Raw genomic sequence first — 55,920 nt, forward strand, 5'->3', positions numbered from 1 at the left:
ACCTAGTGCCTCTAGCGTTAATCGAATGCGGTCGCCTCTAGGTAAATGGCGTCCAGGAGAAGCCCAACACAATACTGTTAAGAAACCTCGGCGAATACCAGGCTTGAGAAGATCGCGTAGAAGTGGCAGTAAACCATAACGCCATGCAGTAAAGAAGATGAAAAAGAGACGAGCAATTCGACGCACGATTTATTTAGCCTTTTGCTCTAAAAATTGAATGCGCTTTTCCATACGATCTACAGATTCACGCAATTCACTTAATTCGGTTTTACGAACCATAAAGTCTCGTTTATTTAAAAGTATTTTCTTTTCTTCACTGACATACTCCACTACATTGTCCAGCAAATCAGTTGCCGCAGATTGAGTGGCAGAGACAAACTTTTTACCTTGTCTTACGGCGAAATTAGCAGGCGCATCGCCCACCAAGCGAGCCAGGTCTTCCTCATATTCCCAGCGTAACTGTCCTGCGAGACGACCCAATAATTGAGCCAAGTCTGCATCGCCAGTGATTTTGACTGCCTTAAAAGCCTGTTCTCGCAAAGAACCTGAGCTACCAGCTAAGTCGCTCAACGCTTTAGCAGAAACCTCCAAGGTGAGGGAGGGCTCGTCAATCTCTTTAAGGCTAGTTAAACAGCCATCGGGTTTTATCTCAAAACAAAGATTGCCTAGCGGTAGTTGCAACAAAATGGTTTTGTTTGCATGGCGAGCCAACTCGGCCAATGCCCAAGGCTCACTCCCCAAAACGTGATTAATCCCCCGGCAAGCTGCGCCAGAAGCAATCGTATGGGTAGTTGAAAAATATCTGTTCATCAGTGTAAAAAACCCGCACTAGTGCGGGTTTTCCGACGGAAATTACCTAAAGCTTAAACCAACTGGGAGATACCCGCCAGTACCCAGCCACCAGGACCGTCTACAGGCTTGCTTAAATTCCAGATTTCAGAGAAGTCGCTAGCTGGAGCGCCCTGCTGCTCACGGATCATGCCACTGAACTGAACACTGCAGAAGTAATGAGCATCAGCCGTCTCGATACCAATCAGTTGAGCATTGATAGTGACGACATCCGTTTGATTACTGCCATCGGTGCGACCAGATAAATCTTGTTGAATTGTGGCAAACATATCAGGCGTCGTAAATTCACGCAGAGATGCAAGGTCACCTTGATCCCAAGCTTTTTGTAAGCTCACGAAATATTGTTTTGCATTCTCCAAAAATGCTTGCTGATCAAATCCTGGTGGCAGAGTTGACTGAAACACCTCAGGCTCAGCACTCACACCGCCGAATGCATTTGCAGCAGGCGTAAAAGCAGGCTCCTGTCTTGGGGTCTCAACGTAACTACGTTGCATACCCTGTGGAGGCACGTTGGCATTCTGACCAGCGCCAGATAAAGCAGGCAGCATTTTGCGAATCACAAACATGATGACAAAGCCTGCCAACATTGCGATCAGCAAACCAGTAATGAGAGAAGATGCTGCCTCACCCATTCCGAAATGAGATAAGAGGTAGCCGATTCCCAAACCAGCAGCTAAGCCGCCTAAAATGCCGCCCATGCCGCCAAAACGACTAGGTGTAGGAGTTTGTGGAGTTGGGGCAGGTGCCGCAGGTTGAGCTTGCTGTGCAGGCTTTTGAACTGGCGCAGCTTGTTTTTGCATTGGCGCACTTGGAGCTCGTCCAAGACTCTTGCCGCCACCTAGGCGCGCAGCTTCAACATGACCTACCGATGCAAATATTAAAGTAAGACTTAACAGTGTTGCTTTAAAAAAATGTTTATTCATGATTCTTAACCCCTTCTTATAACTACTGAACTTCTTGAGTTTTTAAGACTTTAAAAACTATACAACTATCAGTATTTAATACCAATATGTAGGGCAACGATACCCCCAGACATCCTATGGATTTCCACTTCATCAAAACCTACTCCCAACATCATTTCCTTGAGGGTTTGTGCATCGGGGTGCATCCGAATGGATTCAGCTAAATAGCGATAGCTTTCTGAATCTTGCGCAATCTTCTCACCCAACCAAGGTAAAACCTTAAAGGAATAGGTGTCATAAACCGGCTGCAAAAAAGCATCTGGCTTAGAAAATTCCAAGACCAAGACTCGGCCGCCCGGCTTAATCACCCGAAGCATTTCACCTAAAGCAACATCCTTGTGAGTCATATTGCGTAGACCAAACGCAACCGTAACCACATCAAAATGATTATTGGGGAAAGGGTTTTTTTCAGCATCAAACTGAACGCAAGGCAAAGCCATACCACGATCTAACAAGCGATCACGCCCAACTCCCAACATGGAGGCGTTGATATCACTTAACCAAACTTGAGCATCAGGATTGCGACCCCAGTCAGCAGCTTTTGCGAAAGCCGCTGCTAAATCACCGGTACCACCAGCAATATCCAAAACCTTTTGGCCGGGGCGCACATTTGCGCGCGCAATGGTGACTTTTTTCCAAACGCGATGCAAACCAAATGACATCAGGTCATTCATCACATCGTATTTACTAGCTACCGAATGAAATACCTCAGCTACCTTGCCAGCTTTTTCAGACTCATCAACACTTTTATATCCGAAGTGCGTTTTACTCATTAGTGGCTTCCACAAGAATGGCCTGATGCACCACCAGGCTGACCCATTGGCGCATCACGGTCTATACCAGCGGCGGCCAATTTATCTAAATGCTCTTTCCATAATTGTTCCTGGTTCTCACACAAAAACAGTAGATAGTCCCAGGTGAACAAACCGGAGTCATGTCCATCAGAAAAGCTAGGCTTGAGTGCGTAGTGTCCTACGGGTTCTAAGTTAGCGATCAAAACATCACGCTTGCCAGTTTGCAGTGTTTCCTGTCCTGGGCCGTGTCCTTGAACCTCAGCAGAGGGCGACAAGACTCTCAACAATTCAAAAGGTAGGCGATAAGTATTGCCCCCCTGATAGGAGAGCTCTAGAACCTTAGACTGTTGATGGACAACAATATTGCTTGGAATCATTAGACGAGAACCCTCTCGATACCACCTTGGTTTGCTTTGGTTACATAATCTTGCATCCAATCCTTGCCCAGTATCTTTTGGGCCATCTCCACAACGATGTAATCGGCTGTTGTGTCGCTATCAGCATCAAAGCGGGTTAAGCCTTGTAAGCATGATGGGCAACTAGTTAACACTTTGACATCGCCAGTGAAATTGTCTTTGCGTAAATCAGTTGCAGCTTTTTCCATCTCAATCTGCTTGCGGAAACGCACTTGAGTAGAAATGTCAGGACGTGTGACAGCCAATGTGCCAGATTCGCCACAGCAGCGATCATTCTTCTGAATCGCTTTGCCATCTTCCAACTGAATGAGTTCATTCACAGTCTTCAGAGGATCTTGCAACTTCATTGGAGAGTGGCAAGGATCGTGATACATATACTTCACGCCCGTGACACCAGAAAGCTTCACGCCTTTCTCTGCCAAGAACTCATGGATATCAATAATGCGACAGCCAGGGAAGATCTGCTCAAACTGATATCCAGCCAATTGGTCATAGCAAGTACCGCAAGAAACCACTACGGTCTTAATATCCAAATAATTGAGGGTATTGGCAACACGATGGAATAACACACGGTTATCCGTGATCATCTTCTCTGCCTTATCGAAGTCACCATTACCACGCTGTGGATAGCCGCAGCAGAGATAGCCAGGAGGTAGAACCGTTTGCACACCAACATTCCACAACATGGCTTGCGTAGCTAGTCCGACTTGCGAGAACAAACGCTCAGATCCGCAACCTGGGAAGTAGAACACTGCCTCAGTATCTGCGGATGTTGTCTTAGGATCGCGAATAATGGGAACGTAGTTCGCATCTTCGATATCCAATAAAGCGCGTGCCGTTTTTTTAGGGAGATTGCCAGGCATCTTCTTGTTCACAAAGAAGATTACTTGCTCTTTAACACTTGGCTTTCCTACTGTTGCAGGTGGATGAGCAGTTTGCTTTTTTGCAAACTTACGCAGCACATCATTACCCAAACGTTGTAACTTATAACCCCAACCAATCATGGTCGTGCGAGCAAGATTAATGCTTTCTGGGCTAGTTGCATTCAAGAAGAACATGGATGCAGCAGTACCAGGATTAAAGCGCTGCTGCCCCATCTTACGCAAGAGATTGCGCATGTTCATGGTGACATCACCAAAGTCGATATTGACTGGACATGGCGTTAAGCACTTATGACAAACGGTGCAATGTGCAGCGACGTCATCAAACATTTCCCAATGGCGAATCGAAACACCACGTCGAGTTTGCTCTTCATATAGGAAGGCTTCAATCAACAGTGATGTTGCTAGGATTTTGTCGCGGGGGCTGTACAGCAGGTTTGCACGCGGTACGTGAGTTGAGCAAACTGGCTTGCATTTACCGCAGCGTAAACAATCTTTCACACTATCAGCAATTGCACCAATGTCGCTTTGCTGCATGATGATCGACTCGTGACCCATCAAGCCAAAGCTTGGTGTGTAGGCCATGCTCAGATCAGCATGCGGCATCAACTTGCCTTTATTAAATCGACCTTCTGGATCTACGCGATTCTTATAGCTACGGAAGTCTTTCAGCTCAGCTTCAGTTAAATACTCTAATTTTGTAATGCCAATTCCGTGTTCGCCAGAAATGACGCCATCCAAAGAGCGAGCTAATTTCATAATGCGATCTACTGCACGATGCGCATCTTGAAGCATCTCGTAGTCATCGGAGTTCACTGGAATATTGGTGTGCACGTTTCCATCACCAGCATGCATGTGCAACGCTACGAATACGCGCTTGCGCAGAATATTTTTGTGAATTGCTTCTAACTCAGCCAAGATCGGCTCAAATGCAAGGCCGCCAAAGATGATGCGTAACTCTGCACGCACTTCTTCTTTCCAAGAAGCCCTCAGACTGTAATCCTGCAAGCGCGGGAAATAAGAGTCCATTTCAGTAAGCCACTCAGCCCAACGCCCACGCACCTTAGCGATCAGCTCTAAGGCTTGCTGAACTCGGTCACCCAAGATTTCTGCTGTAGGAATCTCATACTCAGCGTCACTCTTACCAAGCGGTAATGCGCTCTTTTTCAAGAAAGATTCAAGACCATCGAGTACTTGTAGCTTATTTTTGAGAGAAAGCTCAATATTGATGCGATCGATACCGTCGGTGTACTCGCCCATACGAGGCAAAGGAATCACAACGTCTTCGTTAATCTTAAAAGCATTGGTATGACGAGCAATCGCAGCGGTTCGAGCGCGGTCCAGCCAGAACTTCTTACGAGCCTCAGCACTTACCGCCACAAAACCTTCGCCAACACGTAAGTTCGCCATGCGCACTACTTCACTAGTCGCGGCAGCAACAGCCTCCTCATCGTCACCGGCAATATCGCCAATCAATACCATCTTCGGCAAGCTATTGCGCTTAGATTTGGTGGAGTAACCCACTGCTCTTAAGTAACGATCATCTAAATGCTCAAGTCCAGCCAGAATCGGACCGCCTTGCTTGCTTAAACCATCTAAATACGCTTTGATCTCGACAATACTTGGAATAGCTTCTCGCGCTTGACCAAAAAATTCTAAGCAAACGGTGCGCATAAATTTTGGCATGCGATGCAATACCCAAGTTGCGCTAGTGATCAAACCATCGCAACCTTCTTTTTGCACGCCAGGTAAACCCGATAAAAATTTATCAGTAACGTCTTTACCCAAACCTTCTTTGCGGAAACGCCTACCTTCAACTTCTAATAACTCTGTTTTGAGAATGCGTTCGCCTGGCTCACTATTTCCATCCGACCAAGTCAACTGAAAACGTACTGTAGCCACATCATGGATCTTGCCCATATTGTGTTCAAGTCGCTCAACATCCAACCAATTGCCTTCAGGATCAACCATACGCCAGCTAGCGAGATTATCTAAGGCGGTTCCCCAAAGAACGGCCTTCTTACCACCAGCATTCATCGCAATATTGCCACCAATGCAGCTTGCATCAGCAGAAGTAGGATCGACCGCAAACACCAGACCAGCATGCTCTGCAGCATCAGATACCCGGCGAGTCACAACACCTGCACCAGTAAAGATGGTTGGTACTTCACGATCAAGCCCCGGCAATTTCTTCGCTTTTACGCCGTGAATATCCTGTAGCTTCTCAGTATTAATCACTGCTGACATTGCATAGAGTGGGATAGCGCCGCCGGTGTAACCAGTACCACCTCCGCGAGGAATAATCGTCAGGCCCAATTCAACGCAAGCTTTCACCAAGCCTGGAATTTCAGATTCGTAATCCGGCTTTAGAACAACCAGCGGAAACTCGACGCGCCAGTCGGTTGCATCGGTAACGTGAGCGGCGCGAGACACGCCATCAAAGCAAATATTGTCCGCAGCAGTATGGCGACCTAACTCCTTACGAGCACGCTTACGGATGACTTCAACTTCTTTAAATCCATTCTCGAAATTTTCAATTGCGCGATAGGCAGCACTCAACAGAATCTCTACTTGGTCAGCAGAATCCCCGCTATTGCGCTTCTTTACTTCGCCCAAGCGATGCCATAGAGCATCGGTTAATTGTTTGCGACGGGTTGCACTATCGAGCAAGTCATCTTGCAAGAAAGGATTGCGCTGAACGACCCAAATATCACCCAGGATCTCAAACAACATACGTGCTGATCGGCCCGTACGACGAACCCCGCGCAAGTTGTTGAGAACGCGCCAGGACTCCTCGCCCAATAAGCGAATAACAATCTCTCGATCAGAAAAGGAGGTGTAGTTGTAGGGAATTTCACGCAGACGGGGTGAACCCGCCTCGGCGTCCAACAACTGGTTCAATGCTAGTGGAGCGTTCATAGCGACATATTTGATAAATAAGCATTTTAATAGAGCGAACCTGATAGTGGCAGGATTCCGATAAAGTTGCTCCCGAAATGAATAAACCCTTGCAAATCTAAGGGCTTAGGAGCCATCCGTGGTACGCTCATCGGATGGCAACGAACTATTTAAAGAAAATTTTATCGGCTCGCGTCTATGACGTAGCCAGAGAAACCGAGCTGCAGCTCGCCCCAGAGCTGACAAAGCGTTTGGGCAACCAGGTCCTACTCAAAAGAGAGGATAACCAGCCTGTTTTCTCCTTCAAATTGCGTGGTGCCTATAACAAAATGGCCCATTTACCTCTAGAAGCCTTAAAACGCGGGGTTATTGCGGCCTCTGCAGGCAATCATGCCCAAGGTGTAGCCCTATCGGCAGCCAAAATGAAGTGCAAAGCCGTCATCGTGATGCCGGTAACCACCCCCAGCGTCAAAATTGATGCAGTCAAGGCTCGCGGCGGATCTTGGGTAGAAATCATTCTTCATGGTGAATCCTATAGTGACGCTTTCAAGCATTCAGAAGTTTTAGGTAAAAAACGGGGTCTCACTTTTGTTCACCCCTTTGATGATCCCGATGTTATTGCAGGGCAAGGAACAATTGCTCACGAAATTTTTACCCAATATGAAAAACCAATTGATGCAGTTTTTGTAGCCATTGGTGGCGGTGGCTTGATTTCCGGTATTGGCGAGTACATCAAAGCAGTTAGCCCAAAAACTAAAGTAATCGGTGTTCAAGCTTCAGATTCAGATGCCATGAATCAATCACTCAAAGCAAATAAACGCATTGAGATGAAGGATGTCGGTTTGTTCTCTGACGGTACCGCTGTAAAACTCGTCGGCAAAGAAACATTCCGCATCTGCAAAAAGGTTGTGGATGAAATTGTCACTGTCGACACAGACGAAATCTGCGCAGCAATCAATGACGTCTTCACTGATACACGCAGCATCCTTGAGCCTGCTGGCGCACTTGCTATTGCTGGCATGAAGAAGTACGTTGAGAAAAAACGTATCAAGAAGAAAACCTTAGTGGCTGTGGCTTGCGGGGCCAATATGAACTTTAGCCGTCTACGCTTTGTAGCAGAGCGTGCTGATGTTGGTGAGTTTCGAGAGGCCGTATTTGCGGTAACCATTCCTGAAGAACGCGGCTCTTTCAAACGCTTCTGCGAATTACTTGGAAGACGCAATGTTACCGAATTTAACTATCGCATTGGCGATCAAAGTGAAGCACATATTTTCGTAGGCATCAGCACACAAAAAGCGGGTGATAGCGAAACTATTGCAAAGCATTTCAGAAAAGCAAAGTTCGCAACAATTGACTTAACTCATGATGAGTTAGCAAAATCACATTTACGTCATATGGTGGGCGGTCATTCTGCACTTGCTAAAGATGAATTGCTCTATCGTTTTGAATTCCCAGAGCGCCCAGGTGCTTTGATGAAGTTTTTAACCAGCATGGCTCCTAACTGGAATATCAGTTTGTTCCACTATCGCAATCACGGCGCTGACTATGGCCGTATTTTGATTGGTCTTCAAGTACCGAAAAATGAACAGAAGAAATTCCAAAACTTCTTAGCAACCTTGGGGTATCCGCACTGGGATGAAACCAATAACCCTGCATATCGCCTGTTCCTGAAATAGACTCAGCTAAAGATGTCATACACACTCACCGGAAAACTCGTCGTCGCGATCTCATCACGCGCCCTGTTTGATTTTGAAGAAGAAAATCGCATCTTTGAATCTACCGACGACAGTGCTTATATGAAGTTGCAACTACAGCGCCTAAGTGAGGCAGCACAAAAAGGCGTAGCCTTCCCACTAGTCAAGAAACTCCTCGCCTTTAATGATGAGGGTGAGCAGCGGGTTGAGGTGGTCATTCTCTCTCGTAATGACCCCGTCAGCGGCCTACGGGTATTCCGCTCAGCAGAACACCATGGCTTACATTTAGAGCGCGGTGTATTCACCAGAGGCAGACCTCCTTATCACTACCTGCGCTCTCTACATGCCAATCTCTTTCTTTCTGCAAATGAAGATGATGTGCGAGCAACCATTGATGCTGGCTTCCCTGCAGCCCGCGTATATCCAGAGTCCAGCAAAACTGCTGAATCTCACCCTAATGAAATCCGTATCGCATTTGACGGAGACGCAGTACTCTTCTCCGATGAAGCTGAACAGGTGTTTCAGAAAAAAGGGCTTGAAGCCTTTGTTGATCATGAGAGCAAAAAGGTTGATATTCCACTGCCTCCAGGCCCATTCAAGCCTTTGCTAGAAGCGCTTCATAGGTTACAACGCTCCACCAGTGAGAACGGTATGCGTATTCGCACGGCATTAGTCACAGCGCGTTCTGCCCCAGCACACGAACGGGCCATTCGGACGTTGATGGCATGGGGTATTGATGTGGATGAAGCGATGTTCTTAGGCGGTCTATCTAAGAGTGAGTTCTTAAGAGAATTCGAGCCAGACTTTTTCTTTGATGACCAAACAGGTCATTGCCAATCAGCAGCCTCTGTAGCACCCACTGGTCATGTTGTATCAGGCGTATCGAATAAGCCAAAAGACTAAAAAAACGACTCAAAACGAAAAGAAATCAAGTAATTCATGGCAACAATTTTACTCGGACAAGCAACGCAATATCCAGATCAATATGATCCGAGCTTATTGTTTCCCATTCCAAGATCCGAGAACAGAAAAAAGCTGGGTCTCAAAGAAGATCAGGCCTTGCCATTTGTAGGCGTAGATATTTGGAATGCATTTGAACTGAGTTGGCTTAATCAAAAGGGAAAGCCCCAAATTGCTTTGGCAGAATTTCAGATTCCTGCTGATTCACCGAATATGATTGAGTCCAAATCATTCAAGCTCTATCTCAATAGCCTCAACAGCGCACGCTTTGAAGACGAGAACGAGGTTAAAGAGCGCCTCATCACAGACTTATCTGTGATTGCCGGTAGCAAGATCACCACTCGAATCAACCCCACTGAAGTAATCTCCAAAAAGGGGATGCAAGAAATGGGTGGTATTTTGATGGATAGATTGGATATCGAAGTAGATCCAAGTCTACCCGCAGACCCAAGCCTTCTAGGCGTGAATGAATCCTTTGGGCCGATTGAACAATGCCTAGTCTCTCACCTACTCAAATCTAATTGCCCGGTTACCGGTCAACCAGACTGGGCTAGCGTGCAAATTCGTTACCAAGGCAGGCCAATCCTTGAAGAAGGTTTATTGCGCTACCTCATTGGCTTTAGGCAGCTAGGTGAGTTTCATGAGCACTGTGTTGAAACGATCTTTACCGACATTAAGCGTCAGTGCAAACCAGAGAAGCTATCTGTATATGCTCGCTATACACGACGCGGCGGTCTAGACATTAATCCTTTCCGCACCGATCACAATTCACCTTGGCCGGATAACATTCGGCACTCCAGGCAGTAAGAATTTAATACGTTTTAAAAGTAGGCAAATAAAAACCCCTTGTAGGAAATCCTAGAAGGGGTTTTTGCTATTGCAGTGATAACCGCACTAGTTGTTATTGCTTAAAACGGAATATCGTCATCCATTGCACCGAGTGATGCAGCGTTTGAGGCTGCTGGAGCAGACTGCTCAGCCGGCTTTGAGCGGCTATAGCTCTCGCCACCATCACCACTTCCGCCTACTGGCTTGCCACCAAGCATTTGCATCGTTTCTGCAACGATCTCTGTGGAATACTTTTCTTGGCCACTTGCATCAGTCCATTTACGTGTACGCAAACGACCTTCAACATAAACTTGTGAGCCTTTTTTGAGGTACTGACCAGCGATTTCTGCAAGCTTGCCAAAGAATGCAACACGGTGCCATTCTGTGGTTTCTTTCATTTCGTTGGTTTGTTTGTCTTTGTAGCGATCAGATGTTGCTACTGAAATATTTGTAACGGCGTCGCCGCTTGGCATATAACGCGTCTCTGGATCACGTCCTACGTTACCTACGATGATGACCTTATTTACCGAAGCCATGTTGTCTCCCGAAGAAAAATACTACTGTTATTACTGCTAAAAAATAAACTGCTCGCTTTAATTTAATCTATGAAGCTGCGGTTATGTCGTTGTGCTTACGTCCTTTGATTCTGTTGCTCTAGTTGGCATTTCACCCATCGACCAAGCAATTATAAGCCAGCAAACCAGGAGTGCTGCGCCCATTGCAAAGACCGATAAATCACCATGGCTATCCATTAAATAACCCCCAATGACAGCCCCTGAGAACAGGCCAATGGATTGCGTGGTGTTGTAAACACCCAATGCGGTGCCCTTGGATTCCTTAGCAAAACGAGATACCAAAGAAGGCTGCAGGGCTTCTAGCAAATTAAAGCCTACAAAATAAACTAGCAATGCACTTGCAATCGTGATCACTGAATTTGCTTGCGTAAAAATACACTCTGCAATCAGCAGTAAAACAATCGCAATTAATAAAACTGTTCTCAACTGCTGCTTCTTTTCGCCATAAATAATGGCGGGTGCCATAAAGACAAATGACAGCAGCACTACAGGAAGATAAATTTCCCAATGGGAAGAAAGCGGCAGTCCTGCTTGTACAAGTAAACGTGGGACCACTAAGAACATTGCAACTTGAGTTGCATGCAATACAAATACACCGAGATTTAAACGCATCAAGTCCGGACGAAAGAAAACCTCTTTCAAGGAAGCTTGTTGAACTTTTGCTTCCGGCTTGCTTGTTGGCAAAACGTAATAAGTCACAAACATCGCAATCACGCCCAAGACTGCCAGAACGATAAAAATTCCACTCAGACTGATAGCGCGATAAATCGGCGCAGCAATGACTAAGGACAGCGCAAATGAGAGAGCAATGCTGCCGCCGACTAATGCCATGGCTCGAGTACGCACCTGTTCACGAGTCAAATCCGCTACCCAGGCAGAAATCGCTGCCGAGACCGCACCAGCACCCATAATCCCGCGGCCAATAGCGATCCAGAGTAAGTCATCTTTGGCTGCACAAATTAAAGCGCCTGCCACAAACAGGGATAAGCCCCATAAAACGACAGGTTTACGCCCAATTCGGTCCGATAAACGGCCTAAGGGGATATAAAAACAGGCCTGCACAATATTGAAGATTCCAAGGGTCAAACCTACCCAGAGGGCATGCTCACCACCCGGTAAGCCCCGCGCATGAATGCTAAAGATGGGCAATAGCAGGAACAGGCCCAGCATACGAAGGCCAAAGATGCCTGCTAAGGCCAGAGTGGAGCGAAGTTCAGAAGGATTCATGGGAAAGAGCTATATTAACAAGTTACGCTAAAAAATCATGAATAACGAAATCAAGATCCGCGGTGCCCGCACCCACAACCTCAAAAACATCAATCTAGACATCCCTAGAGAGAAACTTGTCGTCCTTACTGGCTTATCAGGCTCAGGCAAAAGCTCCTTGGCTTTTGATACTCTGTACGCAGAAGGTCAACGCCGCTATGTTGAATCTCTATCAGCTTATGCCCGTCAGTTTTTACAACTCATGGAAAAGCCAGATGTCGACACGATTGAAGGGCTTTCACCGGCGATTTCGATTGAACAAAAAGCAACGAGTCACAATCCACGCTCCACCGTTGGAACTGTCACAGAAATTCATGACTACCTACGCTTGTTATTTGCACGTGCAGGCACACCGCATTGCCCTGATCACGATCTCCCATTAGAAGCCCAAAGCGTTTCTCAAATGGTCGACACTGTGTTGTCGATGCCCGAAGATACCAAGTTAATGATTCTGGCACCCGTTGTGAGCGAACGCAAAGGTGAGTTTGTCGATCTCTTCCAGGACCTGCAGGCACAAGGGTTTGTGCGCTTTCGCGTGCGCTCTGGTGGCGGCACAGCAAACGTTGCTAAAGCAGAAATTTTTGAAGTTGACCAATTACCAACACTGAAGAAAAATGATAAGCACTCGATTGAAGTCGTAGTCGATCGTATCAAAGTGCGTCCCGATATTCAGCAACGTTTAGCAGAGTCTTTTGAGACGGCCTTACGTCTAGCTGACGGCAAAGCGATGATTGTGGATATGGATACCGGCAAAGAGATGATCTTCTCTAGTAAGTTTGCTTGCCCAGTTTGCTCATACTCTTTACAAGAATTAGAGCCACGCCTCTTCTCTTTTAATAACCCAATGGGCGCCTGCCCTTCCTGTGACGGCCTGGGTCATCAGTCTTTCTTTGACCCCAAGCGTATTGTTGCTCACCCTGATTTATCACTCGCATCTGGCGCCATTAAAGGATGGGATCGTCGTAATCAGTTCTACTTCAAACTACTTCAGACCCTGGCCAAGCATGGTGGCTTTGATGTGGAGAAGCCATTCGAGACCCTCAATAAGAAACAACAAGATCTGGTTCTCTTGGGGTCTGGTGATGTCACCATTCCCTTTGAATATATCAACGAGCGTGGCAAAAATAGTATTCGTGAACACGCCTTCGAAGGCATTGTTGCCAACTTTGAAAGACGCTATCGCGAAACAGATTCCATGACAGTGCGCGAAGAACTATCGCGCTATCAAAATGTCCAAACCTGCCCAGAATGTAATGGCAGTCGTTTGCGCAAAGAAGCACGCTTTGTCAAAGTGGGTGAAAAGAAACAGTCTCGTGCAATTTATGAAATCAGTGCCCTTCCTCTCAAAGAAGCCAAAGAGTATTTTGAAACGCTTGAACTCAAAGGTGCCAAACGAGAAATCGCTGACAAGATTGTCAAAGAGATTGGTGCACGTCTGCGCTTCTTAAACGACGTAGGCCTGGATTACCTTTCCCTCGAGCGCAGTGCCGATACCCTATCTGGCGGCGAAGCCCAACGCATTCGCTTGGCGAGCCAGATTGGCTCTGGCTTAACGGGTGTGATGTACGTTCTAGATGAACCTTCAATCGGCTTACATCAGCGGGATAACGATCGCTTGATCGGCACCTTGAAGCACCTTCGTGATTTAGGCAATAGCGTTTTAGTCGTTGAGCATGATGAAGATATGATTCGCGCCTCTGACTGGGTAATTGATATTGGCCCGGGTGCTGGTGTTCATGGCGGCGAAGTAGTTGCTCAAGGCACACCGGCAGAAGTAGAGGCAAATCCAAATTCTTTAACGGGCGCTTATCTTGCTGGCCGAGAAGCCATCGCGGTTCCCGAAAATCGTATTCCTGTAAACGATCGATTTTTAGAAATTATTGGCGCACGTGGCAATAACTTGCAATCAGTTCACGCCAAGATTCCCGTTGGCTTGCTAACTTGCGTGACTGGTGTATCGGGCTCCGGCAAATCCACCTTAATTAATGACACCCTGCATCATGCGGTTGCGCAGCATCTATATGGCTCCAATGCGGAACCTGCAGCGCACGACGCCATTAAGGGTCTAGAGCATTTCGATAAGGTGATTAGTGTTGACCAATCTCCGATTGGCAGAACACCGCGCTCTAACCCTGCAACCTATACCGGCCTTTTTACTCCGATTAGAGAACTCTTTGCTGGCGTACCCGCATCACGCGAGCGTGGCTATGAAGCTGGTCGCTTCTCTTTTAACGTTAAGGGTGGTCGCTGCGATTCCTGTGAAGGCGATGGCGTTCTCAAAGTAGAAATGCACTTCTTGCCAGATGTTTATGTACCTTGCGACGTTTGTCACGGCAAACGCTATAACCGCGAGACTTTAGATATTCGCTACAAAGGCAAGAACATTCATGAAGTGCTGTCGATGACCATCGAGCAAGCCCATGAATTCTTTGAAGCGGTTCCTGTTGTTAAGCGCAAACTCAAAACGCTTTTGGATGTTGGCTTGGGCTATGTGAAGCTCGGACAAAGCGCAACCACCCTATCTGGTGGCGAAGCGCAACGCGTAAAACTCTCTCTCGAGCTTTCTAAACGCGATACCGGCAGAACCTTATATATCCTTGATGAACCAACCACTGGTTTGCATTTCCACGATATCCAATTGCTATTAACCGTGATTCAAACACTCAAGAAACAAGGCAATACGATTGTGATCATTGAGCACAACTTGGATGTTATTAAGACGGCTGATTGGATTATCGACTTAGGGCCTAAAGGCGGCGCTGGCGGTGGACAAATCATTGCTACCGGCACGCCTGAAGATGTGGCTAAAAATGAATTGAGCTTTACAGGCCACTACTTAGCTCCATTGCTGACTCGTAAAACACCTACCCCTGCAGCTAGCAAAAAGAAAGCGAAGTAAAGCAATTAAAGCGTGTGGTGTTATTGAATTGATCTCAGAGTAATTTAGCTTCAGCTAAATCAGTCGCCTCTGAATTGCCTGAGATCACCAAAATATCATTAGCCTCAAGCGCGAGTTCTGGAACGGGGTCTAACTTCACGTAATCTGCGTTTCGACCCTTGCGACGCACCGCTTGAACATTGACGCCCTCTTTTTCCAGATCAAGCTCAGCTAAAGTTTTACCAATTGCCTGTGAATGCGGTAGTAAGGTAATTGCGTGTAAGCGCCAAGATTCATTCGAACCAAAATCATCGTCTGCAGATCCCCGGAAATAGCCCCTGAGCAAGCTGTAGCGCTCTTCTCTTGCTGTCGTTATGCGTCGCACTACCTTACGCATTGGTACGCCCATAATCAGCAGAACATGGGAAGCAATCATCAAGCTACCCTCAATGAGTTCCGGCACGACTTCGGTAGCGCCAGCAGCTTGTAACTTGGCGATATCTGCATCATCTCTGGTACGCACCAATACGGTCATACCAGGACGCAAATGTTCGACTTGACGAAGAACCCGCATGCTTGCTGCAGTATCCGCATAAGTAATCACTACTGCCTTAGCTCTAGAGAGGCCAGCAGCCACTAAATAATTTTCACGACTTGCATCGCCATACACTACGTTATCACCAGCAGCCGCAGCTTCTTTGACGCGATCCGGATCTAAATCCAAAGCAATGTAAGGAATTTTTTCTTGGTCAAGCATACGCGCCAAGCTTTGACCTGAGCGACCAAAGCCGCAAATGACTACATGGTTTTCATTACGCACACTTTTAGAAGCAACGCGAGTGAGAGCAAGTGATTGCAGTAACCATTCATTACTAGAAAAACGCATTGCTATGCGATCACTGTACTCAATCAGAAATGGTGCGCAGAACATCGAGATCAACATGGCTGCTAATACTGCTTGACTCAAGGTGGGATCAATTAAATCTAATCCGTCGATTTGATTGAGCAACACAAAGCCGAATTCACCCGCCTGAGCTAAGCACAAGCCGGTTCTAATGGAGATGCCAGGGCTTGAGCCAAACCCCCGTGATAGCAGGGCAATAAGGCCAAATTTAAAGATGAGGGGACCGATCAAGAGCACCAAAACTAGTAACCACTGCTCACGTATGACATTGAAATCCAGCAGCATGCCAATCGTAATAAAGAAGAGGCCGAGCAATACATCACGGAACGGTTTGACATCCTCTTCCACCTGATGACGGTAAGGAGTTTCTGAAATCAACATACCCGCCAAGAACGCACCAAGGGCCAGTGATAAACCAAAGTGCTCAGTTAATCCCGCCATACCCAACACGATTAGCAAGAGATTGAGCATGAATAATTCTTGTGAGCGTAGCTTGGCAACCAATCTAAACCAATGGCTCATCAAACTTTGGCCAATAAAGAAAATCAACACCAAAGCAATCGTGATTTTGATAGAGGCTGCAGTAAGTGCAACAAATAAGTCCGAAGGATTTTTGCCTAACGATGGCAACAAGATCAACAGGAATACAACTGCTAAATCCTGGAATAACAAAATACCGACGACATTGCGGCCATGTTCTGTCTCCAGCTCAGCGCGGTCAGAGATCAGTTTGGTCACAATGGCAGTAGATGACATTGCTAACGCACCACCTAAAGCGATAGCTGCGTGCCACGAAATGGGATAAATCCAATTAATCAAAAGACTCGCTGGGACTGCCAGCAACATAGTCAAAATGACCTGACTACCTCCCAATCCAAATACGATCGACCGCATGGCCCTGAGCTTGTGAAGATTAAATTCCAGGCCAATTGAGAACATCAGGAAAACCACGCCAAACTCAGCCAAATACTTCACCGTAGCCGAATCATTTGCCAGACCAAGGGCGTGTGGGCCAATCAGCACACCAATGGCCAAATAGCCCAAAATAGGGGGTAAGCCAAAATAGCGGAAAATAACCACTCCGGCCACACCCGAGGCCAGGAGAATGAGGGTTAATTGAAGGACTGACGGCATATACTTACTCGATGATAGCTAAGACTCGTGAACGTACCCTAAAGCTTGCGCGCGACACCCTCACTATTGAGGCTGCTGCACTGCAAACCATGCGTGATCGCCTTGAGGGCGCTAACGCTGACGCCCTTGTGCTGGCGGTTGAGCTTTTACATGGCTGCAAAGGCAGAATCGTGGTTTCTGGAATTGGCAAATCAGGTCATATTGCCCGCAAAATCGCCGCTACCTTTGCCTCTACCGGCTCACCAGCATTTTTTGTTCATCCTGCGGAAGCCAGCCATGGTGACTTAGGAATGGTTACCAGAGATGATGTATTTGTCGCTCTTTCTAATTCTGGCGAGACCGATGAACTCCTCACCATCGTTCCAATTGTGAAACGTACCGGCGCAAAACTGATTGCCCTGACTGGCGCCCCAAACTCTTCTCTTGCCAAATTAGCAGACGCACACTTAGATACCAGCGTTGAAAAAGAAGCTTGTCCTTTAAATCTAGCACCCACGACAAGCACTACAGCTGCACTAGCGATGGGTGATGCGCTAGCGGTTGCATTATTAGACGCACGAGGATTTGAAGCTGAGGACTTTATTCGCTCTCATCCCGGTGGCAGACTAGGTCGCAAGCAATTGATGCATGTCAGTGAAGTGATGCGTAGCTTTGCAGACACCCCGAAAATATCTATTGATGCATCACTACAAGATGCCTTGCTGGAGATGACATCAAAGCGTATGGGTATGGTGGTAATACTAGATGCCAACCAGAAAGTATTTGGCATATTGACTGACGGAGACTTACGTCGCCTCCTAGAAAAAACTACCAACCTTGGTGGCATCAAGCTCGAGAGCGCTACTACCGCAGACCCGCGCACTATACCTGCAGAGTTACTTGCTGAAGAAGCAATTGAGATGATGGAAAAACACCGCATCAATCATCTGGTCGTCACTGACAACAAAGGCCATTTATTGGGCGCCTTAAATCTGCATGATTTATTTGCCGCCAAAGTCATTTAATTTAATTAGTGATCGAACTTTTTTATGCCTAGCGCCTTTACACCTCACAACACCAACCCTCTTACTCAATACCCACAAGCATGGGAGCGCGCTGGCCAAGTAAAACTTCTAGTATTGGACGTTGATGGTGTTCTGACTAATGGACAGGTTTGGATTGGTGCGGATGGCAAAGAATCTCTGAAAGCTTTTGATATTCAGGATGGTTTAGGCATTAAATTATTAGAGCAATGCGGTATTTCGACGGCCATCATTACCGGCAGAAATTCCAAGATGGTTTTAGCGCGCTGCGAAGAACTAGGCATTAAACATGTTCATATGGGCGTTGAAAACAAAGCTACTGCATTGGCAGAAGTCATTAAATCTCTTGGGCTTACTACAGCTGATTGTGCTGTTATGGGTGATGATTGGCCAGATCTATCAATGATGAAAAACGCAGGCTTACGGATTTGTCCAGCGCAAGGTCATGATGCCGTTAAAGAATTCGCTCACTTGGTGACGACGCGTAGCGGTGGTAACAGTGCCGTACGTGAAGCATGCGATCTTATCCTCAAAGCACAGAATCGCTATGAAGAGCTACTGAATAAGGCCCGTAGCTAAGCAATGCAGTTAAAGCCTCAACAAATTAAAGTCGGTATTGGTCGTGCTTTACTGCGCCTGCTGCCCTTGATTTTGATGGGTGCACTAACACTAGCAACTTTTTGGCTCGTGCAAAAAAATACTCCGCCAGAAAAATCTCCCTTAGAACGTGTTCGCCTCCATGAGCCTGACTACACCATTAAAGATGGTGCACTATCCGCCTTAAATGAATTAGGGAATACCAAATATCGAATTTTGGGAGTCAAAGTTACCCACTACGATGACGATGCCTCAATCGATATCCTTACACCTCGCATGCGCTTGTTTCAGGCAGAGAAAGCGCCTGTCACTGTAAAGTCAGATACCGGACATATTGATGGCGATCTCACTATTTTGGATTTGTACGATAACGCCAGCATCTTTCGCCCCGCTCAAGAGGCGACGGCATCACAGCCGGCTACTTTAAGAATGCTGGCTAGCTCAAGCTATTTCAAAGTACTTATTAACGATGACATTATCGAAACGGATCGGCCGATTACCCTCGAGCAAGGAATGTCGATCATGAACTCTACCGACGGTGGTGTTTTTAATAATGTTCAGCAAAGCATGGTTCTCAGCGGTCAAGTCAAAGGGCGTATCGAACGCGCCCCACGGGATAAACCATAAAATGATTCCGATGAAAAACTTGCTCACACGTATAGCGTTCATCAGCTTTCTCGCGCTTGGATTGACCGCTCCGTTTTCAGTGCAAGCTGAAAAAGCAGATCAAGATAAACCCGTCATCCTCGAAGCGGAAAAAGTTTCTGTAGATGATGTCAAACAAGTTTATGACCTTAATGGTCAAGTGCTACTCATTAAAGGTAGCATTATTGTGACCGGCGAAGATGGGCATATCGCAGTAGATCCTCAAGGCTATGAATTTATCGATGTTGTCGGCACACCCGAAGCCGTTGCAAGCTTTAGACAGCGTCGCGAAGGCCTTGCAGATGAGTTCATGCAAGGACGTGGCACTCAAGTGACGTATGACGCAAAGACAGAGTTTCTGACGCTTACTGGCGATGCTAGCCTCAAGCGCTTACTCAATATGCAAATGCTCGATCAGTTGAAGGGCTCGAAAATTGAGTACGATGATGTAAAGCAGTACTATCGAGTAGTACCCCCCAAAGATGCAAAGCCAGATGATTTGCCTACAGCAAGAGCCATCCTTTCACCAAGACGAAAAGCAACCCTAGAGAAATGACAGCGGATTTAGCCCAATTGAATAATGCGCCAACACTCAGCGCCCATAATTTACAAAAACGTTACGGCTCAAGAACTGTGGTTCGGGACGTATCAGTCCAAGTAAGGTGTGGTGAGGTCGTTGGATTGCTAGGGCCAAATGGGGCAGGCAAAACCACCTCCTTCTACATGATTGTTGGTCTTGTTCCACTCGATGGAGGGAATATTGTTTTAGACGGCGCTGATATTACGCATTTACCGATTCATCAGCGTGCTCGGATGGGTCTCTCCTATTTACCGCAAGAAGCCTCTGTATTCAGAAAGCTGAACGTAGCGGAAAATATTCAAGCTGTACTAGAGCTCCAGGTTCAGGGCGGTAAACCCCTGAGCAAGGCTGAGATTGCCAATCGCCTCGATGAGCTCTTAGGCGAGCTCCAAATTAGCCATCTTCGGAATAACCCAGCCCTTTCCCTTTCAGGTGGTGAACGTAGGCGCGTGGAGATTGCTAGGGCACTGGCCTCACAGCCAAAGTTTATTTTGTTAGATGAGCCATTTGCTGGTGTTGACCCTATTGCCGTTGGGGAAATTCAACGAATTGTGCGCTTCCTTCGAGACCGTCAAATTGGGGTGCTCATCACAGACCATAATGTTCGTGAAACCCTAGGTATCTGCGATCACGCCTACATCATCAGTGAAGGTAGCGTCTTGGCCGAAGGCAAGCCCGAGCAGATTATTCAGAACGATGCCGTTAGAAGAGTCTATCTGGGCGAAAACTTCCGGATGTAAGCCAGACAAGGCTCTACTCTCTTAAAGTAATAAAAATTGCACTTCCCTCTTGGTTTTCAGCAAATTCGCTGATACGCTGGAGGCTCATGGTTTATTTTTCCAAAAAAAACAGCACAACAATTACAGGGGCTTGCTGCGCACCCCAGGTATTAGTATGCGCACGCATCTATAGCATCTATAAAAGGAGTCGCTAATGAATTTAAAAATTAATAGCCGTCATGTGGAAGTTACCCCTGCCATGCGCTCTCATCTGGAGGCGGGACTAGCCAAAATTCGTAAGCACTTCGACCACGTCATTGATGCATCTGCTTTTCTGGTGGTAGACAAGGCTAAAGAAAAGGATCTACGTCAAAGTGCTGAGATCACTATTCACCTTAAGGGCAAGGACTTGTTCGCTGAAGCACATAACGCAGATCTCTATCACGCCATGGATGCAGTGGTTGATAAATTAGAGCGTCAAGTCGTAAAACATAAAGAAAAGATTCAAGATCATCATCACGAAAAGCATTTTGAGTGATCAATTACGTCAGGACACCTATAATCAATTCACATGAATGCCCTGATTAATCTTTTTACTCCCGACTGCATTGCATTAGACATCCCCGCCAAAAGCAGGGCTGATGCATTTGCAGCCGCTGGAGAACTATTCTCCAAACAAACCGGTATCGCAGCCAACTCAGTAGTGGAGTTCCTCAATGCTCGCGAAGATTTGGGCTCAACAGCCCTTGGCGCAGGTGTGGCAATACCCCACGGTCGCGTTAAAGGCTTAAAGCAGCCTAGCGCAGCTTTTATGAGACTGCAAAACCCAATTGAATTTGCAGCTCCGGATGGTGAAGCGGTATCCATCATGATTTTCTTATTGGTACCCGAAAAAGCTACACAACAACATTTAGAAATTTTGTCTTCCATTGCTCAACTGCTATCGGATGCCGATGCTCGCCAGACCTTGTCCTCTGCAGCAGATCCTGTAAAAGTTTGCGAACTCTTGCAACACTGGGGCGCAGCAAAATGACTCAGCCATTACTCCTAGAGGGAGTAACTGCTCAGCAGATTTTTGATGACAATGTTTCCGACCTAAAACTTTCTTGGATTGGTGGTCTTGAAGGTGCGGATCGTACATTCCCACCTGAGGCCGTAAAGGCAGCTGCTGCCAGCTCAGACTTAGTGGGTCACTTAAACCTCATTCACCCAAGCCGTATTCAGATATTTGGTGAGCAAGAGGTTGACTATCATGCAGCCCTAGAGCCAAAACAGAGACAAGAGCAAATTGCCAACCTAATCTCCAAGACTCCGCCTTGCGTCATCGTGGCCGATGGCAAAAGTGCGGATCCTGACTTACAGTTGTTCTGCCAGCGGTCCTCAACGCCTTTATTCACCACGGCGATTTCTGCAGCAGAAGTCATTGACCATTTACGCACCTACTTAACCAAAATTGGCGCACCTCAAATCACCATGCATGGTGTCTTTATGGATATCCTGGGTTTAGGAGTCCTCCTCACCGGGGAATCTGGTTTAGGTAAAAGTGAATTAGGTCTTGAACTCATATCTCGCGGGCATGGACTGGTAGCAGACGATGCGGTTGACTTTGCGCGCCTCGGACCGGATTACATAGAAGGTCGCTGCCCAGTCATCTTGCGCAACTTGCTTGAAGTGCGTGGATTGGGGTTGCTTGATATTCGCACGATCTTTGGTGAAACTGCTGTACGTCGCAAATTAAAACTCCGCCTGAATGTTCAACTTGTTCGTAGAACCGATGGTGAGTTTGAGCGCTTACCCCTTGAGACCCAACACATCAATGTACTAGGCATTCCTATTCGGACAGTAAAAATTCAGGTGGCTGCAGGTCGTAACTTAGCAGTGCTAGTTGAGGCTGCTGTACGCAATACGATTTTGCAACTGCGTGGCATCGATACCTTAAAAGAATTTATTGAGCGTCAGCGCATTCAAATGAATGCTGAGTCTGACGCCACCAAGTCACAAGGTCGACTGCTTTAAGTTATGCAGATAAATCTGATTACCGGAATCTCAGGCTCAGGTAAATCAGTAGCCCTGAGGGCTTTCGAAGATGCGGGCTATGACTGTGTAGATAATCTTCCTGTCTCACTTCTAGAAAGCCTCGTCTCTACCCTTGAAAAAGAAAAGTGTGAGCAAGTTGCTGTCGCCATTGATGCTCGTCGTGGGCAATCGATTGAAAACCTCCCCTCGATTCTTGAAAACTTACGCAAAAATCACCAAGTCCGAATTGTTTTCTTAAATGCTGACACCAACACCCTCATTCAGCGCTTTTCTGAGACGCGCCGACGCCATCCTTTATCTACTAATGCCAAGCAGTCACAATCTGCGACATTAATTGAAGCAATTGATAAAGAACGTAATCTGCTGGAACCCTTACGCACCCAAGCGCACAGCATTGATACTAGCAATCTACCTGCACATGCGCTGCGCTCTTGGATTCAGGACCTCCTCAAAGATAAACCTGTAGGTCTCACGGTAATTTTTGAATCGTTCGGCTTTAAAAAAGGTGTGCCTAGCGAAGCTGACTTAGTGTTTGATGTACGCTGCCTGCCAAATCCTCATTACGATAAGGTACTGAGGCCTCTTACCGGTAACGATAAGCCTGTAAAAGAATTTCTGGAAAAAATTCCAGAGGTAGTGAGCATGGAATCAGATATCACACAATTCATCAACAAATGGTTACCCCACTACATTGCTGATGGTCGCAGTTATTTAACGGTAGCAGTTGGTTGCACTGGTGGTCAACATCGCTCTGTTTATTTGGTAAACCGCCTAAGCGAACACTTCCGCGCCCAGAAAGATCTTATAGACTTACAGCTTAATTTTTTAGATCGTCATCGCGAACTAGACTCAGGCCTTGCAACAAAATCTTAATCGGTTGCGGTAGGCCATAGCGCCCCAATTGATTTAAGGGCACCCACTTTAGATCTCGATTTGAAAATGTCAGCTCTTTTGAGCTGCTTGCCTGCCAAATCTGCATCCATAAACGACGATGCGTAAAGACATGCTTAATTTCTTCGGTGCGGCTTACTGCCTTACATGCTTTTGTAAGCATGGCAAACGTTTCATCCGGCAATGTAATTGCAAATAACGTTTGCGCACTGATGTCTGCATCCTTTGCACCAGATACTCTGGGCATCCAAGGCCCTTCTGGTAGCGACCACAGCCCGCCCCAGATGGCTTTACTTGGGCGCTTTTGCAATAGGACCGAATTACCCCAGCGCATCAGTAACATATTGCAATCAAATTCTGGAGATTTTGTCTTCTTCGTTTTTTGGGGAAGTAGAAGAACTTGATCGCTTAAATTTGCTTGGCAATCTTTCGCAAATGGGCATTTCTTTTCTGAGCCTAAACAAACAGGTTTACGTGATGTGCACCAAGTAGCACCAAAGTCCATCAACGCCTGTGTGTACACCGGCATATCAATGGATTTAATTGGCAATAAATCGGTTGCCAAAGCCCATAGGCGATCGTTTACTGCCTTGTCCTGTATCGGGCCTTCAATTGCGAATAAACGCGCGAGAATACGCTTCACATTGGCATCCAAAATAGGCGCACGCTCATGATATGCAAAAGCGGCGATAGCACCTGCAGTAGAGCGACCGATACCCTTCAATTGCTCAAGCAAAGCTGGATCACTGGGAAACTCACCCTTGAACTCTGCCACGACTTGCTTTGCGCAAGCATGTAAATTTCTAGCACGCGAGTAATAACCTAAACCAGCCCACTCGGCGAGCACCTCGTCAATATCGGCAGTGGCTAATTTTTTGACTGTTGGAAAGCGCTTCATAAAGCGCGGGTAACGCTCAAGGACGGTAGCTACTTGAGTTTGCTGCAACATGATTTCTGAAACCCATACTGCATAAGGGTCTCGATTACCTTGCCACGGTAAGCCTGAACGCCCGCTGATCGCATGCCAAGCGACTAACTTTGATGCAAATGTGTTGACTAGCGTTTTTGACATTGAGGACAGAAATAAGTAGAACGTTGACCTTGTACTATCTGATGAATCGGTGTTTTACATACCTTGCATGGCAAGCCTTTGCGATCATAGACTTTGGTTTGAACCATAAAGTGGCCAGGATCACCATCGCTATTCACAAAATCTTTTAATGAACTGCCACCCGCATCGATTGCTTTTTTCAATATTGATCTCACTGCTTTTGCAAGACGAGAGCATTGTGGTCGTGTGAGCTTGCCGGCTGCTTTAGCAGGATGAATGCCTGCCTCAAATAAACTTTCTGAACAATAAATATTACCCACACCAACAACTGCTTGGCCGGCCAGCAGAAACTGCTTCACTGCAACACTGCGTTTACGGGAAGTTTGATACAAAATGTCTGCGCCCAACTCACCAGCAAACTCCGGAGAAAATGGCTCCACCCCTAGTTTTTGTAAAAGCGTAAATTTTTCAATTGGCCCCTTTGACTTAGGGTGCCACAAGACGGCTCCAAATTTTCGTGGGTCATGTAAGCGCAAGCTGAACTTTGCAAATTCCAGCGTGACCCGATCATGGGTCTTCAGGGGATCGGAACTGGGCAGAACACGCAGGGTTCCTGTCATTCCCAAATGAATCAGTAAATAACCAGTATCCATTTCCAATAAAAGATACTTCCCGCGTCTTTCAATGGCGTGCACTGTTTGACCGGGCAAGGTTTTAGAGAGGCTAGCCGGCACTGGCCAGCGCAAGCGTCCGTCAATAATCTTGACGGCACTGACCTTATGCCCCTCAAGATGGGGGGCGATTCCTAATCGGGTGACTTCTACTTCTGGAAGTTCTGGCATAAATGGATTGTAGATTCGCGGATTAGAATGTGCTTATGAGTAAATTCAGACTAAAACCTCTTTTACAGGGTTTATTCCTTGCAGCCCTGACCGTTGGAGCAATTGCATCAGCGCATGCCCAGAGCCAGCAGGATGGATTGCAAACAGGTGAAGCAGTGTTTGAAGTGCTCGCCTCAGAAATTGCCATTCAGCGAGGTGAAGCTGGGTTGGCATACAACACCTACCTGGAGATGGCCCGTCAATATAAAGATCCTAGACTGGCCCAAAGAGCTATGGAAATTGCCATTGCAGGTGGCTCCCCGGATTTAGCCATGCAAGCGGCCAAAACTTGGGATGAGCTATCTCCAAATTCAGATACAAAACCCAAAGAAGTATTGGTAACCCTCTTGGTATTAAGCAATCGCTGGAATGATGCCGTAAAGCCAGCAATTGCTTTACTGCGCCAACAAACACCTGCGCAACAAGAAAATACGCTCTTACAGTTACAAGCGTTGCTAGCTAAAGCAAAAGATGAGTCTGAGGCCTTACGCGCTTTTTATGAAATCGCATCTTCCGTCAAGACTCCTCCTAAGGATCCCGGCTTACTCTATACGTACGCGATGTCTGCCGAAAAAGCTGGTCATATCGATGTCATGGAAAAAACTTTGCGCGATATTTTGCGCAAGAACCCAAATGATGTGAATTCTTTAAATGCGCTTGGTTACTCCTTAGCCGATCGTAATATAAAGTTACCGGAAGCCCTTGCACTCATTAGCAAAGCACATCAACTCTCACCAAAAGATAGTTTTATTTTGGACAGCCTAGGTTGGGTGAACTTTCGTCTTGGCAAAAATGCGCTTGCATTAGAGCAACTACAGCAAGCATTTGCCATGAAACCAGAAGCAGATATTGCGGCTCATACAGGTGAAGTGCTGTGGGCCATGAATCGACGTCCTGAAGCTGAAGAAATGTGGCGCCAAGGACAAAAGTTAGATGCCAATAATCCAACACTCAAAGAAACCTTGCAGCGTTTAAAGCCCGACTGGGCCAAAGACGACCAGATGTCCAAGGGATCATGGGACGGGCGTTTTGCAGTTAAGGTGATTGGCTTAACTGAGTCGCAAAACCAAGGCGGCTCTGGCGGCTTTACTTTGACCCAAGACGCGTTAAAAGATATTTTAGAGATCCGCAGTCCTATGGGCGGATCGATTGCAAAAATTACTATTACACCTGGTGAAGCTACGCTCGAAAGCGATGGCAAAGTTGTTACTGCAGTCGATGCAGATACATTGGTGCAAAACACTTTAGGCCTTCCACTTCCGGCGCGTGGACTATCGAACTGGTTAAGAGGCGAAGTGCGCCCCGGAAGCGAAGCAAGTATCGAGAGAAATTCCAAGGGTCAGGTGAGCAAAATTAGTCAAGATGGTTGGGACTTGGTATACACATGGAGCAATACCAATCGACTTGAGAAATTGATCATGACGCGCAGCTCCAACATCGGCTCGATTGACATTCGTCTCGTATTTGATCGCCCGAATGATTAAGCAAAACCATCATGGCGAACTCTGATCAGTTAACGCTTCGTTCGCCAGCCAAACTCAATCTTTTTCTTCACATCATTGGGCGCAGAGATGATGGCTATCATCTTCTGCAATCTGTTTTTCAGTTGATTGATTGGTGCGACACGATTCACTTAAAAAGAATTCCTGCAAATGCAGTGCGCCGAATGAATCCTATTACGGGCGTTCCGCCAGAACAAGATTTAGTCGTCCGCGCAGCAAAACTTCTAAAAGATTTTTGCATGATTGAAGCTGGCGTTGAAATCGATCTTCAAAAAGAAATTCCGATGGGCGCCGGCATGGGAGGTGGGTCTTCTGACGCAGCCACCACCTTGATTGGACTGAATGCCCTTTGGGACCTCAATCTATCTAAAGAAACGCTTTGCACCCTGGGATTAAAGCTTGGGGCTGATGTTCCATTTTTCATTTTTGGCCAAAATGCCTTTGTTGAAGGTATCGGTGAGAAAATTCAGGCCATTTCCCTTCAAACCCCTGATTTCTTGGTGATCTTTCCCAATAAAGGCATCGTAACCGCTAGCATTTTTCAAGACCCGGAATTGACCCGAGATCACGCTCAGATTACAATTGATGGCTTTCTTGCATCGCCAAAGTCATTTCAGTCCAATGATTGTCAGGCTGTAGCGATGCGGATTTGCCCAGAAGTGAAGCAAGCTTTGGATTGGATTACCCAGGCAGTACCGGGCTCACAGCCCCGAATGTCTGGCTCTGGAAGTAGCGTTTTTGCAGCCTTAGACCCTAAGACTGACACCGCAAAACTAGAAAATCTTCTGCAAAATCTTCCTAAAGGGTGGGTAGGTCGAATTGTTCGGGGGCTAAATAAAAATCCCGCTTACAATTTGGTTTCTTCAGATTGACCTGTAGGGGAATCGCCAAGCTGGTTAAGGCACTGGATTTTGATTCCAGCATGCGAAGGTTCGAATCCTTCTTCCCCTGCCAAGGACTGTAGAAACGACAAAGATAACCTTTTGACCCCACAAAACCCTTAAGACTATGTCCTCCATAAACGCAGATTTACTGACTCTTTTCACAGGCAACGCAAATCCCGTTTTGGCTGAGGCTGTAGCCAAAGAACTCAATCTCCCAATGGGAAAAGCCTTTGTTGGCCGCTTCTCTGATGGAGAGATCCAAGTAGAAATTCAAGAGAACGTCCGCGGCAAGAATGTCGTGGTAATCCAATCAACCTGTGCACCTACCAATGACAGCTTGATGGAACTCATGATCATGATTGACGCCCTAAAGCGTGCATCTGCAAGCCGTATAACCGCAGTGATTCCTTACTTCGGTTATGCCCGTCAAGACCGTCGCCCCCGCTCTGCACGTGTTGCGATCTCCGCACGTATCGTTGCCAACATGCTCCAGTCCGTAGCTGGCATTGAACGCGTTTTGACGATGGACCTGCATGCCGACCAAATTCAAGGCTTTTTTGATATTCCAGTAGATAACATTTACGCTTCTCCGGTTTTATTGGCGGACCTTGAGGCACAGAAGACCAAAAAAGACCTAATCATCGTCTCTCCAGACATCGGCGGCGTAGTACGCGCCCGCGCAATGGCCAAGCAATTGGGTACCGATTTAGCGATTATTGATAAACGCCGCCCTAAGGCCAACGTATCCGAAGTAATGCACCTCATTGGCGAAGTAGAAGGCCGCCATTGCGTCATCATGGATGACATTATCGATACCGGTGGAACGCTCTGTAAAGCCGCTGAAGCGCTTAAAGAGCGTGGTGCTAAGGGTGTTACTGCCTACTGTACTCACGCCGTGCTATCAGGCGGTGCTGTAGCCCGTATCGCCGCCTCTGAATTAGATGAGCTAGTAGTAACCGACACCATTCCTTTGACCCCAGAGGCCATGAAAGTGTCCAAAATTCGCCAATTGAGCGTCGCTCCGATTCTTGCTGAAACCCTTTCCCGCATTAGCAAAGGTGATTCAGTGATGTCGATGTTTGCCGAATAAGCCAAAAATCACCGTTTTACCCCGGTTTTTGGCAGTTTTGAGCCTTTTGTAGGCGAAAACATCCTTTCCCACGATATAATTGAAGGCTTTTCTGTTTGGTCGCGAACGGAAATTAACCTTAACTAGGAAATTCATCATGAAAGTAGTTGCTTTTGAAAGAAGCGTACAGGGAACGGGTGCGAGCCGCCGTCTGCGCAATTCCGGAAAAACTCCGGGAATCGTTTACGGCAGTAAAGATCCAGCCTTGGTCATCGAGTTAGACCATAACGCGTTGTTCCATGCTCTCCGCAAGGAAGCATTCCACTCATCCATTTTGGATTTGGAAATTGGTGGCAAGACACAAAAAGTGTTGTTGCGCGATTACCAAATGCATCCATTTAAGCCACTGGTATTGCACATTGACTTCCAGCGCGTATCCGCGACTGAGAAAGTGCATATGCGCGTTCCATTGCACTTCACAAACGCTGACACTTCAGCTGCCGTGAAATTGCAAGGCGCTGTTATTAGCCACATCCTTACTGAACTCGAAGTTTCTTGCTTACCAGCAGACTTGCCAGAGTTCATCGAAGTGGACTTGGCGAAGATTGAAGTTGGTCATGGCGTTCACGCTAAAGACCTTGCATTACCAAAAGGCGTTACTTTGGTATTGCATGTTGAGCAAGAGAACCCAGTGCTTGCAAACGCACGTATCCCAGCAGTTAAAGCTGCTGAGCCTACAGATGCGCCTGCTGCACCAGCAGCGGCAGCCCCTGCAGCCGAAGCACCAAAGGATAAAGCTTAATTCATTAGCTAAATCGCTTGTACTAGAAGGCCTGCGCAAGCGGGCCTTTTTTATTGCCCCAAGTTTTCAATCTTTTTTGGCGAAATACTTTTATATCTTTAAACTCTCAGCATGACTAAATTAATTGTTGGCCTAGGCAACCCTGGAGATGAACATGAAGCAGATCGGCACAATGCTGGCTTCTGGTTTGTTGACGCCCTAGCAAAACAATTAAACGCACGCTTTGAAACAGAAAAGCGCTTTCATGGAAAAGTAGCGAAAGCGAAATGGGAAGGTGAAGATATTTACTTACTCAAGCCCAGCACTTACATGAACCTTAGTGGTCAGTCAGTTGGAGCGCTATGTCGCTTTCACAAAATTACTCCGGCAGATATTTTGGTGGTGCAAGATGAGCTTGATCTCAAGCCGGGTACTGCGCGCTTGAAGCTAGGTGGTGGCACTGGTGGCCATAATGGTCTAAAAGATATCCAAGCACATTTAAGTACGCCAGATTATTGGCGCTTACGCTTAGGCATTGGCCACCCAAGAGATTTGGCAGGCGATGGACGCCCCATGGATGTTGCAGATTATGTATTACGCAGACCCCAATTAGCCGAGCAAAAACTGATCGATGCCAGCATTGAGAATGGATTGCAAATATTGCCGCTCTTTTTAAAGGGCGATACCCAAACAGCCATGATGGAGCTGCACTCTAAGGGCTAACTTAGTTAAGCCACTCAGTTAAGCGACATTAGTCTTTTTAGCAGCAGTTAAAAGTTTGAACTTCACCATCAATTGGTCTTGAGTTTCAGTGTGCTCAGGATTAAATGGAATACAGTCAACCGGGCATACCTGGCGACACTGGGGGGCATCGTAATGACCTACGCATTCAGTGCATTTATCTGGATTGATTTCATAAATCTCCAGGCCCATGTAGATCGCATCATTCGGACACTCTGGCTCGCACACATCGCAGTTGATGCATTCGTCTGTGATCATTAAAGCCATGGTTTACTCGCCAATGTCACTCTTTTCACTCTTTATTCTGAGTGCCTGCTGCAATTTTTTGAACTAGCCATTTTTCTACTGATGGGAAAACAAACTTACTCACATCACCACCCATTGAAGCAATCTCACGCACGAAGGTGCCAGAGATAAATTGATATTGATCAGATGGAGTTAAGAACAAAGTTTCAACATCAGGAAGCAGATAACGATTCATACCAGCCATTTGAAACTCATACTCAAAGTCGGATACCGCACGTAAACCACGCACAATCACACGCGCATGATGCTCACGCGCAAAATCTTTTAACAAGCCAGTAAAGCCAACAACTTTGACATTGGGGTAGTGACTCAGGACTTCTGTCGCAATATCAATGCGCTCTTGCAAAGTAAAAAATGGGCGCTTGCTACGACTATCAGCGACACCAACTATTAACTCTTTGAAAATACTCGACGCACGGCGCACCAAGTCCTCGTGACCACGAGTAAATGGATCAAATGTTCCAGGGTATACAGCAACTGTCATAACGTTCCTAAGGCTTTATCGGCTACAGGCAAGAGTTTAGCCCCTTCCACTCCGAAATAGACAAGCTTTTACCTGTCCAGCCTCTAAGTATTTTCCACAATGCCAGCCCGGGAGTAGGGCTTCTACCTCCTCGCGTGGACGGCTAGAGGGAAATTCCACATAAATGCCGCCGCCCGCAGAGTCATCGCATACCCTACCAGCCTCGATAACCGATCGATCCAATAGGCTCGAATCCTGAAATGGCGGATCAATAAAAATTAAATTACTAGAGCGATCTGCCTGCTGCTTCAGAAATTCAAGGCTATCTCGTTGCAAAATTTCTATAAGTCCAGAAGCCGGGGAAGACTGTAAAGCGGCAAAGTTGGTACTTAAATTGGTGCAAGCCTTTTTATCTTTCTCCAGCAAGATCACTAATGAAGCACCTCTTGAAGCTGCCTCAAAACCCAAGGCGCCAGTTCCAGCAAAAAGATCTAAACAACGCAAACCTGTTAAATCTTGCCCTAGCCAATTAAATAACGTTTCACGGATACGATCGGTTGTAGGACGTAATCCAGGAAGATCTAGAACCGTTAGCAAACGGCTGCGCCAGTTGCCGCCAATAATCCGAACCTTCTTAGGTGGCTCAGTCTTTAGGGGCTTATTTGCTTTGTTAGGCTTATTTATTTTTTTGCTCCCAGCACAACAATCTTCATACGGTCCATTGCAAGGTATTTTTTGAATGCAGCATTGACTTGCTCCAAGGTCACCGCCTCAACTTGTTTAGTCCATACATCCATCGTATCGAGAGGTAAGCCATTCCATGCAATTGAAGATACGTTATCCAACAACTTACGATTGTTATCAATACGCAGCGGATAGCCATTCACTAAATTTGCTTTCGCGGCAACAAGCTCAGACGGAGTAGGCCCATCGGCAATAAATTGACCTATTGTTGAGCTCATGACTTCCAAAGCCAGCGAAGCTTGATCATTTTTGGTTTGCAGTCCTGCTTGAAAAATGCCGGTGTCTTTTCCTGGGGCAAAGTAACTAAACACGCTGTAAGCAAGGCCGCGCTTCTCTCGCACTTCAGACATTAGGCGAGACACAAACCCGCCGCCGCCCAAAATGTAATTACCCACGAGCAAAGGGAAGTAGTCGGGGTTGTTGCGTGTTACAGCCGTCATCCCCATCGCAATATGGGCCTGTTGTGCATCAAAGGGAATATGAATTTCTCTTTGCGGCAAGGGCTCTACTGGAGAACGTTGTAATTCAGGTAATTTCGCAATAGCCTGTCCTGATTGGGGAATTTGCTTCAGCAAAGCCTGAACGATTTCATTCGCTTCTGAACGATCAACATCGCCAACAATACTCACAATCATGCGATCACCGCGGTAAAACTGTTTGTGAAATTCTTTTAAATTATTTGTATTTACAGCACTAATGGACTTCACTGTCGGAGAGTCGCCCAAGGGGTAGTTGCCATAGACTGATTTTATAAAACGGCGTTCGAGAACAAACTCGGGTTTCGTTTCAGCCTCTAATAGGCCCGTGATTGTTCTTTGCTTCTCACGCTCAACAATTTTTGAGTCATAAGTTGGAGCGCTTAACATTGCAGAAGCCAGTTGCACCGCTCTTTCGCGCAAGTCTTTTCTGCTCAGACTACGAATGCGCAGGATGGCACGCTCACCGCCCACTGATAGACCAATATTTGCCCCTAGGTCAGCGATTTCATCGGCTATTTGTGCCTCATTTAATAAACCCTTATCACCACGAGCGCCATAATTCATGAGGGCTGCAGTCATATCCGCAAGCCCGCTCTTACCAGCGGGATCATAGCGATCGCCCGCATCAATGCTGATCTCAATATCCACCATTGGTAGGGCTTTAGTTTGAACTAGATAAGCTTGAGCACCTTTGTAAGAATCTAACTTCTGAATAGGCAAGATGGCGTATACATTACCGAGAAAACCAAAAGTAACTAGGCAAGCGGCAAGACTCTTTACGAAAGAATTCATTATTTACCCTCCTTGCCTACAGATTTACGAGCTTGAGGATCTAAAACAGCGATCGTCAAACCCTCATCCACTAGATATTTTTTAGCGACTGCTTGAACTTGTTCAGGGGTAATGGTCTGCATTTTCTCTAGCATGTAATCAATGTCTTTCCAAGAAAATCCTGCCATCTCAGAGCTGCCGATTTCCATTGCCTGGCCAAAGATAGAGTCGCGTTTATAAATTTGCTCAGACAAAATGCGCACTTTAATTCTCTTGAGCTCAGATTCCAAGATTCCTTTTTGCTTTAGCTCTTCAAGCGCTTTCCGAATGCTTGCTTGCGCTTGATTGACTGTTTTACCTTTAGCCATCGTTGCACTTATTAAAAATAGCTCCGGTCCGCGCGAAATCATGTCGTAACCCACACCAACATCATTGACTACCTTTTCTTGCTTAACGAGAGTGCGATTTAAGCGCGCATTATCATAGCCATCAAGCACAGCCGTCAGGAGCTCTAAAGCATAGGGCTCAGGATCATCAAGCTTGCCAGGCTCAAGGCGTGGCGCCTTCCAAGCCATAGATAATTGGGCGCTATCAGCCGGCGCCTTAACTTGAGTCTGCTTAATACCTTTTTGTGGTGGCTCAATTTGTGGCTTGCGAACCGGCAATTCATGTGCGTTGGCTACACCATAATATTTTTCTACCAAGCCTAAAACTTTTTTTGCATCCACATCACCAGTGATGACTACTGTTGCATTGTTTGGCGCATACCAACTACGATACCAATCGCGTGCGTCAGATGCCTTCATATTTTGTAAGTCATTCATCCAACCAATCACAGGATGACGATATGGGGAGCTCATATAAGCAGTTGCCATCAATGATTCATTCAGCAAACTACTTGGATTATCTTCGGTGCGTAAACGCCGCTCCTCCATAACTACCTGAATTTCTTTTAAGAACTCAGCGTCATCAAAATTGAGATTAGACATACGGTCTGCCTCAAGCTTGATGACATCTTCTAATTTTGATTTTTCAACTTGCTGAAAGTAAGCGGTGTAATCACGTGAGGTAAATGCATTTTCGCGCCCACCTACAGCGGCCACTAAACGAGAGAATTCACCTGCTTTCACTTTATCGGTGCCTTTAAACATCATGTGCTCAAGCACATGGGCAACCCCAGTCTTACCGTTGACTTCATCCATGGATCCGGCTCGATACCAGACCATGTGAGCCACTGTTGGTGCGCGATGATCTTCCCTAACAATCAATTTAAGACCATTGCTTAATTGATATTCATGCGTATCACCTGAATCAGGCCCGGCAGCTAATGCCAATTGAGCAAATACGATGAATAGAAAGGAAATTCGGAGTAAATTGGAAAGCATCTGCTAAATCACCATATCCTTAGAATTAAATTGATAAGATGCAAGGTTTAAATTGTATCGATTATGTTCGGCTTACGTAAAACCCTCGGATCTCTTTTCAAATCAAGCAAGGTTGATGAATCTTGGTTTGAAACTTTAGAAGAATCACTCATTCAAAGTGATGTGGGTCTACCTACGACCGAACAACTCATCAACAAACTACGTAAAGCAGCTAAATCCGAAAGGGCCTCTAGTCCAGAGGAGTTGCAAGCACTTCTTATTCAAGAAGTCAGCGCACTATTAACTGCTATTGAACCTTCACCAAATCCCTTGTTTACAAGTGATAAGCCTAACACTCCAGAGGTGTGGCTGGTTGTAGGGGTAAATGGTGCCGGCAAGACAACGACCATAGGTAAGCTCTGCCGACTCTTTCAGTCTCAAGGTAAATCAGTGCTCCTAGCTGCTGGAGATACCTTTAGGGCCGCTGCACGTAACCAACTCCAGGAATGGGGTGGACGTAATCAGGTTGACGTGATCACACAAGAAGGTGGCGATGCCGCAGCAGTTGCTCACGATGCCATTCATGCTGCTATCTCACGCAAGAACGATATTCTCATCATCGACACCGCAGGTCGCCTTGCCACTCAAGATAACCTCATGGAAGAGCTCAAGAAAGTGAAGCGTGTTATTGGTAAGGCCCTTCCTGGGGCGCCTCACCACACTCTCCTCGTTTTGGATGGCAATACTGGGCAGAATGGCTTAAGCCAAGTGAAAGCCTTTCATGCCGCTCTCGGCCTGTCTGGAATCATTGTCACCAAGCTGGATGGTACCGCTAAGGGCGGCGTGATCTGCGCTCTAGCCCATACCCTACAAGATGGGCCAAAACCCGCTGTTTTAGCCCTAGGCAAGGGAGAGGGGATTGATGATTTGGCCCCCTTCACAGCAGGGCAATATTCATCTGAATTATTCAATTAAATCAATAGGTTAAATAGTCTCTAAGCAGCCTAAATACCATTAGCACTCTCTTGACAAGAGTGCTAAAATAGATTTCTATTAACACCTCATATTTATAAGAAAAAATGGTTCAAAAGAAATCCGACAAACCGAATTTGCAAACACTGCCAGTCGCGCAGACTGCTGCTGCGGTGTCTGCATTTCCAATGCTGCCAACTCTTGGGGTTGGCACTCTCGATTCATACATTGCGTACGTTAATCGCGTACCAATGCTTAGCGCTGCCGAAGAGTTACATCTTGCGCAGGAATTTCGTCGCACAGAAAATGTCGATGCAGCTAAAACATTAGTTCTATCTCATCTACGTTTAGTGGTTTCTGTTGCACGCCAATATCTTGGCTATGGCATTCCACACGCTGACTTAATTCAAGAAGGCAATATTGGTCTGATGAAGGCTGTTAAACGCTATGACCCAAACAATGGCGCGCGTTTAGTGTCTTATGCAATTCATTGGATCAAAGCAGAGATTCATGAGTACATTCTCAAGAATTGGCGTTTAGTCAAAACTGCAACGACCAAAGCACAACGTAAGTTGTTCTTTAATTTGCGCAGCAACAAGCCCACCTTAAGCGCGTTAACTCCCAGCGAGGTAGAGGCTTTAGCCAAAGCGCTTGATGTTAAAGGCTCTGACGTCAAAGAAATGGAAATGCGTCTTGCTGGTGGAGACGTTGCACTCGAAGGCGATGATAGTGACGATGAAGCTGCTTACGCACCGATTCAGTGGCTTGCAGACAGCTCTCAAGAGCCTACTGCCCGCATTGCTAGCGCTGAAGCAGATGCCTTGCAAGGCCCTAAGTTAGATCAAGCGCTGATGGCTTTAGATGAGCGTAGTCGCAATATTGTGCAATCACGTTGGTTAGCAATGGATGCTGAAGGTAATGGCACAAAGACATTGCATGACCTGGCTGATGAATATGGCATCTCCGCAGAACGCGTTCGCCAAATTGAAACTGCCGCTCTTAAAAAGATGCGCGGCTTGCTACAAGCGGCTTAAGCAAGCAAGAAGCTTGCTGCCTGCACACTTCTTGAGTTCCCTTACTTCAGCAGTTCTTTCAAATCATGCGCCAAGGTCTCTGGGCCTTGAGCATGCTTGATATACAAACGTAAGCGACCCTCAGGATCAAATGCATAGCTACCTGCCGTATGATCCATGGTGTAAGAGCCCGGCTTAGTTCCTGGCACCTTCTTGTAATAAATCTTAAAGTCCTTAGTTACCTTCTCTAAGGCGGCTTCATCTGCGGGACGCAAGCCTAAGAAACGAGGATCAAACGCAGGAACGTACTGCTTAAGAATCTCTGCGGTATCGCGCTCTGGATCTACCGTGACAAAAAGCACCTGCACCTTGTCTGACTGAGGCCCCAAGAGGGTCATCACTTGCTGCATCTCGGTCAATGTCGTTGGACAGATATCGGGGCACTGGGTATATCCAAAGAACATCACCACTACTTTGCCCTTAAAGTCAGCCAAGGTTCTCACTTTGCCATCAGGATCGAGCAAACTAAAGTCTTTGCCAAAAGCTGAACTACCAGTGATATCAATATTTTTGAACTCTGGTTTTGGACTGCATGCAGTCAATACAAAACAAAGAATTGCTAAAAAGCAAATACGCAGAAAATTCATATGGCCTATAAGATTTAGAGGAAATAATGGTCTATCAAAAGCGCTGCAAAGAGTAGCGAAAGATAGGTAATAGAAAAGCGGAAGGTCTTTTTGGCCAAAGCATCGCTGTATGAAATAAATAGCGCAACCACATAGGCCAAGAATATTAAGCCCAGAATAATTGCCGACACTAAATAAATAATGCCGCTCATACCGTAGATATAGGGCAGCATGGTTGCTGCAATTAATATCAAGCTATAAAGCACCATATTAAGTAGCGTAAAGCGCTCCCCGTGCGTTACCGGTAGCATCGGTAAACCCGATTGAGCATAGTCATCACGACGATATAAAGCCAATGCCCAGAAATGCGGCGGGGTCCATACAAAAATAATCAGAACTAAGAGCCAAGCTTCTGCAGAAAGGCTATTGGTCACTGCGGCCCAGCCCAAGGCTGGAGGCATAGCACCCGATAAGCCGCCAATCACAATGTTTTGTGGTGTTGCGGGCTTGAGTAACCAGGTGTAGATCACTGCATATCCAACAAAGGTGGCAAGCGTTAGCCACATTGTTAAGGGGTTACAGAAGTTCCACAAAATAATCATTCCAAGTGAACCTAGAACGATTGAGAAAATAATAATGTGAAACGGCGTGACTTCGCCAGTCGCAGATGGACGCCAAGCAGTACGCTTCATCTTGGCATCAACAGCTTGCTCAATTAAACAGTTCACAGCAAATGCCGCGCCTGCCAAAAGCCAGATGCCAACAATGCCGCCAAAGAGCACCGGGTAAGGAACCATCCCAGGTGTTGCCAAGAACATGCCTATCACCGCGCAAAAAACAGCGAGCTGAGTCACTCTAGGTTTAGTTAAAACCCAATATTGACGCCAACGCGGCATAGCCACTGGTGCGCTTGTTTTAGAGTCACTCATATTTATGCAATCTTCTTGTGAATGAAAGGCTTCCAAGAAGCCCAATAACTCATTCTGACTAAACAGAATACCAAAGCGGCGGAGCCAGCGGTATGTAATAGAGCTGCAAATAAAGGCCACTGAAACACTACATTAGAAATACCGCTAAGCACTTGCAAGAGCAGTATGGCTAGCAAAAGCTTTGCGACCCGGCTCAAGCCTGATAGAACTGGGGTTGCTAGCTGAAGAGCGCTCCAGCCCAGAGTACCAAGCACCAGCAATACCAACATGGCAAATAGTCGATGCGCCCAATGGATGGTCTGTAATGCAACCGGGGAAATGAATTCTCCTTGCGCATTTAAGCCAAGCTGGCGCCAAAGCGTAAAGCCCTCACCCCAATTTGTCTCAGGCCATGCACTACCTAAGCAAGTTGGAAAATCAGGGCATGCCAATACGGCGTAATTTGTACTCACCCAAGCCCCTAAGAAAACCTGAATGAATAAAACAATGAAAGAAAGCACCAGAAGCTGAGCAGAAATTGGTCGAACTCGAATGGAACGAACAGCAGAAGACTTACTCTCCCAGGACTGCTGTGCATAGACTGTTAAGCAAGCCAGTAGGGCTAAGGCCAACATCAAGTGAATCGTCACGATGATCGGCTGTAACTTCAGGGTGACAGTCCAGGCACCAAACGCGCCTTGAACACAGACCAATGCCAATAATCCCAAGCTACCAAATAAAGGATTTTTTCCTAAAGCCTTTAACTTAGAAAATGCAATAGCCACTTGAATCAAAATTAGTGCACCCACCGTCATCGCCAAGTAGCGATGGATCATCTCAATCCAAGCCTTAATAACCGTTACCGGACCAGTAGGCATAACACTCTCAGCCTGTTGGATATCGCTCAGTGCATGAAAGGGATTGGAAGTGCCATAGCATCCAGGCCAATCAGGACAACCCAACCCAGAATCTGTGAGTCGTGTAAACGCACCAAAAACAATCAGATCAAACGTCATGAAGACCAGTACCCAATTGAGTTTTTGGAAAAAGTGATAACCTGGTTTTCTCCAGAGGTAGAGGAGCGGTAAGCCAGCGAAGATAATCGCGATAGCTGCTAACTCCATAAATAAAATCAAACTTGGCATTACAAATTTTCGCCCTTGTGATTTAACTTCAGAAGTTTTTCTAAATCTTTCTTCATGCTCCCAAATTCTTTAGGAGAATTTGTCACCGGGAAATACATCATTTTTGCAGGAGTAGGATCCATTAGTTGAATCTGTTGACCAGCGCCTTCTTTATTTAACCAGGCCTCAAATTCAGCTTTGGCCTTAGGATCTGATGGAAGTCCCACTATCTTCAAGCCGGCCGCCTTCTCGTCGTAAACCTTGGTAACTTCAGGATCAACAGGCTTACCATCTGTATTGACCCAAATTAGTTGCAGGCGCCCACTTTCTCTACCCATGGCAACCTTGGTCTGACGCATTAAGAATAGGGCCTCAATACATTTCTCATCTTTGATTTGGCACTCACCCGCTGGGCGAGCGATCAAAAGCGTCCACTTACCTTTTGTCGGCACTTCGAGCCATGCAGTATTGAAATCTTGCGCCGGATAAACGAGTGTTCCAAGATTAGTTTTACCACCAGCAGGCTTAATAACGTAATAAGCGAAATAGGACGCAATCACTGGAGAGGCGCATGCAAGTAAAAGCAATAGCATCTGAATACGTCCACGACGAGTACGCGCATTGATGGCTTCAGAATCTAACTGTGACGCCGGAATTAATAACTCTTTATCACTCACTCTTGATCCCCTCGATACCTATTGCCAGAATTCTGGCGTTTAATTTCCCGCAGGCCACTTAGTAACCAAAATATAAAACCAGCAAAAGCCAAGGCAAACCACTGGAATGCATAAGCATAATGGCGATCGACTCCGTTTGTCAGCGGCGCCCAATCACGCAGTAAACCATCATCTACGCCAACCTCAAGCTCACGCAAAATAAAAGGGGCTTGGCTCCAGCCATGCACCATCTCTTCGATTGTTAAATCAAAATTTTGCTCAATTCTTGGCTTGCCTTCGTAAGCAGTAGGTTTACCACTGCCTAACTCGTAAACTTTGCCGGGGTGCGCAAAAACAATGCCTTCAATACTGATCACCTTATTTGGAGTTTGCACGGGTGGCAGGGTCTCACGATTTTCATTGTTGCGTGGCGCCCAACCTCGGTTTACCCATAGGACCAGGTCCTTACCCTCGAGCTTCATAGGCATCATCAAGTAAAAACCAGACTGTGCGTTAGTGCTCCCGGCCGGGGGAATAGGTCTTGGCCTGTTATCCAACCAAACAGCTGCCTCAGGAATATATTGCCCACGAGCAATCATGCGACGCTCACTCGCCTCCCCTAGGGTCCAAGGACCTTGATTCGCACTCAAGATGGGCATTTGTTGTCTTGCCTGTAAATTTGCCGCTAAAGCAATTTTGGTTTCAGCTCTGCCTAACTGCCAAATGCCAGCAACGCAGCCAATCGCAATAACCAGCAAGGCTGATACAGTAGCAACTATGCGCTTAGCAATGAGGGCAGTAAAAAGACTATTCAAGAGATTTAAATATAAGGATTGAAGATGAAGTGGCTTATTCCGATTGTCCTACTAATGATTGTTTTTAGCTTAGGATCGGCACTGTATTACATGATGAAAGATAAGGGCAATAGTTCGCGAATGGTTTACTCGCTAATGCTGCGTATTGGCCTATCTATCGCCTTGTTTCTGGGAATTCTTCTAGCCCACTACTTTGGCCTGATTGAAGCTACTGGAATTAGGGTGGGCACCAATTAAAGGGCGCATTAATCAGCGGGTACTTAAAAAAAATCGGGGCTTTAGGCCCCGATTTTTATTTGCTTACATCCAGTAAACAGCGATGTACAGACCCAACCAGACTACGTCAACGAAGTGCCAATACCAAGCAGCACCTTCGAATGCAAAGTGATGCTTAGAAGTAAAGTCGCCACGAATCATGCGACGTAAAACAATCGCCAACATGGTGCCGCCAAGGAAAACGTGGAAGCCGTGGAAGCCAGTCAACATGAAGAAAGTAGAGCCGTAGATACCTGAGGTTAATTTCAGGTTGAGCTCATGGTATGCATGGTAGTACTCATATACCTGGAAGCCCAAGAAGACTACGCCCAAACCAACTGTTGCAGCCAAGCCAACAATGGCTTTTTTCATGTGGTTTTCTACTAATGCATGGTGAGCAATCGTAATCGTCACACCAGAACTCAATAGCAACAATGTGTTGATTGTTGGAATTGGCCATGGACCCATGGTGGTGAATTTCTCAACCAAACCAGCAGGGCCATCATTTGGCCAAACAGCCTGGAAATTAGGCCAAAGCAATTTACTCTCAACATCACCCATCCAAGGCATTGCAATATTGCGCGCATAGAAGAGGGCCGCAAAGAAAGCGCCGAAGAACATAATTTCGGAGAAGATGAACCAGGCCATTGACCAGCGATAAGAGATATCTACGTTGATACCGTTCTTACCAGCATTGGATTCTGCAATCGTGTCACCGAACCAGTTGTAAAGAACAAAAATAACCCAGGCCACACCGGTAAGGGTTAATGGACCGCCCCAAGAAGCGTGGTTAACCCAGCCAGATATACCAAAACCAAAGGCGATCAAGCCTAGTGCCGCCATGGCTGGATGTCTAGATAGTCCGGGGACGAAATAGTATGGGGTTGAATTGGATGACATCTTATTCTCTCTATTCAATCAAAAAATAATCAATGGGACACAACTACTTTCACTATCAACAGCAGGACGCCCATAAAAATCAAGGCACCAACAACTCCGGCAATGATAATGTGTACAAAACTCAATGAAGCAACATCTTCTTGCAAACCTGACTTCTTACGCACCCCCAGAAAACCCCACATCACGGCTTTCATAGACTGCATAAAACTACTCTTCTTTTTCAAGAAGCAACCCTTGATTTAGGAGCGGGTGGCGTACCGCCCAAACCTAACTCAAAAAAGGTATAGGACAACGTAATCGTTTTCACGTCATCCGGCAGTCCTGCATCAATCACAAAGACTACCGGCATCTTTTTTGTTTCTTTTGCTGCTAGTGTTTGTTCCTGAAAACAAAAACACTCTAATTTCGTAAAAAACTCTGTTGCGCTTTTAGGTGCGTAACTTGGTATTGCCTGCGCTCGAACTGAACGACTCTGATTGTTTGTCACCTCATAAACAATCTCAGTCATCTCGCCAGGATGTACCTCTAAAAAATTCTTCACTGGCTTAAACGTAAACGGACCGCGACTATTCGAATCAAACTCAATGGTTACGGTACGAGCATAGTTAACCTGAGTATTTCCTACCTTGTTAGGGCTAAAAGCCCTGACACCATAATCATTCTTGCTCGTTACAACATTGATTCCAGTGACCTCACACAAGGCCTTGTACATCGGAACCAATGCATAACCAAAGCCAAACATCATCACTGAAGCAATAAGAAGCTTCAATAAGATTTGGCGGTTTGCAGAATAAATAGCTGTCATATTGGCAAAATGGGATTAACCCATAAAGCTCCACTTCATCACAATGCCGATAAAGAAAACTGCGGCAATGCTCAAAAGAATCAGCCCTAAGCGGCGATTGTTCGCAGCCTGGGCTTGTTTAAGAGACGTATTAAATTCCTGCTTCACGCATTTGCTCTGCGCTAGGCGGAGTTTCAAAAGTGTGATGCGGCGCTGGTGAAGGCACTGTCCACTCTAGACCCTTAGCACCATCCCAAGGCTTAGCTGGAGCCTTCTCACCGTTACCACGATAAGCAGGCAATGCTACGCAGAACAAGAAATACACTTGCGATAATCCAAAGCCTAGAGCACCGATTGAGGCAATTAAATTGAAATCAGCAAACTGGGTTGGATAGTCAGCATAGCGACGTGGCATACCAGCGAGACCCAAGAAATGCATCGGGAAGAAGGTAATGTTAAAGAAAATCATGGAGGTCCAGAAATGGATCTTGCCACGAGTTTCACTAGCCATACGACCAGTCCACTTAGGGCACCAGTAGTAGAAACCAGCAAACATAGCAAACAATGAGCCCGCTACCAACACATAGTGGAAGTGCGCTACAACGTAGTAAGTATCTTGCAGACCAATATCAATCGGCGCCATTGCCAAGATCAAGCCAGTAAAGCCGCCCATGGTAAATACGAAGATGAAGCCAATAGCCCACAACATTGGAGTTTCAAAGGTCATTGAACCTTTCCACATTGTTGCTACCCAGTTAAAAATCTTTACACCAGTTGGTACAGCAATCAACATCGTTGCGTACATAAAGAACAATTGACCAGTTACCGGCATACCAGTTGCAAACATGTGGTGAGCCCAAACGATGAATGACAAGATCGCAATAGACGATGTTGCATAAACCATGGAGCTATAACCAAACAAAGTCTTTCTGGAGAAAGCAGGAACAATTTCACTCACGATTCCAAATGCTGGAAGAATCATGATGTAAACCTCAGGGTGACCGAAGAACCAGAAAATATGCTGGAACATGATTGGGTCGCCACCGCCAACAGCGGAGAAGAAAGAAGTACCAAAGTGACGGTCAGTCAAAACCATCGTGATCGCGCCAGCCAAAACAGGCATAACAGCAATCAATAAGTAAGCAGTAATCAACCAAGTCCAGCAGAACATTGGCATCTTCATCAAAGTCATGCCAGGAGCGCGCATATTCAAAATGGTCACGATGATGTTGATCGAACCCATGATGGAAGAAGCACCCAATAAATGGAGGGCAAAAATCGCCATGTCCATGCCAGGACCCATTTGTGAGGTCAACGGAGCATAGATAGTCCAACCACCGGCTGGAGCGCCACCAGGAACGAGGAATGAGCTCAACAACAAGGTTGCAGCCACTGGCAGAATCCAGAAGCTAAAGTTGTTCATACGTGCAAATGCCATATCAGATGCGCCAATTTGTAAAGGCACCATCCAGTTAGCAAAACCCACGAATGCCGGCATGATTGCGCCGAACACCATCACCAAGCCGTGCATGGTTGTCAGCTGATTAAAGAACTCAGGACGGAAGAACTGGAGACCTGGTTGGAACAATTCCAAACGAATTCCCAAGGCCATCGTTCCGCCAGCTAACAAGCTAACGAATGAGAAGATCAAATACATCGTGCCGATGTCTTTGTGGTTGGTTGCAAACAACCAACGACGCCAGCCGTGCGGCATATGATCATCATGCGCGTGATCGTGTGCGTGATCGTGATCGTGGGTAGTAGAGACTGTGCTCATAAATTACTCCGGTTTCGTTTTATCTGTATTAGTTAATCTGAATTAATTAGCGGCTCGTGCAGCAACAATATCTTGGGTCTGAACTACTTCGCCCGTCTTATTGCCCCATGAGTTACGTGTGTAAGTCATGACTGCGGCGATATCGCCATCAGAAATTACACCAGCCCACTTCGGCATCGCGCCCTTACCATTGATAAGGATGTTGTATTGACCTGCTTTTGGACCGTTAACAACTTTGCTGCCATCCAATGCTGGGAATGCGCCTGCACCTTTACCGTTTGGTTGATGGCAAGCTGCACAGTTCGCTGCATATACTTTGGCGCCACGCTCTTTTTGCTCATCCAAGGTGTAAACCTTTGTAGGGTCATCGCCACCAGCGCCCATTGCTTGTTTCTTCTCAGCCACCCACTTGGTGTAGTCCTCTTGTGAAACCACTCGAACAACGATAGGCATAAAGGCATGCTCTGCGCCACATAGTTCAGAACACTGACCGCGGAATGTACCAATCTTATCGGCCCTAAACCAAGTGTCGCGCACGAAACCAGGGATCGCATCTTGCTTTACGCCGAATGCTGGAATAGTCCAAGCATGAATAACGTCATTAGCAGTAGTGATCAAACGAATTTTCTTGCCAACTGGAACAACCATCTCGTTGTCCACTTCCATCAAATAGGTATTTGATTTAGGGGCCAAGTTATTGATTGCTTCACGGGAAGTAGCCAAAGTTGATAAGAAGCTAATGCCTTCACCTTCACCTTTGATGTAGTCGTAACCCCACTTCCACTGATAACCAGTAGTTTTAATAGTGATGTCAGAGTTAGTGGTGTCTTTCATCGCCACAACCGTTTTCGTTGCAGGCAATGCCATACCGATAACGATGAGCAATGGAATCACTGTCCAAATAATTTCAACAGTGGTGCTCTCATGGAAAGAAGCTGATTTATGACCTAATGATTTACGGTGTTTCAAAATGGAATAAAACATCACCCCAAAAACGCCCACAAAAATCAATGCGCAAATTACCAACATCATCCAATGCAGCCAATGGATCTCCTGCATGATTTTGGTAGCAGCAGGCGCAAAATTCAGCTGATTGACAGCTGGGCCACCAGGCATATTCTCTGCTGCATGAGCAAAAGCAGTGCCAAAAGCTACTGCGAAATAGAGCGAAGCCCTAGTGACTTTTCCAAATAAATTCATCTTATTCTCTGTTTATTGTCGTGAGCACAGCAGCAAAAATGCCACAAAATGCCCAAAAAACGGTCTCAAGCCAATACATCCTGCCGTGATTATAGGGTTAATTAGGCGCAACAACAAACCGGGATAACCCAGCATGATCCAATCTTCGTCAAGGTTTAAATGATAGTAAGCACTTACACTTAAGCAGAATCTGGCCTAGTCTTGCGCCCAATTTGATTTGGATCAATGTAAGCGATATTGTCCTTCGCCTTTGCGAGGTGCTTTCCGAGGGCCCATGCGTGCCCATAAACCACTTCTAAGGTCAGTTTTCGTGGCAAAACACTCATCTGAGGGACTACAAGAGGGTCTGAATGCATCAACTTCAGAGCACTAATATCCGCCAGCAATAACTCAGGCTTCTCATAATCCAAAGTCAAGCACTCCATATCCATGACTGGGTCAGAAAAGCGCTCCCCCAGCAAAGCATCTCCCATATCGTGCATATCCCAAGGGCTCAATAAGTTTTTCAGTTTTAACTCTGGAAGCTCTAATGAACGCAGCTCTTTTCCAGTGTCAGGACCTAGATAACTAAATGTAAGCAAACCATCCTCACGTAATACGCGCCAGCACTCTTGTAAAAAATGTTTTGGGTCTGCTAAATCTTGCAACAAAAGATCACTAAAAACTAAATCGACAGAATTATCAGGAATATCAAATCTTCCGGATGAGGCATAGCTTGCCAGGGGACTGGTGTTACTGGCAAATATAGATCGCCAATTACTCCTCGCTTTAGCGCGCCACATTTGAAAACCCGAGACGCCTGCTTCAGTAATACTAAAAGTACGCGCTTTTGGAAAGCGCTTGGCGAGCATATCTAAATGCTTGCCAGCAAAGTCTGGCACGATCAGGATATCTTTTGCATCGAGCTTAACGATGTCCATTTTTTGCAGCATACGATCTGCAATTTCGTCTTGTAACCATCTGATAGGCTGGGTCATTGGCTCAGTATACTCAGCGCCCCATGCGAATTCCAGAGAACATTTTTCAAACTATTTATGAACATCTTTTGCCTACAGCCTGCATCACTTGTCAGGAGTTTCAAAAGTTCTCAATTTGCAATAAGTGCCTCGACTCATTAAGGGATGGTGCTTTGTTTAACTACCAATGCTGTTGCCAATGTGGCATTGCACTTCAAGCCCCAGAAGTAGCGCTGCAAAAATGTGTAGCCTGCCAACATCTCGAGCCTTACTTTGATGAAACCTATTGCTTAGATCGCTATGAAGGATTGTTGCAAAAGCCTCTACATGAATTGAAGTATCAGAAACGCATCGCATTTGCGAATGCGCTAAGTAATACTTGGAATCTTCTCATTGGTAAGGATTTTGTAAATACTCATGCAGACTATTTGCTACCCGTTCCGCTTAGCACGCAAAAGTTAGCGCAGCGTGGCTTTAATCAAAGCTGGGAGATAGCCAGGCGCATTTACTGTGGGCAACATATTCAAAAAACACCCTATGTACTTCAGCGACATCATTATTCTGAGCACCAAGCGGGGAGCTCTCTGAACAATCGTCAGCAAGCCATTCAGGGAATGTTTTATGTTGCAGCGGATGATATTCAGAAGTTACAAAATAAGACGGTCATTATTTTTGATGATGTAATGACCAGCGGAGCAACTCTTAATGAAATTGCGCGCGTTCTGAAGGACAATGGCGTATCCCGCGTAATCAATTGGGTGCTTCTGAGAGCTGCGCGACCAATCTAAAGAGTGCGAAATGTTTAATATTGTTTTATTCGAACCAGAAATTCCGCCCAATACAGGCAACATCATTCGCTTATGCGCCAATACTGGAGCGAAGTTACATTTAATTGAGCCACTCGGCTTTCCCATGGAAGATGCTAAGTTGCGTAGAGCAGGCTTGGACTATCACGAGTTTGCAAAAGTAAAAGTCCACAAAAATTGGGCACAGTTTTTAAAAGATGAGCAACCTGACCCCCAGAATCTTTTTGCATTAACCACCAAGGGCTCGGGGAAGTTTCATGAAGGCAAATACTCGCCCGATGATTACTTTGTATTTGGCTCTGAAACCAAAGGTATTACAGAGGAAGTAAGGGACTCCATTCCGACCGAGAATCGCCTGCGCTTAGCGATGCAAGATAGTAGTCGTAGCTTGAATTTATCCAATACTGTAGCAATTGTTGTCTATGAAGCTTGGCGCCAGAACGGCCTAGCCGGCGGGCAGTAGAAAAGCGGCCCAGATAGTGGGCTTACGATTCGATTTTAGGATCGCGCCCCATGAGCTTTTTAACGGCATCATGCGGCTTCAATTTTCCAGATAGCACTTCACCCATCATCGCAGTGATAGGCATCTCAACGTCCAAACGTTTTGCCAAGTCACCAACCGCCTCTGCACAAAGCACACCCTCAGCAACGTGACCAAGACCGGCAAGAACCTCTGGTAGCGACTTACCAGCAGCAAGCTCAAGACCAACACGACGATTACGAGATAGATCGCCAGTGGCAGTCAAAATTAAATCCCCAACACCAGTTAAGCCCATACATGTTTCAGATTTCCCACCTGCGGCTTTAACGATGCGCATCATTTCTGCTAAACCACGTGTGAGAACAGCAGCTCGCGCATTAAGACCAAGATTGAGTCCATCGCCAATACCTGCGGCAATCGCTAAGACATTCTTGATAGCACCACCCAACTCCACGCCAATCAAATCATCGCTTGAATACACGCGCATATTGCCGTGATGGAAAGCGGCCTGGACAACCTCACAAAGTTTTGTAGATTTGCTAGCAACCGTCAAAGCACAAGGCATCCCCGCGCCAACTTCACGTGCAAAGCTTGGGCCTGATAAAGCGCCATACGAATGCGTTATTCCATGAGCATGATTCTTGCTCTCACGCTCAACAACTTGGTGCGGCAATAAGGCAGTGTTAGGCTCAAGACCTTTACATAGCCAAATAATATTGAGCGGGTGTTCAGCAATTTTTAATGCTTGGGCGATTGTTTCTGAAAGCCCCGACATTGGTGTAGCAATAACCAATAAGTCATCACTAGAAAGTCTTTTGATGGCAGTCGAAAAGTCGCTCTCAAACTTGAGCTCCTCAGGCAACTGAATTCCGGAAAGGTAGGCGCGGTTTTCAGCGCTCTCTTCAATTTCTTTTAACTGCTGCTTACTACGAGACCATAAAACAACATCACCCTCTTGGAGATAGCGAGCTGCTTGCGCAGCCATCGCTGTTCCCCAGGCGCCAGCACCAAGCAGTGTCACTTTCATGATCTGTGGGCTCGCTCGTTGAGTTTAGTGAGGCTTACTCTCAGATACTGCCCCATCCTTAGCTGCAGCTTCTTGTTGAGCCTGCATCAAACGGTGTTCGTACATGCCATGGAAGTTAATCTCATTCAAATGAATTGGCTGGAAGCCTGCACGACTAATAATGTCTGCAATGTTTGAGCGTAGATACGGATACAAAATTGTTGGGCAAGCAATACCCAGCATTGGATCAATTTGCTCAGGAGGAATATTGTTGAACTCAAAAATACCCGCTTGTTTTGCCTCAACCAAGAACAATACTTTTGCATCTACTTTTGCAGTCACAGTAGAGCTCAAGGCTACCTCAAAGATTCCTTCGCTTAATGGAGCAACAGCAATATCAATTTCGACTTGAACTTGTGGCTCAGATGCTACCAACAGAATCTGTGGTGCATTTGGTTGCTCGAGTGAAACATCTTTGAGATAAATTCGCTGAATACGAAATCCAGGCTCTTTAGATTGTTCAGCGCTTGCTTGAGGTGCGGAAGTTTGTTCGGTCATTACTAACTTTCTTTGTGTATTTATTAAGCCAATAAAGGATCGAGCTTTCCAGCGCGATCCAATGCTACTAAGTCGTCATAGCCACCAACATGCGTATCCCCGATATAGATTTGAGGAACAGTGCGGCGACCAGTGCGTGTCATCATGATTTCACGTTGTGATGGATCACGATCAATCAAAATCTTTTCTAAATTGGCAACGCCCTTTTTGGTCAAGAGCTTTTCAGCCATAACGCAATATGGGCAAACCTGCGTGCTATACATTGTTACTGGAGGCATGTATTTCTCCTTACTTCACTAAGGGAAGCGCTGCGGCTTTCCAAGCTTGGACCCCACCATCTAAAGCACCCACTTCAGCAAAACCCAGTTTTTGGGCTTCGGCCACGAGTTTGCGAGATTGAGCACCTGTTTCACAAACCAGAACAACAGGATGTTTGCGATCTAGCTTTAGCTTTTCAATGGCCGCAGTGAGAGCCGCGGCATTGGCGAACTTGGAGCCTGGTAGGTGTCCTGCTTTAAAGGCCTCTTCCGAACGCAAATCCAATACATGCGCTTTGCGTCGATTTATCCAAATTGTCGCTTCCGTAGGCGACAAGCCTTTTCCGCCAATAAGCGTAGATAATGTGGGTAGGAAAAGCGCTATGCCTGAAACCAAGAGGAGGGCAATAAGCGCTAAATTATCAATTTGCGTGAGAAAGTTCATCACCGGATTATAGAATGGCTCTATGAAACAACTTGTCCTTATTCGTCATGGCGAATCCGCCTGGAACCTTGAAAACCGCTTTACTGGCTGGGCGGACGTTGACTTAACCCCCAAAGGTGCGGAACAGGCCCTCGCAGCAGGTGAAAACCTCAAAAAAGCAGGATATGAATTCGATATCGCCTACACCTCAGTTTTAAGACGCGCTATTCGCACTCTTTGGCATGTTCAGGACACCATGGATTTAATGTGGCTCCCAGTGGTTCATAGCTGGCGCCTCAATGAGCGTCACTATGGTGCACTCACCGGCCTCAATAAAGCAGAGACAGCAACAAAGTATGGTGACGAGCAAGTTCACATTTGGCGTCGCTCATACGACGTGCGTCCACCACTACTTGAACATGATGATGAGCGCAATCCTAAAAATGATTCACGTTACTCAAAACTAAGCTCTGCTGATATTCCATTAGGCGAATGCCTTAAAGATAATGTTGAGCGTGTGTTGCCACTCTGGAACGAATCTATTGCTCCAGCACTCAAAGCCGGCAAACGTGTTCTGCTGGTGGCCCATGGAAACAGCATTCGCTCTTTAATTAAATATTTAGATCAAATGTCCGATGAAGCCATCATGGAAGTAAACGTCCCAAATGGCATCCCTCTTGTATATGAGCTAGATGACAACCTCAAACCCATTCAACACTTTTATTTGGATTAAAGCAAAAAAGATATGCGCCAATTTCTAAAGAACTTTGCCCTAATAGCCGTCGGTCTTATCGCCGGTGTTGCAGCCACAATCCAGCTCTCAGCGACCGCCCAGCAAGGCACACAGCTACCCCTGGATGAGCTACGCACGCTATCCAATGTCTTTGCCCAAATTAAGCGCGAGTATGTCGAGCCTATTGAAGATAAGCAGCTATTAACAGATGCCGTTAAGGGAATGGTGAGCAGTCTCGATCCACATTCCACCTTCTTGGATAAAAAAGATTTTTCAGAAATGCAGGAGCAAACTTCTGGAAAATTTGCTGGCCTTGGAATAGAAATTACTTCTGAAGATGGCGTAGTTAAAGTGTTAAATCCGATTGAAGATAGTCCTGCTGCACGTGCAGGACTTCAAGCAGGTGACCTTATTACACGTCTTGATGACAAACCAGTGCGTGGCATGTCTTTGGATAAAGCGGTACGCACTATGCGCTTCACCCCTGGAACGAAAATTACTTTGACTGTATTTCGTAAGAGCGAAGAGCGCAGCTTTCCAGTAACGATTACTCGTGCAGAAATTAAAGTTCAATCCGTTAAAACCAAAATTCTCGATAACGATATTGCTTGGGTGCGAATTACAAGCTTTCAAGAGAGAACCGTTCCTGATCTCGCTAAGAAATTGACTGATATTGCCAATCAAGATCCGAAACTCAAAGGCATCATTCTTGATCTGCGCAACAATGGCGGCGGACTATTACAAGGCGCAGTGGGAGTAGCCGCAGCATTCCTGCCCGCTGACGCAATCATTGTCTCCACTAAAGGCCAGTCTCCGGACTCAAAACAGGTGTTTAATGCCACTCCAGCCATGTATCGCCTCAATGAGACTGGCGATCCTTTAGCAGGTGTCCCGGCGATGTTTAAGAAATTGCCTATGGTGGTTTTGGTAAATGCCTATTCCGCCTCAGCCTCTGAGATTGTGGCTGGCGCACTTCAGGACTACAAACGCGCCACTGTTATTGGCAAAACGACCTTTGGTAAGGGCTCCGTACAAACTGTTCGCCCCCTCACCAATGATTCAGCACTCAAGATCACCACCGCTTATTACTACACCCCGAGTGGCAAGTCGATTCAAGCTTTTGGTGTGAAGCCAGATATTCCAGTAGATCAAAATAAAGATGGCGATCCTGATGATGTATTAATTACTCGCGAGATTGACAGCGAAAAACATCTCCGCAATAAGCAATCTGCTGAAGATAAGTTAATTAAAGACCGTGAACAACGCCGTCTCGAAGAGTTGCAACGCATTGAAGAAAAAAATGCCAAGAAGACTCCTGAGGAAAAAGAGAAAGAAAAAAATAAGAAGCCCACTGAACTTGGTAGCGCAGATGATTTCATGCTTTCTCAAGCAGTGGCCTTCATTAATGGGCAACCTGTGAAGCGCTCTGCATCTAAGCTCGAATAACTTCTATCCTCGCGGCCTGCATATGAATGACGAGCAGTTACTTCGATACTCTAGGCACTTGTTGCTTGAAGAAATTGATGTTGCCGGCCAAGAGAAGCTTCTCAACTCACACGTATTGGTCATTGGTGCAGGCGGCTTAGGCAGCGCTGCCGCACCCTATCTAGCTGCCGCAGGTGTGGGGCACATTACCTTAGTCGATCACGACGAGGTCGAGCTTACTAATTTGCAACGCCAAATCATGCATACGGAAAGCAGCTTGGGCAAAAGCAAGGTGGGTTCCGGAAAAGAGTTTTTGCAACGCCTCAACTCATCCATAGAGATTGAAACTATTCAAGCCAAAGCTACAGCATCTCTGCTCGATGAGTTATTGCCTAGCGTTGATATTGTCTTAGATTGCACGGATAACTTTTTAACCAGACACCTGATTAATGCCGCCTGCGTTAAGCATAAGGTTCCATTGGTTTCAGGATCAGCCCTCAAGTTCGATGGTCAAGTGAGTGTCTTTGATCCACGTAATTCCAACTCCCCTTGCTATGCCTGCATCTTTTCTCCAGATGAGCAATTTGAAGAAGTCAGCTGCTCTAGTATGGGCATCTTCTCGCCTCTAGTGGGCATCATTGGCGCCATGCAAGCAGCTCAAGCGCTGCAAGTATTGATTGGTTTTGGGGAGCCCCTAGTCGGCCGTATGTTGCTCTGGAATGGGCGTACCACCCAAATCGATGAAATCCGCATAAGCCGAAATTCCGATTGCTCAGTATGCGGCTCAGCTCATTAAAGACTTAAGACAGCAATCGCTCCAAAGCCTTTGCCTGCTCTTCGGGCTCATAAGCCCTAAGCACTCTCGCTACCCTTGCCTTAAGTAATCCGACATTTGCTTTTAAGATCTCGCGCTTGACCAGCAATAGCTGGCTGAAATGCATTGAGAAATCGGTCAATCCCATGGCAAGCAATAACTTAGTTAACGCAGGATCACCAGCCATCTCTCCACAAACAGCCACAGGCACATTTGCACGTTTAGCTTGCTCAATAATATTAGCTAGTAAGTTCAAGATAGCTGGGTGCAGGGGATCATATAGGTGCGCCACTGCATGATCTGCTCGATCAATTGCTAGTGTGTACTGAATTAAATCATTCGTGCCAATAGATAGAAAATCAAATCGATTGATAAATAAAGGTAGCACCAAAGCAGCGGCCGGAATCTCAATCATCGCGCCAACTTGGATATTCGGATTAAATGCCTTGCCACGCTGGTGAAGTTGCTGCTTTGCTTTTTCAATCAATCTAAAAGTCTCATCGATTTCTTTAGCATGAGCCAACATTGGAATCATGATGCGCGCTTGACCATGCGCTGATGCACGTAAGATTGCTCTGAGCTGAGTTAAAAATATTTCAGGCTCTGTTAAAGACCAGCGAATCGCGCGTAAACCCAAGGGGGATATACCCGTTTGAGAAATATCGCCGCCACCGCCCAGGGCTTTATCAGCACCAACGTCAATCGTTCTGATATTAACAGGCAAGCCATGCATCAAATCAACGACGCGACGATATTCTTGATACTGCTGCTCTTCATCCGGCAAAGCTTGCTTACGATCCATGAATAAAAATTCAGAACGGAATAAGCCAACCCCTACAGCCCCTAACTTCACTGCCTGTATTGCATCTTCTGGTAATTCAATATTGGCAAATAGCTCAATCTCAACGCGGTCAGCTGTTTCAGTTTTTGCATGCTTAAGCTGTTGAAGTTTGCGCACTTCTTTTAAGGCTTGAGTTTGCAATTTTCGGTACTCAGCCAATAACTGTTCGTCAGGAGCTACAACGACAACCCCTCGCTCGCCATCCAATACGAGCCAATCTCCATGACGAATCATTTCACTAGCATGTCGCACACCCACTACCGCAGGAATCTCCATGCTACGAGCCACAATGGCGGTATGGGAGGTCTTACCTCCTAGGTCTGTTACGAAGCCAGTAAAAGCATGCTCTTTAAAACGGAGCATGTCATGCGGAGCAATATCATGTGCAACGATGATTGATTCAATACCAATATCGCTGGTTGGCAAAAAATCAGAATCGTTTAATGGGTCTTTTTTCTGGGAATTTAAAGCCTTAATAACGCGTTCAGCTACCTGCCGAATATCATTAGCGCGCTCTTTTAAATATGCATCCTCAATATCTGCAAATTGCTCCAGCAGATCATTGAGCTCAGTGGTTAAAGCCCACGCTGCGTTTAATCGTTGCGTACGAATTAATTTAATAGGCTTCTCAGCCAAGGCTGGGTCAGCCAATATCATGCCGTGCACATCCAAGAATGCCGCCATTTCTTGTGGCGCATCTTTAGGTAATCCTTGGCGTAATTGCTCAAGCTCTAGGCGAACCTGATCAAATGCATCTAATAGCTTTTGTGCTTCAGCCTCTTCTTTGCCAGCCTCAATCAAATGATGACTTACTTCTAACGCTGCGCGAGAAATCAGTACCGCCTTGCCAATGGCAATGCCTTTCGATACCGGAATTCCGTGCAGCGAAAAAGTCATGCTACTTACTCGCCTTCACCAAAACGGTCATTAATTAATGCAGTCAGTGCCAGCATTGCTTCATCCTCTTTATCGCCCACAGTCTCTAGCGTCACAGTACTGCCTATTCCAGCTGCGAGCATCATCACGCCCATAATGCTCTTCGCATTAATTTGACGCCCATTACGTGACAAGAATATTTCACAGGGGAACTGTGCGGCCAATTGAGAAAGCTTTGCGGAAGCACGAGCATGCAAGCCTAATTTATTAATGATTTCGATTTCTGCGGAAGGCATAGTGTGCTGGCCCTTATTTATTCTTGATTTACTTTGCTGCCTAAGCGCAAAATTCCATTCTGCCCACCAGCAAGTGCTTTTTGCGCCATCTCCTCAAGGCCTTCTCCACGATGAGAAATACAACGCATGAGCATTGGAAGGTTTAATCCCGCCAACACAATGACAGGTGTATTTAATCCTGATAAAGGGCCAAGGGCCTCGAGCTTGGAGGCTACATTGGCAGGGGTGGCACCCATCACGTCTGTCAAAATCAGAATGCCATTACCCGTATTTACAGCATAAGCAGCCTTAAGCACTCGATCAAAACTCGCTTTGATATCCTCATAAGGGGGAATATCGACTGCGCGCACACGCTCAGGCAGTACACCAAATGTATGCTCAGCAAACCCTAACATTGCGCTTGCAACTGGTGTGTGCGCAACGATGACAATTCCAGTCATATTTATGCCAATGCCTTCTCTAGTGCAGCCAACCAAAACTGTGGGACATTAAAGTCTGTTTGATTGGTAATTTCAACAAAACAAGTTGGGCTCGTCACATTGATTTCAGTGAGGTAGCCACCAATTAAATCCAGCCCAACTAAGAATAATCCACGCTGATTTAAAACGGGGGCCAATTTCTCAGCAACCTTTTTTTCGGCCTCGCTTAAGGGCATGGCGACGCCTTTGCCGCCTGCAGCTAAATTACCTCGAATTTCACTTCCCTGGGGAATGCGGGCCAGTGCAAATGGCACAACTTCTCCACCAATTAAAAGTACCCGCTTATCGCCTTGCGCGATTTCTGGAAGAAAACGCTGAATCATCAGAGTTCTTGCGCCGTTCTCGCCAAGCGTTTCCACAATGCTTGCCAGA

62 protein-coding genes and 1 tRNA gene (2 of these 63 only partly in view) are annotated in these 55,920 nt (G+C 46.3%); 27 read left to right on the top strand and 36 right to left on the bottom strand.

Annotated elements, in window-relative coordinates:
* The 6 genes from ubiB to ICN20_RS03230 form a co-directional block, all read right to left on the bottom strand.
* Positions 1-186 carry the beginning of a ubiquinone biosynthesis regulatory protein kinase UbiB gene (gene ubiB / locus ICN20_RS03205; RefSeq protein WP_216238071.1) on the bottom strand. It extends 1,401 nt beyond the left edge of the window, so only the first 186 of its 1,587 coding nucleotides appear in the window; the start codon lies at positions 184-186; its stop codon lies off the left edge, out of view.
* Positions 187-189: 3 nt separating this feature from the next.
* A complete protein-coding gene (locus tag ICN20_RS03210; RefSeq protein WP_216238072.1) occupies positions 190-810 on the bottom strand; it encodes an SCP2 domain-containing protein in 621 nt (206 codons plus the stop codon).
* A gap of 53 nt (positions 811-863) precedes the next feature.
* On the bottom strand, positions 864-1,772 hold the full coding sequence (locus tag ICN20_RS03215) for a Tim44 domain-containing protein (protein WP_216238073.1): 909 nt from the start codon (positions 1,770-1,772) through the stop codon (positions 864-866).
* A gap of 68 nt (positions 1,773-1,840) precedes the next feature.
* A complete protein-coding gene (gene ubiE / locus ICN20_RS03220) occupies positions 1,841-2,584 on the bottom strand; it encodes a bifunctional demethylmenaquinone methyltransferase/2-methoxy-6-polyprenyl-1,4-benzoquinol methylase UbiE (RefSeq protein WP_216238074.1) in 744 nt (247 codons plus the stop codon).
* The gene (locus tag ICN20_RS03225) at positions 2,584-2,982 is read right to left on the bottom strand and encodes a gamma-butyrobetaine hydroxylase-like domain-containing protein (protein WP_215391667.1); all 399 of its coding nucleotides are present in this window, start codon (positions 2,980-2,982) and stop codon (positions 2,584-2,586) included. Before ICN20_RS03225 ends, ubiE begins: the two co-directional genes overlap by 1 nt.
* Positions 2,982-6,821, bottom strand: a complete 3,840-nt coding sequence (locus tag ICN20_RS03230) for an FAD/FMN-binding oxidoreductase (protein ID WP_216238075.1) — start codon at positions 6,819-6,821, stop codon at positions 2,982-2,984. Before ICN20_RS03230 ends, ICN20_RS03225 begins: the two co-directional genes overlap by 1 nt.
* Before the next feature lie 134 nt (positions 6,822-6,955).
* On the opposite strand from ICN20_RS03230, the gene ilvA reads away from it, so the two are divergent.
* Genes ilvA through queF form a run of 3 tightly spaced genes read left to right on the top strand, consistent with a single transcriptional unit; the run spans position 6,956 to position 10,261 of the window.
* Positions 6,956-8,476: a threonine ammonia-lyase, biosynthetic gene (gene ilvA, locus ICN20_RS03235; protein WP_216238076.1), complete on the top strand. Its 1,521-nt coding sequence runs from the start codon at positions 6,956-6,958 to the stop codon at positions 8,474-8,476.
* A 12-nt stretch (positions 8,477-8,488) separates the two neighbouring features.
* Positions 8,489-9,397, top strand: a complete 909-nt coding sequence (locus tag ICN20_RS03240; protein ID WP_215391670.1) for a 5'-nucleotidase — start codon at positions 8,489-8,491, stop codon at positions 9,395-9,397.
* Positions 9,398-9,433: 36 nt separating this feature from the next.
* Positions 9,434-10,261: an NADPH-dependent 7-cyano-7-deazaguanine reductase QueF gene (gene queF / locus ICN20_RS03245; RefSeq protein ID WP_216238077.1), complete on the top strand. Its 828-nt coding sequence runs from the start codon at positions 9,434-9,436 to the stop codon at positions 10,259-10,261.
* 101 nt (positions 10,262-10,362) lie between these two features.
* On the opposite strand, the gene ssb is transcribed toward queF, so the two are convergent.
* Positions 10,363-10,818 (bottom strand): single-stranded DNA-binding protein, encoded by a 456-nt coding sequence (ssb, locus tag ICN20_RS03250; protein WP_215321062.1) that lies wholly within the window; start codon positions 10,816-10,818, stop codon positions 10,363-10,365.
* Between the two features lie 81 nt (positions 10,819-10,899).
* Positions 10,900-12,084, bottom strand: a complete 1,185-nt coding sequence (locus ICN20_RS03255) for an MFS transporter (RefSeq protein ID WP_215391672.1) — start codon at positions 12,082-12,084, stop codon at positions 10,900-10,902.
* A 37-nt stretch (positions 12,085-12,121) separates the two neighbouring features.
* Between ICN20_RS03255 and uvrA the strand changes: the two genes are divergently transcribed.
* Positions 12,122-15,022 carry an excinuclease ABC subunit UvrA gene (gene uvrA / locus ICN20_RS03260; protein WP_216238078.1) on the top strand — a complete coding sequence of 967 codons (2,901 nt, stop codon included), beginning with the start codon at positions 12,122-12,124 and terminating at the stop codon, positions 15,020-15,022.
* 34 nt (positions 15,023-15,056) lie between these two features.
* On the opposite strand, the gene ICN20_RS03265 is transcribed toward uvrA, so the two are convergent.
* Positions 15,057-17,039 (bottom strand): monovalent cation:proton antiporter family protein, encoded by a 1,983-nt coding sequence (locus ICN20_RS03265; protein ID WP_216238079.1) that lies wholly within the window; start codon positions 17,037-17,039, stop codon positions 15,057-15,059.
* A gap of 11 nt (positions 17,040-17,050) precedes the next feature.
* Here ICN20_RS03265 and ICN20_RS03270 point away from each other — a divergent pair, with 11 nt between their 5' ends.
* From ICN20_RS03270 to rapZ, 9 genes are all read left to right on the top strand, one after another.
* Positions 17,051-18,043 carry an SIS domain-containing protein gene (locus tag ICN20_RS03270; RefSeq protein ID WP_216238080.1) on the top strand — a complete coding sequence of 331 codons (993 nt, stop codon included), beginning with the start codon at positions 17,051-17,053 and terminating at the stop codon, positions 18,041-18,043.
* A gap of 24 nt (positions 18,044-18,067) precedes the next feature.
* Positions 18,068-18,640, top strand: coding sequence for an HAD family hydrolase (locus ICN20_RS03275; protein ID WP_216238081.1), 573 nt, complete (start codon positions 18,068-18,070; stop codon positions 18,638-18,640).
* Positions 18,641-18,643: 3 nt separating this feature from the next.
* On the top strand, positions 18,644-19,285 hold the full coding sequence (lptC, locus tag ICN20_RS03280; RefSeq protein ID WP_216238082.1) for an LPS export ABC transporter periplasmic protein LptC: 642 nt from the start codon (positions 18,644-18,646) through the stop codon (positions 19,283-19,285).
* A gap of 1 nt (position 19,286) precedes the next feature.
* Positions 19,287-19,859 (top strand): lipopolysaccharide transport periplasmic protein LptA, encoded by a 573-nt coding sequence (lptA, locus tag ICN20_RS03285; protein ID WP_216238083.1) that lies wholly within the window; start codon positions 19,287-19,289, stop codon positions 19,857-19,859.
* Positions 19,856-20,623: an LPS export ABC transporter ATP-binding protein gene (lptB, locus tag ICN20_RS03290; protein WP_216238084.1), complete on the top strand. Its 768-nt coding sequence runs from the start codon at positions 19,856-19,858 to the stop codon at positions 20,621-20,623. Before lptA ends, lptB begins: the two co-directional genes overlap by 4 nt.
* A gap of 193 nt (positions 20,624-20,816) precedes the next feature.
* Positions 20,817-21,140 carry a ribosome hibernation-promoting factor, HPF/YfiA family gene (hpf, locus tag ICN20_RS03295; protein ID WP_012358449.1) on the top strand — a complete coding sequence of 108 codons (324 nt, stop codon included), beginning with the start codon at positions 20,817-20,819 and terminating at the stop codon, positions 21,138-21,140.
* A gap of 33 nt (positions 21,141-21,173) precedes the next feature.
* Positions 21,174-21,635 (top strand): PTS sugar transporter subunit IIA, encoded by a 462-nt coding sequence (locus ICN20_RS03300; RefSeq protein ID WP_216238085.1) that lies wholly within the window; start codon positions 21,174-21,176, stop codon positions 21,633-21,635.
* A complete protein-coding gene (hprK, locus tag ICN20_RS03305; RefSeq protein ID WP_216238086.1) occupies positions 21,632-22,618 on the top strand; it encodes an HPr(Ser) kinase/phosphatase in 987 nt (328 codons plus the stop codon). The genes ICN20_RS03300 and hprK overlap by 4 nt, the downstream gene beginning before the upstream one ends.
* 3 nt (positions 22,619-22,621) lie before the next feature.
* Positions 22,622-23,512, top strand: a complete 891-nt coding sequence (rapZ, locus tag ICN20_RS03310; protein WP_216238087.1) for an RNase adapter RapZ — start codon at positions 22,622-22,624, stop codon at positions 23,510-23,512.
* Here the strand turns inward: rapZ and mutY are convergent.
* Complete coding sequence (mutY, locus tag ICN20_RS03315) at positions 23,457-24,602, bottom strand: A/G-specific adenine glycosylase (RefSeq protein WP_216238088.1); 1,146 nt, start codon at positions 24,600-24,602, stop codon at positions 23,457-23,459. The two genes, rapZ and mutY, sit on opposite strands and share 56 nt — an antisense overlap.
* Positions 24,587-25,423: a bifunctional DNA-formamidopyrimidine glycosylase/DNA-(apurinic or apyrimidinic site) lyase gene (mutM, locus tag ICN20_RS03320; RefSeq protein ID WP_216238089.1), complete on the bottom strand. Its 837-nt coding sequence runs from the start codon at positions 25,421-25,423 to the stop codon at positions 24,587-24,589. The genes mutY and mutM overlap by 16 nt, the downstream gene beginning before the upstream one ends.
* Before the next feature lie 35 nt (positions 25,424-25,458).
* On the opposite strand from mutM, the gene ICN20_RS03325 reads away from it, so the two are divergent.
* From ICN20_RS03325 to pth, 6 genes are all read left to right on the top strand, one after another.
* The gene (locus tag ICN20_RS03325) at positions 25,459-26,946 is read left to right on the top strand and encodes a lipoprotein insertase outer membrane protein LolB (protein WP_216238090.1); all 1,488 of its coding nucleotides are present in this window, start codon (positions 25,459-25,461) and stop codon (positions 26,944-26,946) included.
* Positions 26,947-26,957: 11 nt separating this feature from the next.
* Positions 26,958-27,836 carry a 4-(cytidine 5'-diphospho)-2-C-methyl-D-erythritol kinase gene (gene ispE / locus ICN20_RS03330; protein ID WP_216238091.1) on the top strand — a complete coding sequence of 293 codons (879 nt, stop codon included), beginning with the start codon at positions 26,958-26,960 and terminating at the stop codon, positions 27,834-27,836.
* 5 nt (positions 27,837-27,841) lie between these two features.
* Positions 27,842-27,918 (top strand) — tRNA-Gln (locus ICN20_RS03335).
* 54 nt (positions 27,919-27,972) lie between these two features.
* The gene (locus tag ICN20_RS03340) at positions 27,973-28,938 is read left to right on the top strand and encodes a ribose-phosphate pyrophosphokinase (RefSeq protein WP_216860181.1); all 966 of its coding nucleotides are present in this window, start codon (positions 27,973-27,975) and stop codon (positions 28,936-28,938) included.
* Positions 28,939-29,074: 136 nt separating this feature from the next.
* Positions 29,075-29,719: a 50S ribosomal protein L25/general stress protein Ctc gene (locus ICN20_RS03345; RefSeq protein ID WP_216238092.1), complete on the top strand. Its 645-nt coding sequence runs from the start codon at positions 29,075-29,077 to the stop codon at positions 29,717-29,719.
* A gap of 111 nt (positions 29,720-29,830) precedes the next feature.
* Positions 29,831-30,421 (top strand): aminoacyl-tRNA hydrolase, encoded by a 591-nt coding sequence (gene pth / locus ICN20_RS03350; protein WP_216238093.1) that lies wholly within the window; start codon positions 29,831-29,833, stop codon positions 30,419-30,421.
* Positions 30,422-30,439: 18 nt separating this feature from the next.
* On the opposite strand, the gene ICN20_RS03355 is transcribed toward pth, so the two are convergent.
* From ICN20_RS03355 to ICN20_RS03375, 5 genes are read right to left on the bottom strand one after another with little or no spacing between them, the layout of a single operon-like run.
* Positions 30,440-30,706 (bottom strand): YfhL family 4Fe-4S dicluster ferredoxin, encoded by a 267-nt coding sequence (locus ICN20_RS03355; protein ID WP_216238094.1) that lies wholly within the window; start codon positions 30,704-30,706, stop codon positions 30,440-30,442.
* A gap of 25 nt (positions 30,707-30,731) precedes the next feature.
* A complete protein-coding gene (gene coaD / locus ICN20_RS03360) occupies positions 30,732-31,229 on the bottom strand; it encodes a pantetheine-phosphate adenylyltransferase (protein ID WP_216238095.1) in 498 nt (165 codons plus the stop codon).
* Between the two features lie 36 nt (positions 31,230-31,265).
* Positions 31,266-31,949: a 16S rRNA (guanine(966)-N(2))-methyltransferase RsmD gene (rsmD, locus tag ICN20_RS03365; RefSeq protein ID WP_370624553.1), complete on the bottom strand. Its 684-nt coding sequence runs from the start codon at positions 31,947-31,949 to the stop codon at positions 31,266-31,268.
* Complete coding sequence (locus ICN20_RS03370) at positions 31,889-33,223, bottom strand: pitrilysin family protein (RefSeq protein ID WP_216238096.1); 1,335 nt, start codon at positions 33,221-33,223, stop codon at positions 31,889-31,891. The genes rsmD and ICN20_RS03370 overlap by 61 nt, the downstream gene beginning before the upstream one ends.
* The gene (locus ICN20_RS03375; RefSeq protein WP_216238097.1) at positions 33,223-34,587 is read right to left on the bottom strand and encodes a pitrilysin family protein; all 1,365 of its coding nucleotides are present in this window, start codon (positions 34,585-34,587) and stop codon (positions 33,223-33,225) included. Before ICN20_RS03375 ends, ICN20_RS03370 begins: the two co-directional genes overlap by 1 nt.
* A 63-nt stretch (positions 34,588-34,650) precedes the next feature.
* On the opposite strand from ICN20_RS03375, the gene ftsY reads away from it, so the two are divergent.
* Entirely contained in the window at positions 34,651-35,541 is an 891-nt protein-coding gene (gene ftsY / locus ICN20_RS03380; RefSeq protein WP_216238098.1) for a signal recognition particle-docking protein FtsY, read from the top strand.
* A gap of 104 nt (positions 35,542-35,645) precedes the next feature.
* Positions 35,646-36,572 carry an RNA polymerase sigma factor RpoH gene (gene rpoH, locus ICN20_RS03385; protein ID WP_216238099.1) on the top strand — a complete coding sequence of 309 codons (927 nt, stop codon included), beginning with the start codon at positions 35,646-35,648 and terminating at the stop codon, positions 36,570-36,572.
* Between the two features lie 41 nt (positions 36,573-36,613).
* Here the strand turns inward: rpoH and ICN20_RS03390 are convergent, their stop codons facing one another.
* From ICN20_RS03390 to ICN20_RS03410, 5 genes are read right to left on the bottom strand one after another with little or no spacing between them, the layout of a single operon-like run.
* Positions 36,614-37,198 carry an SCO family protein gene (locus tag ICN20_RS03390; RefSeq protein WP_216238100.1) on the bottom strand — a complete coding sequence of 195 codons (585 nt, stop codon included), beginning with the start codon at positions 37,196-37,198 and terminating at the stop codon, positions 36,614-36,616.
* Positions 37,199-37,212: 14 nt separating this feature from the next.
* Positions 37,213-38,106, bottom strand: coding sequence for a heme o synthase (gene cyoE / locus ICN20_RS03395; protein WP_216238101.1), 894 nt, complete (start codon positions 38,104-38,106; stop codon positions 37,213-37,215).
* Positions 38,107-38,108: 2 nt separating this feature from the next.
* The gene (locus tag ICN20_RS03400; protein ID WP_216238102.1) at positions 38,109-39,230 is read right to left on the bottom strand and encodes a heme A synthase; all 1,122 of its coding nucleotides are present in this window, start codon (positions 39,228-39,230) and stop codon (positions 38,109-38,111) included.
* Entirely contained in the window at positions 39,230-39,886 is a 657-nt protein-coding gene (locus tag ICN20_RS03405) for a hypothetical protein (protein WP_216238103.1), read from the bottom strand. Before ICN20_RS03405 ends, ICN20_RS03400 begins: the two co-directional genes overlap by 1 nt.
* The gene (locus tag ICN20_RS03410) at positions 39,883-40,680 is read right to left on the bottom strand and encodes an SURF1 family protein (RefSeq protein WP_255534628.1); all 798 of its coding nucleotides are present in this window, start codon (positions 40,678-40,680) and stop codon (positions 39,883-39,885) included. The genes ICN20_RS03405 and ICN20_RS03410 overlap by 4 nt, the downstream gene beginning before the upstream one ends.
* Before the next feature lie 24 nt (positions 40,681-40,704).
* Here ICN20_RS03410 and ICN20_RS03415 point away from each other — a divergent pair, with 24 nt between their 5' ends.
* A complete protein-coding gene (locus ICN20_RS03415) occupies positions 40,705-40,917 on the top strand; it encodes a twin transmembrane helix small protein (RefSeq protein WP_216238104.1) in 213 nt (70 codons plus the stop codon).
* A 63-nt stretch (positions 40,918-40,980) separates the two neighbouring features.
* Here ICN20_RS03415 and ICN20_RS03420 read toward each other — a convergent pair whose 3' ends face one another.
* The 7 genes from ICN20_RS03420 to ICN20_RS03450 form a co-directional block, all read right to left on the bottom strand.
* A complete protein-coding gene (locus ICN20_RS03420; RefSeq protein ID WP_216238105.1) occupies positions 40,981-41,835 on the bottom strand; it encodes a cytochrome c oxidase subunit 3 in 855 nt (284 codons plus the stop codon).
* Between the two features lie 29 nt (positions 41,836-41,864).
* A complete protein-coding gene (locus ICN20_RS03425; RefSeq protein ID WP_215391702.1) occupies positions 41,865-42,038 on the bottom strand; it encodes a DUF2970 domain-containing protein in 174 nt (57 codons plus the stop codon).
* 17 nt (positions 42,039-42,055) lie between these two features.
* Positions 42,056-42,640, bottom strand: coding sequence for a cytochrome c oxidase assembly protein (locus ICN20_RS03430; protein ID WP_216238106.1), 585 nt, complete (start codon positions 42,638-42,640; stop codon positions 42,056-42,058).
* A gap of 15 nt (positions 42,641-42,655) precedes the next feature.
* Entirely contained in the window at positions 42,656-42,787 is a 132-nt protein-coding gene (locus tag ICN20_RS10265; RefSeq protein WP_215391704.1) for a cytochrome oxidase small assembly protein, read from the bottom strand.
* Positions 42,771-44,396, bottom strand: a complete 1,626-nt coding sequence (gene ctaD, locus ICN20_RS03440) for a cytochrome c oxidase subunit I (protein ID WP_216238107.1) — start codon at positions 44,394-44,396, stop codon at positions 42,771-42,773. Before ctaD ends, ICN20_RS10265 begins: the two co-directional genes overlap by 17 nt.
* Positions 44,397-44,438: 42 nt before the next feature.
* The gene (gene coxB / locus ICN20_RS03445) at positions 44,439-45,596 is read right to left on the bottom strand and encodes a cytochrome c oxidase subunit II (RefSeq protein WP_216238108.1); all 1,158 of its coding nucleotides are present in this window, start codon (positions 45,594-45,596) and stop codon (positions 44,439-44,441) included.
* Between the two features lie 179 nt (positions 45,597-45,775).
* Positions 45,776-46,573 carry a class I SAM-dependent methyltransferase gene (locus tag ICN20_RS03450; protein ID WP_216238109.1) on the bottom strand — a complete coding sequence of 266 codons (798 nt, stop codon included), beginning with the start codon at positions 46,571-46,573 and terminating at the stop codon, positions 45,776-45,778.
* A gap of 152 nt (positions 46,574-46,725) precedes the next feature.
* On the opposite strand from ICN20_RS03450, the gene ICN20_RS03455 reads away from it, so the two are divergent.
* The gene (locus ICN20_RS03455) at positions 46,726-47,340 is read left to right on the top strand and encodes a ComF family protein (protein WP_255534629.1); all 615 of its coding nucleotides are present in this window, start codon (positions 46,726-46,728) and stop codon (positions 47,338-47,340) included.
* A gap of 10 nt (positions 47,341-47,350) precedes the next feature.
* Entirely contained in the window at positions 47,351-47,821 is a 471-nt protein-coding gene (gene trmL, locus ICN20_RS03460; RefSeq protein ID WP_216238111.1) for a tRNA (uridine(34)/cytosine(34)/5-carboxymethylaminomethyluridine(34)-2'-O)-methyltransferase TrmL, read from the top strand.
* A gap of 22 nt (positions 47,822-47,843) precedes the next feature.
* Here the strand turns inward: trmL and ICN20_RS03465 are convergent, their stop codons facing one another.
* From ICN20_RS03465 to ICN20_RS03480, 4 genes are read right to left on the bottom strand one after another with little or no spacing between them, the layout of a single operon-like run.
* Entirely contained in the window at positions 47,844-48,866 is a 1,023-nt protein-coding gene (locus tag ICN20_RS03465) for an NAD(P)H-dependent glycerol-3-phosphate dehydrogenase (protein WP_216238112.1), read from the bottom strand.
* A gap of 24 nt (positions 48,867-48,890) precedes the next feature.
* Positions 48,891-49,403 (bottom strand): protein-export chaperone SecB, encoded by a 513-nt coding sequence (gene secB / locus ICN20_RS03470; RefSeq protein WP_216238113.1) that lies wholly within the window; start codon positions 49,401-49,403, stop codon positions 48,891-48,893.
* 23 nt (positions 49,404-49,426) lie between these two features.
* A complete protein-coding gene (gene grxC, locus ICN20_RS03475; RefSeq protein ID WP_216238114.1) occupies positions 49,427-49,681 on the bottom strand; it encodes a glutaredoxin 3 in 255 nt (84 codons plus the stop codon).
* A 10-nt stretch (positions 49,682-49,691) separates the two neighbouring features.
* A complete protein-coding gene (locus tag ICN20_RS03480) occupies positions 49,692-50,105 on the bottom strand; it encodes a rhodanese-like domain-containing protein (RefSeq protein WP_216238115.1) in 414 nt (137 codons plus the stop codon).
* A gap of 22 nt (positions 50,106-50,127) precedes the next feature.
* Between ICN20_RS03480 and gpmA the strand changes: the two genes are divergently transcribed.
* From gpmA to ICN20_RS03495, 3 genes are read left to right on the top strand one after another with little or no spacing between them, the layout of a single operon-like run.
* Positions 50,128-50,817, top strand: a complete 690-nt coding sequence (gpmA, locus tag ICN20_RS03485) for a 2,3-diphosphoglycerate-dependent phosphoglycerate mutase (RefSeq protein ID WP_216238116.1) — start codon at positions 50,128-50,130, stop codon at positions 50,815-50,817.
* Positions 50,818-50,829: 12 nt separating this feature from the next.
* Positions 50,830-52,263, top strand: coding sequence for a S41 family peptidase (locus ICN20_RS03490; RefSeq protein WP_216238117.1), 1,434 nt, complete (start codon positions 50,830-50,832; stop codon positions 52,261-52,263).
* Between the two features lie 22 nt (positions 52,264-52,285).
* Positions 52,286-53,038: a HesA/MoeB/ThiF family protein gene (locus tag ICN20_RS03495; protein ID WP_216238118.1), complete on the top strand. Its 753-nt coding sequence runs from the start codon at positions 52,286-52,288 to the stop codon at positions 53,036-53,038.
* A gap of 4 nt (positions 53,039-53,042) precedes the next feature.
* On the opposite strand, the gene ptsP is transcribed toward ICN20_RS03495, so the two are convergent.
* The 4 genes in view from ptsP to gshB are tightly spaced (at most 17 nt apart) and all read right to left on the bottom strand, a layout consistent with a single transcriptional unit that may run on beyond the window.
* The gene (gene ptsP, locus ICN20_RS03500; RefSeq protein WP_216238119.1) at positions 53,043-54,794 is read right to left on the bottom strand and encodes a phosphoenolpyruvate--protein phosphotransferase; all 1,752 of its coding nucleotides are present in this window, start codon (positions 54,792-54,794) and stop codon (positions 53,043-53,045) included.
* Between the two features lie 5 nt (positions 54,795-54,799).
* On the bottom strand, positions 54,800-55,069 hold the full coding sequence (locus ICN20_RS03505) for an HPr family phosphocarrier protein (protein WP_216238120.1): 270 nt from the start codon (positions 55,067-55,069) through the stop codon (positions 54,800-54,802).
* Positions 55,070-55,086: 17 nt separating this feature from the next.
* Complete coding sequence (locus ICN20_RS03510) at positions 55,087-55,509, bottom strand: PTS sugar transporter subunit IIA (protein ID WP_216238121.1); 423 nt, start codon at positions 55,507-55,509, stop codon at positions 55,087-55,089.
* 2 nt (positions 55,510-55,511) lie between these two features.
* On the bottom strand, positions 55,512-55,920 hold the 3' portion of the coding sequence (gene gshB / locus ICN20_RS03515) for a glutathione synthase (RefSeq protein ID WP_216238122.1). 533 nt of this gene lie beyond the right edge of the window; only the last 409 of its 942 coding nucleotides appear in the window; its start codon lies off the right edge, out of view — the gene reads right to left on this strand; its stop codon occupies positions 55,512-55,514.

Origin of the sequence: Polynucleobacter sp. JS-Polo-80-F4 (assembly GCF_018881965.1) — a bacterium.
Taxonomy (GTDB): Bacteria; Pseudomonadota; Gammaproteobacteria; order Burkholderiales; family Burkholderiaceae; genus Polynucleobacter.

What these genes read in the sequence shown, in the direction of transcription:
- ICN20_RS03325 (WP_216238090.1), top strand. Translation starts at nt 25,459, where the DNA reads ATGAGTAAATTCAGACTAAAACCTCTTTTACAGGGTTTATTCCTTGCA.
- gpmA (WP_216238116.1), top strand. Translation starts at nt 50,128, where the DNA reads ATGAAACAACTTGTCCTTATTCGTCATGGCGAATCCGCCTGGAACCTT.
- ICN20_RS03300 (WP_216238085.1), top strand. Translation starts at nt 21,174, where the DNA reads ATGAATGCCCTGATTAATCTTTTTACTCCCGACTGCATTGCATTAGAC.
- ICN20_RS03430 (WP_216238106.1), bottom strand. Translation starts at nt 42,640, where the DNA reads ATGACAGCTATTTATTCTGCAAACCGCCAAATCTTATTGAAGCTTCTT.
- pth (WP_216238093.1), top strand. Translation starts at nt 29,831, where the DNA reads ATGACTAAATTAATTGTTGGCCTAGGCAACCCTGGAGATGAACATGAA.
- ftsY (WP_216238098.1), top strand. Translation starts at nt 34,651, where the DNA reads ATGTTCGGCTTACGTAAAACCCTCGGATCTCTTTTCAAATCAAGCAAG.
- ICN20_RS03275 (WP_216238081.1), top strand. Translation starts at nt 18,068, where the DNA reads ATGCCTAGCGCCTTTACACCTCACAACACCAACCCTCTTACTCAATAC.
- ptsP (WP_216238119.1), bottom strand. Translation starts at nt 54,794, where the DNA reads ATGACTTTTTCGCTGCACGGAATTCCGGTATCGAAAGGCATTGCCATT.
- ICN20_RS03490 (WP_216238117.1), top strand. Translation starts at nt 50,830, where the DNA reads ATGCGCCAATTTCTAAAGAACTTTGCCCTAATAGCCGTCGGTCTTATC.
- uvrA (WP_216238078.1), top strand. Translation starts at nt 12,122, where the DNA reads ATGAATAACGAAATCAAGATCCGCGGTGCCCGCACCCACAACCTCAAA.
- rapZ (WP_216238087.1), top strand. Translation starts at nt 22,622, where the DNA reads ATGCAGATAAATCTGATTACCGGAATCTCAGGCTCAGGTAAATCAGTA.
- ICN20_RS03425 (WP_215391702.1), bottom strand. Translation starts at nt 42,038, where the DNA reads ATGCAGTCTATGAAAGCCGTGATGTGGGGTTTTCTGGGGGTGCGTAAG.
- grxC (WP_216238114.1), bottom strand. Translation starts at nt 49,681, where the DNA reads ATGCCTCCAGTAACAATGTATAGCACGCAGGTTTGCCCATATTGCGTT.
- ICN20_RS03265 (WP_216238079.1), bottom strand. Translation starts at nt 17,039, where the DNA reads ATGCCGTCAGTCCTTCAATTAACCCTCATTCTCCTGGCCTCGGGTGTG.
- ICN20_RS03390 (WP_216238100.1), bottom strand. Translation starts at nt 37,198, where the DNA reads ATGAATTTTCTGCGTATTTGCTTTTTAGCAATTCTTTGTTTTGTATTG.
- ICN20_RS03240 (WP_215391670.1), top strand. Translation starts at nt 8,489, where the DNA reads ATGTCATACACACTCACCGGAAAACTCGTCGTCGCGATCTCATCACGC.
- ICN20_RS03230 (WP_216238075.1), bottom strand. Translation starts at nt 6,821, where the DNA reads ATGAACGCTCCACTAGCATTGAACCAGTTGTTGGACGCCGAGGCGGGT.
- lptA (WP_216238083.1), top strand. Translation starts at nt 19,287, where the DNA reads ATGATTCCGATGAAAAACTTGCTCACACGTATAGCGTTCATCAGCTTT.
- ICN20_RS03215 (WP_216238073.1), bottom strand. Translation starts at nt 1,772, where the DNA reads ATGAATAAACATTTTTTTAAAGCAACACTGTTAAGTCTTACTTTAATA.
- cyoE (WP_216238101.1), bottom strand. Translation starts at nt 38,106, where the DNA reads ATGAGTGACTCTAAAACAAGCGCACCAGTGGCTATGCCGCGTTGGCGT.
- ICN20_RS03400 (WP_216238102.1), bottom strand. Translation starts at nt 39,230, where the DNA reads ATGCCAAGTTTGATTTTATTTATGGAGTTAGCAGCTATCGCGATTATC.
- ubiE (WP_216238074.1), bottom strand. Translation starts at nt 2,584, where the DNA reads ATGAGTAAAACGCACTTCGGATATAAAAGTGTTGATGAGTCTGAAAAA.
- mutY (WP_216238088.1), bottom strand. Translation starts at nt 24,602, where the DNA reads ATGTCAAAAACGCTAGTCAACACATTTGCATCAAAGTTAGTCGCTTGG.
- ispE (WP_216238091.1), top strand. Translation starts at nt 26,958, where the DNA reads ATGGCGAACTCTGATCAGTTAACGCTTCGTTCGCCAGCCAAACTCAAT.
- queF (WP_216238077.1), top strand. Translation starts at nt 9,434, where the DNA reads ATGGCAACAATTTTACTCGGACAAGCAACGCAATATCCAGATCAATAT.
- ICN20_RS03450 (WP_216238109.1), bottom strand. Translation starts at nt 46,573, where the DNA reads ATGACCCAGCCTATCAGATGGTTACAAGACGAAATTGCAGATCGTATG.
- rpoH (WP_216238099.1), top strand. Translation starts at nt 35,646, where the DNA reads ATGGTTCAAAAGAAATCCGACAAACCGAATTTGCAAACACTGCCAGTC.
- ICN20_RS03505 (WP_216238120.1), bottom strand. Translation starts at nt 55,069, where the DNA reads ATGCCTTCCGCAGAAATCGAAATCATTAATAAATTAGGCTTGCATGCT.
- ICN20_RS03510 (WP_216238121.1), bottom strand. Translation starts at nt 55,509, where the DNA reads ATGACTGGAATTGTCATCGTTGCGCACACACCAGTTGCAAGCGCAATG.
- coaD (WP_216238095.1), bottom strand. Translation starts at nt 31,229, where the DNA reads ATGACAGTTGCTGTATACCCTGGAACATTTGATCCATTTACTCGTGGT.
- ilvA (WP_216238076.1), top strand. Translation starts at nt 6,956, where the DNA reads ATGGCAACGAACTATTTAAAGAAAATTTTATCGGCTCGCGTCTATGAC.
- ICN20_RS03480 (WP_216238115.1), bottom strand. Translation starts at nt 50,105, where the DNA reads ATGAACTTTCTCACGCAAATTGATAATTTAGCGCTTATTGCCCTCCTC.
- ICN20_RS03210 (WP_216238072.1), bottom strand. Translation starts at nt 810, where the DNA reads ATGAACAGATATTTTTCAACTACCCATACGATTGCTTCTGGCGCAGCT.
- ICN20_RS03415 (WP_216238104.1), top strand. Translation starts at nt 40,705, where the DNA reads ATGAAGTGGCTTATTCCGATTGTCCTACTAATGATTGTTTTTAGCTTA.
- secB (WP_216238113.1), bottom strand. Translation starts at nt 49,403, where the DNA reads ATGACCGAACAAACTTCCGCACCTCAAGCAAGCGCTGAACAATCTAAA.
- ICN20_RS03420 (WP_216238105.1), bottom strand. Translation starts at nt 41,835, where the DNA reads ATGTCATCCAATTCAACCCCATACTATTTCGTCCCCGGACTATCTAGA.
- ICN20_RS03355 (WP_216238094.1), bottom strand. Translation starts at nt 30,706, where the DNA reads ATGGCTTTAATGATCACAGACGAATGCATCAACTGCGATGTGTGCGAG.
- hpf (WP_012358449.1), top strand. Translation starts at nt 20,817, where the DNA reads ATGAATTTAAAAATTAATAGCCGTCATGTGGAAGTTACCCCTGCCATG.
- ICN20_RS03375 (WP_216238097.1), bottom strand. Translation starts at nt 34,587, where the DNA reads ATGCTTTCCAATTTACTCCGAATTTCCTTTCTATTCATCGTATTTGCT.
- ICN20_RS03225 (WP_215391667.1), bottom strand. Translation starts at nt 2,982, where the DNA reads ATGATTCCAAGCAATATTGTTGTCCATCAACAGTCTAAGGTTCTAGAG.
- lptB (WP_216238084.1), top strand. Translation starts at nt 19,856, where the DNA reads ATGACAGCGGATTTAGCCCAATTGAATAATGCGCCAACACTCAGCGCC.
- trmL (WP_216238111.1), top strand. Translation starts at nt 47,351, where the DNA reads ATGTTTAATATTGTTTTATTCGAACCAGAAATTCCGCCCAATACAGGC.
- ICN20_RS03370 (WP_216238096.1), bottom strand. Translation starts at nt 33,223, where the DNA reads ATGAATTCTTTCGTAAAGAGTCTTGCCGCTTGCCTAGTTACTTTTGGT.
- ICN20_RS03270 (WP_216238080.1), top strand. Translation starts at nt 17,051, where the DNA reads ATGATAGCTAAGACTCGTGAACGTACCCTAAAGCTTGCGCGCGACACC.
- ICN20_RS03340 (WP_216860181.1), top strand. Translation starts at nt 27,973, where the DNA reads ATGTCCTCCATAAACGCAGATTTACTGACTCTTTTCACAGGCAACGCA.
- ctaD (WP_216238107.1), bottom strand. Translation starts at nt 44,396, where the DNA reads ATGAGCACAGTCTCTACTACCCACGATCACGATCACGCACACGATCAC.
- ssb (WP_215321062.1), bottom strand. Translation starts at nt 10,818, where the DNA reads ATGGCTTCGGTAAATAAGGTCATCATCGTAGGTAACGTAGGACGTGAT.
- ICN20_RS03255 (WP_215391672.1), bottom strand. Translation starts at nt 12,084, where the DNA reads ATGAATCCTTCTGAACTTCGCTCCACTCTGGCCTTAGCAGGCATCTTT.
- ICN20_RS03465 (WP_216238112.1), bottom strand. Translation starts at nt 48,866, where the DNA reads ATGAAAGTGACACTGCTTGGTGCTGGCGCCTGGGGAACAGCGATGGCT.
- mutM (WP_216238089.1), bottom strand. Translation starts at nt 25,423, where the DNA reads ATGCCAGAACTTCCAGAAGTAGAAGTCACCCGATTAGGAATCGCCCCC.
- ICN20_RS03495 (WP_216238118.1), top strand. Translation starts at nt 52,286, where the DNA reads ATGAATGACGAGCAGTTACTTCGATACTCTAGGCACTTGTTGCTTGAA.
- ICN20_RS03345 (WP_216238092.1), top strand. Translation starts at nt 29,075, where the DNA reads ATGAAAGTAGTTGCTTTTGAAAGAAGCGTACAGGGAACGGGTGCGAGC.
- lptC (WP_216238082.1), top strand. Translation starts at nt 18,644, where the DNA reads ATGCAGTTAAAGCCTCAACAAATTAAAGTCGGTATTGGTCGTGCTTTA.
- coxB (WP_216238108.1), bottom strand. Translation starts at nt 45,596, where the DNA reads ATGAATTTATTTGGAAAAGTCACTAGGGCTTCGCTCTATTTCGCAGTA.
- hprK (WP_216238086.1), top strand. Translation starts at nt 21,632, where the DNA reads ATGACTCAGCCATTACTCCTAGAGGGAGTAACTGCTCAGCAGATTTTT.